This window comes from Aeromonas aquatilis (genome assembly GCF_054052405.1).
The window spans coordinates 54,195-100,658 of sequence record NZ_JBSTYP010000012.1 but is presented as its reverse complement, the minus strand read 5'-3'; the positions used below and the strand labels follow the sequence as shown (position 1 = coordinate 100,658).

The following is a 46,464-nucleotide window of genomic DNA, read 5'->3' as shown; positions in this document are numbered from 1 at the left end:
TAGGCCGACTTGTCAGCCAATGAGCAGCCCCATGACGCCGAGCGAAAAAAGAACCCCCTCTTTGAAAAAGAGGGGGTTCTTCAGCAATCTGCGGCCGTAGGCCATTTGCTTGGGCTAACAAAAGCGCTCGGCTGGCTTTAGATACAACACGCCCCCATCCGGGGGCGTGTTGCATTTACAGGGGGAAGCCGTGCGCGGTCAGCGGATATCGACCCGCATCAGGGGAGAGGGGGCGTTGTCGACAAAGTGGTGCCAGATATGGTCGTAGAGCGCCTTCGGGCCGGGGAAACTCACCAGTGCCTTGGCCTCGGCCAGGGAACACCAGCGATAGTCTGTGTGCTCATCGTTGAGGGTCACCGCCTGATTGGGCGGGCAATAGACCACAAAGACCGGCACCACCTCTATCGTATTCAGGCTCGCCTCGTAAAACTGCTCCAGATACTGGCCGTTGTAGAGTTCGGTGGCCCTGATCCCCGTCTCTTCGCCAAACTCCCGAATAATGGTCTGCCAGCCGGTTTCACCCGCCTCCACCGTGCCCGCCACATGGCACCAGAAGCCTCCCTTGACCCGCTTCATCACCAGCAACTTTGTTTCGCCATCGACAGTGGTAAGGGCAACGCCAGAGACGGCCTTGCAGCGAATGGGGATCATGATCTTCTCTCCGGATTTGGGCTCTGTAATCGCCACGAACAGTATGAAGGCGTGTTAATTGAAATACGCTTCGGCGGGTAGACCCATGACCTCTATTTCATTCAGGCCATTTTTGGCCAGATAGTTGGCCACCAGATTGAACCCCACCCAGTAACCGGCATATTTGGGAAATGGCCGGTTATCACGGCAGTAGAAAAAGTCTAAGTAGTTGAACTGCTTGCTGGATAGATGGGGCGTCATCTCTGCCAGCAGCGATTGCCAGTCATGGTGATGAGACTCCTTGAACAGTGAGGGGAGTGTGCCGCCATTGAACCTCTGCTCAAAGTGGCAGGCCAGCCCTTCAAAAATCAGGGTCTCGGCCAGTGTTTCTGCGTCCACCTTGTTCTTCTTTTGCACGATATGGTGGACTTCGTGGGCCAGCACGGCAGGCAATTCGGTGATGATCACCTCTTTGATGTCGGGCCGTTCCAGATCAAGCTGGAGTTCTATTCGATACATGTTGATGGCCCAGCCACCGATACCCGAGTCGGGAGCATCCCCCTCGGCAAAAGGGCTGAAGGTGACATCCAGTTGGGAGAGATCGAACAAGGCATTCAATTTGTGCGCCGTCTCGGCAAAAACGTGCCTAATGGTGTCATCGAGCCCATCGAATTTGCCCGAGTCGTTTAACAGGGTGAGTTGCATCCAGACATCCTTGTCTATTGAAAGAGAGTGCTGAGCCACTTGCGTGGTCGCGGCGCCATATCACCACGATTACCCTCCTTCAATCAAGGGGTTACCCGCCCATTATGCTTGCCGTCTGGATCGCCTCGATCAGCGCGGCCCGGTTGATGCGAGGGCGCTCGCCATCGAGCAGTTGCTGCCACAGGGCAATGGCCTGACTGTAGCGGCCATGCAGGAAGTGATCGGAGGCGAGCAGCATCAGGGCGCTCACTTCCCCCGCGTCCTGCTTGAGGGCGCTCTCCAGCAGACGGGTTGCCTCGGGAGTCAGCTGCTGGCCAGCCTGATAGTAGAGCACGGTGGCTTGCGCGGCCTGGGTCGCCGCGCTGGCGCCCCCCTCCAGCAGAGCAAGACGCTGGTAGGCGAGCAGGGCGTTGTCATATTCACCGCGATAGAGATAGAGCTGGCCGAGCGCCGCCCAGCTGTCGAGATCGGCAGGGCTGCGTTGAAGCTTCTGATGCAGACTCCCCAGCTCCTTGTCCTGCAGATCCCGCGGGCTCAACCCCGCCAGCGGATCGGGGCGCGACTGATAAGCCTGCCATGCCTGATAACGGCCGGTGCTCAGATACACAGCTGCAACGGCTACGCATGCCATGATGCCAAGCAGCAACAGGGCCCGCCCGTGCCGATGATGGCGGCCGCGATTGTCATGCTGGCTGGCCAGTTGCGCGCGCAAGGCCAGCTCAGCCGCCGGGATGGCGTTGGCCAGGCGGGCGGCGCTCAGCTCCCTGTAGAGTGGTTGGGCGGGGGAGAGGCCTGCCTGCTCCCCGTGCATGATCAGCAAATTCAATTGGTTGCGCGGATCGGCCGCGGGTTGATGGATTAACTCATCGATTACCTTAACGGCAGGGATGGGTTGCGCCTTTGTGCGCGTCAGGCGGAGAAACAGGGTCAACAGCGCCAGCCCCAACAGCAGCAGGGGGCCGCCCCACAGCAGCGCAGTGCTGGCCTTGAAGGGGGGATCGTAGCGGACGAAATCGCCAAAGCGCTCCGTCATGCGGGCGATTACCTGCTCATCAGACTGTCCCTCGTCCACCCAGCGGTAGACTTCGAGTCGCAGATCCCGGGCTATGGGGGAGTTGGACTCCACCAGATTCTGGTTCTGGCACTGGGGGCAGCGCAGGGCGCGGGCCAGCTCTTGAGCCCGATTTTGCAGCTCGGGGTGGCGAAACTGATAGGTATCGACCCCGCTGGAATATGCAGTTGCACTCAGCAGCATGCCGAGGGCCAGCAGGGCGCAGGCAAGAGAGCGGCACATCATGGCTGTGTCTCCCGAGCTGATGTTGCAATAGACGGCGCAATAGATGGCGCAATAGATGGCGCAATTGCGGGTGCCGTTGTGGCGGCCTTGATCTGCGCATCCGCTCTCGCCTGGTCGAGCAGGGGGGCAAACTGGCGTTGCCAGATCTTCTGGGTGAGCAGGCCGGTATGGCGGGCGAGCAGGGCGCCATCGGCATCAAACAGATAGGTTTCCGGCGTGCCGTATACGCCGAGCTCAAGGGCAAGTTTGCCGTCAGGGTCCGCCAGTACGGCGCGATAGGGGTTGCCCGCCTGAATAAGCCAGGCGCGGGCTGCATCCCCCTTGTCCCGGTAGTTGAGACCGTAGAGGGGCACTGTGGACGCGAGCTCGCTGAGCAGCGGATGCTCGGCGCGGCAGTTGACGCACCAGCTGGCCCAGACGTTAAGCACAAAGGGCTCCCCCTTGAGGCTGGCGGTCTGGATCGGACTCCCACCCAGCAGATTGTCGCTCTGCCACGCAGGCAGGGTACGTCCGAGCGTCGCCTCATCCTGGCTGTAGGGATTGTTGCCAAGACCGAGCCAGAGCGGGGTGCCGAGCCCCAGAGTAAGGAGCAGGGGAAGAAAGAGGCGCAGGCGGGATCTCATAACACCTCCTGTTCGAGCCGGGGACGGGAGGTGCCAACCGCAACGGAACGGGAGGCAAGCAAGGGGCGACGGGCGAGCAGACGCACGGTGCCGCCCGCCATCATCAACAGGCCGCCGAGCCAGATCCAGCGCACCAGCGGCTTGTGGTGCAGCCGCATGGCATAGGCATCTGACCCCATCTTCTCACCCAGTACCACGTAGAGATCGCCGAGCATTCCCCACTTGATCCCGGGCTCGTTCATGTTCATGGTTCGCACGCTGTAGTGGCGCCGCTCCGGTGTCAGCCGCGCCACCTCTTTACCATTCTTGTGCACGCTAAGCGTGATGCGCTCGGCGGTGTAGTTGGGGCCAATCACCGGCTCGCGCCCCTCATAGCGAAACTCGAATGCGCCGAGCCGATAGGGCTGGTTGGCACTTAGCACTGTGCCTCCTTCCTGACTGTGGTGACTCACCTGCGCGATGCCAAGGGCACACACCGCCACCCCGAGATGGGCCAGCAAGCTTCCGAACCGATTGAGGGTGAGCTCGCGCAGCGACGTCGGTTGCATGAGCGGGAGCAGCAGGCTGGCCATCAGCCAGAGGCTCACCATATTGGCGAGAAGGCCAATCCAGCTACCGGAAACCGATCCCTGTTCCAGATAGGCAAGGCTAAGCAGCCCGCCGCCAAGCAGGCCAAACAGCGGCGGCAACAGAGCGCTGAGTCGGGAATGTGGCGCAAGCTGCTGCCAGCGCAGGCGCGGAAGTTGGGTCATCAGCCCCATCAGGCAGAGGGCCAGCGGCACGAAGATGGTATTGAAATAGGGGGCGCCCACCGAGAGCGAGCCAAGATGGAGCGACTGGAACACCATGGGATAGAAGGTGCCGAGCAGCACGCTGGCGCAGGCCACGCAGAGCAGCAGGATGGCGGCGCCGAGCAGCCCCTCCTTTGACAGCAAGCCGAAGCGGGCATAGGGGGCGCGGATATCCGCACGCAGGGCAAACAGGGTGAGGGCGCAGGTCAATAGCAGCCCGAGTAGCAACAAGAGGGTGAGGCCGCGGCTGGGGTCCACCGCAAAGGCGTGCACTGAGGTGAGCACCCCGGAGCGCACCACGAAGGTGCCGAGCAGGCTCAAGGCGAAGGTGAAGATGGAGAGCAACAGCACGGCGTGGCCGTAAGCGCCGCGCTTCTCGCAGACAATCAGGGCGTGCAGCAGGGCAGTGCCGAGCAGCCAGGGCAAGAGTGAGGCGTTTTCTACCGGATCCCAGAACCACCAGCCGCCCCAGCCGAGCTCGTAGTAGGCCCACCAGGAGCCCAGCACGATGCCGGCGGTGAGAAACACCCAGGAGCCGAGCGCCCAGGGGCGGCTCCAGTGGGCCACGGCGCCATCGAGCCGACCCGAGTGCAGCGCCGCCATGGCGAAGGCGAAGTTGACCGCAAAGCCGACGTAACCGAGATAGAGCAGGGGCGGGTGGATGATAAGGCCGATATCTTGCAGCATGGGGTTGAGATCACGCCCCTCCAGCGGCCCCGGGAATTGGCGGTCAAACGGGCTGGAGAAGATCAGGGTATAGAGGCCGAACAGCCCGACGATCAGCCCCATGATGGCCAGTACCCGGGTGCGGATCAGCGGATCGACCCGCTTGGAGCAAAGGGCCACCAGTGCGCCCCACAGCCCCAACGCAAAAACGAAAAAGAGCATGGATCCTTCATGGCCCCCCCACACGGCCGCCAGCTTGAAGCCCAGCGGCAGGGCGCTGTTGGCGTGTTGGGCTACATAGACCAGGGTGAAGTCATCGAGGCCAAAACAGCTGGCGAGCAGCAGCAGGGCGGCCAACAGCAGGAGCGCGACCAGGAGGGCCAGCGGTGTTGCGCAGCCCAGCAGCGGGCGTGAGGCGAGCCGCAATCCCAGCCAGGGCAGCAGCCCTTGCAGCAGGGCGAGCCCGGTCGCCAGCAACAGTGAGAGATAGCCGAGCTCCGCCAGCACACAACCTCCAGTCAATTATTCGTCTATGTTATGCCGCAGCGTCTGCACCGTACCGGCGCTGGGGGATAACATCCACATTCTTAGCAACAATTCATCGCAACAAATAAGCGCCAGTCACCCGAAGGTGGCTGGCGCTTATCCCCAGCTCTCAATAACCGGTTCACGATCCGTCGTGAGAGGTCGTCAGCAAGGTAAAGAGCAGCGCAGGAACCTGAGTGTATGTGAATACATGAGGATTCCGAGCAGCACATGAGCCTTGATCACGGCCTCGCAACAGGAGCGTGAACCGGTTTTTAAACTACCGTCATCTGGCCGGCGTAGAGCACGAAGTAGCGCAGCAGCAGGATCCCCATCAGGGTCAGACTGCAGACCAGCACCAGATGGCCGTTTCGCTCCCGCAGGGGCGCCGGGGTCAGCAGGGCCAGCAACTGGGGCAGCAGCATACCGATCCCCACCACGCCGACCCAGAACACCTGAGCCCAGAAGCCGCTGCCGATGGCGGCCCACATCGCCACCTCTTTCTGACCGCCACCGAAGTAGAGGCCGGTAAAGAAGCAGACCAGCAGCAGCACCTCCACCCCCAGCACCGGCCGCTCGAAGCGATGCACGAAGCTCACCCCCTGGCTGTGATGGTTCTCCTTGAAGATCGTCACTGCCAGCAAGATGGTGGAGGCGATGCCGGAGCTGATACCGGATACCAGAAACAGCACCGGCAGCACCGGGTTGTTCAACAGCGGATAGGTCTTGAGCGCCGAGAGCAGAAAGCCGGTGTAGGCCCCCAGCAGCACGGCGAGCAGCAGCAACAGCGGTGCCAGCAGCCGTTCGATGCGGGCGAGCCAGCCAATCAGCCCATCCACAAAAGCGAACTTCTCTTTCAGCAACCGGCTGCGCATTGCCTCGATCTCGGTGCGAAACACTACCGCCAGCCAGGCGAACAACACCGCCATATAGAGCTGAAACAGCATGACCCCCATGGACATCACGGAGTCGAACTGGTAGTGGAACATCAGCTTCCAGAAGGTCCAGGGGCGGGCCAGATGGAAGATGAGGATCAGTAACCCCAGCACCACGCTCGCCGGCGCCAGAATGGCGGTCGCCTTGATGATGCCGCTTTCGCTGCCGGCCCCCTTGCGGCGCAGCAGCACCGAGAGGGTGGTGGCGCCAGCGGAGATGCCGAGCAGAAAGAGATAGATAGCGATGGGCCAGTCCCAGACAAGGGAGGGGAAGTGAAATGCGTCATGCAACATGAGCCATTCCTCCTTCTGTTACTGCGGTAGATGGCGATCGGACAAATCCCCACACGAGGGAAGGGAAGTGAAATGCCGCTTGCATGGTCATGACTTTACCTCCCCTTTGGGCACGCGGTACATCTTGGGTGAGGTGCCGAGTGCCTGCTTGTAGCGATAGGTGGTCTCTTTCACCAGCCGTTGGGCGATGGGGCTATCCGGATCATCCAGATTGCCGAACACCAGCGCCTTGGTGGGGCAGGATTCCACGCAGGCTGGCTCCTTGCCCGCCGCGAGGTTGGTCTTGCGGCAAAAGTCGCACTTATCGGCAACCTTGGTCACAGGGTTGATAAAGCGCACCTGATAGGGGCAGGCGGCGAGGCAATACATGCAGCCGACGCAGAGGTCCGCGTCGACATCGACGATGCCATCCTCCTTGCGGATATGGGAGGCGCCGGTCGGGCAGACATGCACGCAGGGAGAGTTGTCGCAGTGCTGGCAGGACTTGCGAAAGAAGTGGTACTCGGCGTCGGGAAATTCACCGATGGGGCCTGAGCGGATGATCTCGAGGCGCGAGACCCCCTGTGGCACCTTGTTCACTTCCCGACAGGCATCCATGCAGGCGGTGCAGCCGATGCAGGCCGTCTCATCGTGGAGCATGCCAAAGCGTACCCCATCGATAGTCTGGCTGTGGGCGAGGGTAGCCGCCCCGGCGCGCACCGGCCCCGTCATCATGATAAGGGCCCCCGCGCCCATGCCCGCCATAAAGTCACGGCGAGAGCAGCTCATGATGCCTCCTTGCCGGTAGCCGATTTGGACTGCTCCTGCTGGGCCTTGCTGGCCTCATGCTGTTTGCTGTGGCAGTCGACGCAGAGCTTGATGCGGGACTTCTCCGGGATCCCCACCATGGGCTCCTTGGCCGGATGCAGCTGGTGGCAGCTGGTGCAGGTGAGCTTGGTGGCGTGCACGTCGTGGGCCCAGAGCGCCTCACGCAGCCCTTTGGGCTCGTGGCAGCTCATGCAGACCCCGTTCTGCTCGCTGATGGGATAAAGCTTGATGCTCTCTTTATCCTTCAGGCTGTGGCTAAAGCGCATCACATCCTTGACCCCTTCCCGGTGTTGGGGGGAGGGTTGGCCATGACAATTGGTGCAGGTGACCGGCGCCAGGTTGTTGGGATTGGTCGCCTGACCATGCTTGCCGTGCATCCCCTTGCTCTGCTCCTTATGACAGTCGGTGCAGGCCTTGTCGGGATTGCGCAAAAACGCCACGTCGTGGGTAGCAGGGAGGGCCGCTGGCGCGCTTGCCGCATCGGCGGCCTGCCCCTGCAGGCTGGTGAGCAGCATGGCTGCCATCAGCATCAGTCGTAAAAAATCCATCGTTAAATCACCCATAGGAAGCCTCCATCCGCTGCGGGCCCGACTTGGCGCCGGGCCCGCAGGCGCCGTTACTGTGCCAGCCGTCCGGCCGCTTTGGCCTCGGCATCCCAGGCGGGGACCGTGGTCTTGAGGAACTGCGCTTTGTCGCTGTTGAACTGCTTCATATCCATGCCAAGGGCCGCTTGCGCTTTCTCCTTGGTGGAGATGTCGGGGATGGCGATTTCGTGGCTGATCCCCTTGCTGGCCAACAGGCGCGCCAGCTTGGTGCGGGCGTCAGCGGCTTTATCCAGCGCGCTGCCAAGTACCTTGAGGGCCACTTCGGGAGCGTGCATCTGCACCCCGTGGGAGGCGATGGCGTAGTCCCAGCGCCACTGGGCGTGGCGGATGTCCTGCAGAATATCCTTCATCTCGGCCTCGGTGGCGCCGGCATCCCAGGCCGCCTTGGCTTCAAAGTGGGCGTGTACCAGCTGCTTCTCGACCTTCAGCTTGGTTTCGATCACCGCCTCTTTGCGCTGCTTGACGATCCCTTGCAGCATCTCCTTGCTCTGGGTATGGCAGTTGCGGCAGGTCTGCTCGAAACGATCGAAGGGGTTCCCCACCTTGTGATCCGTGTAGACCTTGCCCTGCTCGTTTTGCACCTTGGGCATGTGGCAGTCGACACAGGCGACGTTGTTTTGGCCGTGAATGCCGGCGCGCCAGGTTTCGTACTCGGGGTGCTGGGCTTTCAGCATGGGGGTTTTGGAGAGGGCATGAGTCCAGTCGGCAAAGCCGATTTCATCGTAATAGGCTTCCATCTGCTCCACTGTGGTGCCCTTGTCCCAGGGGAATTTCACCGCCTTGGTGGGGCCGCTGAAGTAGTACTCCACGTGGCACTGGCCGCACACCTGGGACTGCTGATCAAAGCGCCCCTGCTCCTTGAACGGCTTGCCGATGGCGTCCATGGCGCGGCTGGCATAGGGACGGGAGAGGTGCAGGGCAGGTTTGCCCTCCTTGAACTCTTTCGAGGCGGTGTCGTGGCAGTCAGCGCAGCCGATGGTGTTGACGATTTCCGGTCCACCTTTTGCCCACATCCCCTTGAAGTAGCCATCTTCACCTTGCTCCTCGATAACGCGGGCAACGTCCGGGCTCTTGCAGCTCCAGCAGGCCATGGGCAGGGGGCCATCTTCGGCGGTTTTCGGTGCGCCGGTGCGCAGGGTCTCACGCACATCGGTCAGCGCATAGAAGTGACCGCGGGGTTTGTTGTAATCCTTGGCAAAGGGGTATCCCCCCCACAGCACCACCATGTTGGGGTCTTCGGCCAGGGCGTCGCCGAGCTCTTCGCTCTCGCGGGTAGCCTGCCAGCTTTTGAACTGATCGGCATGATCCTTGGCGAACAGCTCATTGCGTGCTTCTACTTTTTCTTTGGTTTGCGCCTCTTCGGCGGCCTGTACCCAGCCGCTGGTGCCAAGCCAGCTGGTCAGCAACAGGGCGGTGAGGCCCAGTTTGATCTGTCTGTTGCGTGAACTCACGATCATCACTCCCTAATCGATCTCATTGCCAGACCTGACAGTTCCATCCTGGATGTGGGCATTGGTTCGCCTCCGCCAAGCAGGAGCAGGCAGGCCGCTTCATTGTTATTAGTGAATAAAACCCATATTTTTATGCGATTGCTCGAGTTGGATATTACCAAATTGGTAAAAAGAATGATGATTTATCAGAGGGGGGCTTGCGCTAGATCAATTACCGAGAGCACCAACAGACAGAAATGAGATCCCGGTTAAATTATTAAGAAAGTCAGAATATTGGAAGTGTAATGAGTCTCTGTGGCGGGACGGAGCGACACCTGAGGTATGCCTGTGTTATTTGGCAAGGCATGCAGGGTTATCTGTCATATCAATTATCTATTTATGGGTATAAAAATAATAAATGAATAAATATTCTTTTTTGAGAGGGCTGTCGGTTACAGTCTGTACGGGCCGGGCGTTCCGCCGATGGGCGAGATGGTCGGCAACATCAATGAGAGAAGCCGGCAATGCCGGCTCCTCTCAGGTCTTATCGGGATCAGATACTGTTTGGGTTGCAGCCCCAAAGGCATGGTGGTGAACCAACGAATACCCCGGCTTCGGGGTTTACACCAGCGGATATGGTCACGCTCATCTTATGCCAACGCCCGGGCCAGCAGGTGGATCGGATGTTCACAGCGGAAGCTGGTGCTCATCTCGATCTGCCATTTGCAGGTCTCGCAGTCGGTGATCACCAGATCGGGGGAGAGGCGGTTGATCTGATCAAACAGCCCCTCGCCGATGGTCTGGCTGGTCTGGTAGTTCTCCGACTTGAAGCCGTAGGTACCGGCGATGCCGCAGCACTGGGACTCCAGTACCGTCACCTTGACCCCGGGAATGGCGCGCAGCAATTCGAGGGTGTAGATGACGCCCCCCATCTTCTCCATGTGGCAGGGGGTGTGGTAGGCGATGTGCAGATTGAGCGGCTTCATCGCCGGTTTGTTGCCCTTGTAGAACTCGTTCCACAGGAAGCGGGTCACCAGCGAGATGCGATCCCGCACCTTGTGGTTGTCCTGCTCCAGCAGGTGGGGGTATTCATCGCGCAGGGTAAAACCGCAGGTGGAGGAGGTGGCCAGCAGCGGCATCTCGTTGCCGAGCAGGGAGTTCTCCATCTGCTTGATGTTGAAGGCCGCCTGCTGCTTGGCCTTGTCCATAAAACCGTTGGCAATCAGCGGCACGCCGCAGCACTTCTCCCGCTCCAGCAACTGCACGCCGATGTTCATGGCGTTGAGCACCTGCACCAGCTCCTTGCCAAGCTGCGGGTGGTTGTAGTTGACATAGCAGCCGTGGAAGTAGGCGATCTGGCGCTTATAACTGGCCTGGGTCGCCTTCTGCTTTTTGTACCAGCCGCGGAAAGTGCCCTGGGAGTATTTGGGCAGGTCGCGATGGGATGAGACCCCCAGCGCCTTGTCCAGCACCAGCTTCATCGGCTTGAGGCCCGTGGTGAAGTTGACCACCGGGGCCATCAGGGTAGACATGCTGCCCATCAGATCGGTGTGGGAGAGCACGAACTCGCGGATCCCCGGTTTGAAGCCGCTGTACTGATGCTTGGCCTTGGCGATGATATCGCCGATGCGCACTCCGCTTGGGCAGGCTACTTCGCAGCGTTTGCAGTTGGTGCAGTGCTTGAGGGCGCTATCGAACAGCTCCGGGCTCTTGATCCGCAGCCGCTCGCCATCCGGGCCCGCCTGTTTCGGGCCGGGGTAGGCGGGGTTGGCCTTGGCCACCGGGCAGTAGGCGGTACAGACGGTGCATTTGATGCACTGATCGAAAGTTTGGTTGGCGTGATCCAGTAGCATGTCAGTTCTCCTCCCGGCGATGATGAAGACACGGGATATGGGACGTAGTAATCATTGGGCCGCGCCCAGAATATGGCCGGCAGCCTGCCAGCCGGTGGCAACGGCAACGCCGGAGCCGGAACCTTCACGAATTGGGTCGTAATGGGCCAAGACACTGCCCGCGCCATAGAGGTTGGTGAGCGGCTTGCCGCCACGCAGCACTCTGAGCTTGTCGTCGGTCTTGACCCCGAAGCCCATGAAAGGGTGGTGATCGAACAGGCGGCGACCGGCCCAGGCGTCACGTTCCTCCAGACTCAGCACATCGGCATCGAAGATGGGCTCGCGAATGCCACGCAGACGGGATTCCAGCCCGCGGCTGAAGAAGCTGCCGGAGGCGAGCACGAAGTTGTCCGCCTCGAACAGCTGATCATCGCCATTCTGGGTATGTACGCCGACCACCCGGTCACCTTCGTAACGGGCGCCCAGCACCCGCTCGCTGGTGAGGAAGGTGCCACCAAGGGCCATAAAGCGGCGCTTGAGCGCCTCCTGCATCCGCATCCCGATCAGTGATGGCGGCATGGTGGCTACCTCCTTGATGGTGCAGCCGGTACGCTGCTCCAGCTCCGCCAGACGCGGGCCTACCAGCCCCAGCGACAGGCAGGCGGGCAGCACGATATGGCGGCAGCCGGGTACACCGCTCTCCTGCACCATGCGGCTGATCTCGCGGGCCAGATCGGCCACCAGATGATGCTTGTCACACAGGCGCGCGATGTCGGCTGAGCGAAACTCGTGGGGATTGCGGCTGAATTCGGCCAGCTGTGGCAGGCGGATTTCGCCGGTCAGAATGCGGCAGTGGGCGAAGCGCGGATGGGTCGCCAGATTGGCCGCCGCCAGTGCCGGGTGAAAGTCGCGAAAGCCCTCGAGGGTGGCCAGCAGCAGCACGTCCGGGATCGGCGCATCGGTGACACAGGCGCAAGTATCGGGGGAGAGCCAGGTGCGCTTGAGGGTGCCGATGGGAGTCAGGCGCTGGTGATTGGTCTCGCAGCGAACCAGCGGCAGCCCCTGCTCGGCGCAGTGGCGCTGCAGATCGGCCAGACTCGCTTCGATATTCTGCATTCCGACTTTGCTGTAGGGGTGATCCGGATGGGCAGCCATAAAGGCGGGCAGGGCGGCGCGGGGATCTCCCTCGCTTTCGAGCAGATCTACCGAGCCGGAGGAGAAGTGCAGGGCACTCTGGCCGGATGCCATCAGCAGGGTCTTCTGGCCCGCCTCCACCAGCCGCAGGGCGGCCGAGAGTCCCGCCATGCCACCGCCGATAACGATATTGTCAAACTTCATGACGGCTCTCCTTGTGAGTGGTCTCGCTGGTTGAGCCGCGTGGGATATCGGCAACCAGTTGTGGCGCCGTCCATTCCCCCAGGCCAAACAGCCCTTCGTAGATCCAGTAGGTGAACTCGGCCTCGCGCAGGGCATCGCCCCACAGCACCGGGCGGGTGCCCTTGTAACGCTCTTCCAGGAACTGGCGCAGCATGACGCAGGCCTGACGACCGTCAGCCTTGCCGTACTCCTGCATCAGACCGGCAGCGCGATAGGCGCATAGCTCGCCCTGACAGGGCCCCATTCCCAGACGGGTGCGGCGGCGCAGATCGATGAGGTTGTCCACATCCAGCTCGCGCAGGGCGTATTCGATTTCGCCTGCGGTGACCATTTCGCACTCGCAGATCAGGGCGTTGGCTTTGGGGTTGTCACGGAAGAAGGCGATGACCCGCTCGCCGTGGCGGTATTGGGCTGAGCCTTCGACCGGCACCGAGAGGCCGGGGGCGGAGACCTTTTCCGGATCCCGCGAGCCGGGCAGGCTCAGTTCGGCGGTCTGGCAGGGGTTGCTGTTGCCGAGTTTCTTGGCCAGCAGATCGGTGGCCCACTCCGCCATCAGGCGGTAGGTCATCAGCTTGCCGCCCGTGATGGTGTTGAAGCCCTTGAGACCGTCGCGCTCGGCGTGATCCAGCAGCACGATGCCGCGGCTGATGTTGCGGCCGGTGTCGTCACCGTCCACCGCCACCAGCGGGCGTACCCCGGCGTAGGCGCGCAGCAGACGGGTGCGGGCCATGATGGGAGCGAGCTTGATCCCCTCGCGCAGCAGCACTTCGACCTCGTCGGGCTCGACGGTGAGCTGGTCAATCTTGTTGTAATCGATGCGGCTGGAGGTGGTGCCGATGAGGGAGATGGTATCCCCCGGCACCAGGATGTCGGCATCTGCCGGTTTGCGGGCGCGGTTGAGCACCAGCTGGTTGATTCGGTAATCCATGATGAGCAGGGAGCCCTTGGCCGGGAACATGCGGATGCCGAGATCGGCGTATTCGCAAATTTGCTGGCCCCAGATGCCGGCGGCGTTGATCACCTCCTGACACTCCACCTCGAACGCTTCGCCGGTGCGGGTATTGATCGCCTTGACCCCGTGCACCCGATCCTGAGTGCGCAGCAGACCCAGCACCTTGCTGTGGGTAAAGATGCGCGCGCCATGCTCTTTGGCGTCCAGCACGTTGGCGGCGGCGAGGCGGAACGGGTCGACCGTGCCATCCGGCACATGGATGGCGCCGATCATCGCCGGGTTGGCGTTGGGCTCCATACGCAACGCTTCACCGGGATCGAGCTGGCGGGTTTCGATACCGGCCAGGGCGCAGGCATCCATAAAGGTGGTTTGGAAATTGATGTCATCTTCCGGCAGGGTGAGGAAGAGGCCGCCCGAGTCTTCGACACAGTGGCTGGCAATCCGCTTGAGGATGCGGTTTTCCTGGATGCATTCGCGGGCGGACTCCTGATCCGTCACCGCGTAGCGGGCACCGGAGTGGAGCAGGCCGTGGTTGCGGCCGGTGGTGCCAGCGGCGATATCATCGCGCTCGAGCAGGATGCAGTCGATGCCGCGCAGTGCGCAATCGCGCATGATGCCGGCCCCTGTGGCACCGCCGCCTATGATGACGACTTGTGTAGTTATTCTTTTCATTGTTGCCCGTCTCATCTCTTCCAGATGAGGCCAGTGTGGCCTACTTCTGAGTGGGAATGTTTGATATGGGCCAAATTTGCGCTCGCAAACGCTCATTTGCTCGCGCGTTAATGAGCAATATGTGACATTTGTCACGCTTGTTATCGCATCGGTTTGTGGGCTGGTGTCGAATAACAGGCACAAAAAAGGGGCATTGGATGCCCCTTGTCACTGTTTGCCGAGTCTGGTGGGTGTGTGATGCGTCAGCCGCAGCACTTCTTGTGCTTTTTGCCGCTGCCACAGGGGCAGGGATCGTTGCGGCCGGTTTTGAGCGGCAGGGGATCGATCTCCCCTTGGGTGTAGACCCAGCGCCCCTGATAACGCACGAAGTGGGAGCGCTCATGGAGGCAGTGGCGCTCATCTCCCTCCAGAAACCAGGCTTTGAACTCCACCATCCCGGTTTCATCCTCCGGGCTGCCCTGGCTGGCGATGATCTCGAGACCATCCCAGCGGGTGTCGATGCGAGAGAGCTCTTCGGCGGTGAGGTCGCCAAGGTAAGCCGGATGCCAGCTATGGACCAGATACTCCCCCAGACCAAGCACAAACGCGCTATAGCGTGAACGCATCAGTTGCTCGGGCGTCAGGGCTGGAGCGCCGCGGTGAAGTGATCCGCAGCACAATTCAAGAGAAAGATGGGAACCGCAAAGGCAAAGAGTCATGTTTTTCGCTAAATGGCCGATTTGATTTAATGGAATTGTAACGAAAGCCAGGGGCTAACGACCAGCTTCTATACTGTTGATTGGATGAGTCAAACCAATAAAAAGCTGATGCAAGGATGTGAATGATGACGCTAAAGCAGAAAATCCTGTTACTGGGTTCAGTCCCCGTACTCTTGATGGCCCTAGTGGTTAATCTCAGCAACTACATGGTATCCAGAAGCGATTTGGAGGAGTATCTGGTGGTGGCGAAAGAGAAGGCTATCAAGGAGCGCAAGGAGTTGCTCAGCAGCTATATCATGATGGCGAAATCGGCCATTGATAAGGTGTACGCGCAACCAGACTCACCGGAAAACCGCGAGAGGGTAAAGGATATCCTCAGACCCCTACGTTATGGCAGCGATGGCTATTTTTTCATGTTTGACCTGAACGGGGTGCAGATCATGCATGGCACCAATCCCTCGCTAGAGGGGAAAAACCGTTGGCAGGATAAAGATACCAAGGGCAAATTGCTGATCCAGGACATAGTACAAACCGCAAAACAGCGGGATGGCTTTACCGAATACTGGACTGCCAAACCCTCCATCGGCCGCGATGCACCCAAACTCTCCTTCAATATCATGCTCGACAAGTATCAGTGGGTGATCGGTACCGGTTTTTACATCGACGACATTGATAACGAGCTGGCGACCTTGCGTGAGGAGCGAGAGAGCAACATGTATGAGTCGCTGCAGCGCAGCGTGCTGGTGATCCTGTTGATGCTCGGTGTCACTCTGGTGGTGACCGTGGTGGTGGGTAACCGGGTGACCAAGCCACTGGCGGACGCCGTGTCAGCGCTCAATGATATCGCAGACGGTGAGGGTGATCTGACCCAGCGCCTCAGAGTGCAGAGCCAGGATGAGATTGGTCAATTGGCCAGCGCTTTCAACCGCTTTGTCGAGCGGATCCAGTCGGTGGTGAGTCAAGTTGGGGATACCAGCAATCATCTGTTCAGCGCGGTCGAGAAACTGCATCATCTGAGTGAGCACTATGATCACCAGATGCAGGGACACAGTCGGGAGACAGATCAGGTGGTCACCGCCGTGACCGAGATGAGCTCCACCGCGCAGGAGGTGGCGGCCAGTGCCTCCAATGCTGCCAGCGCCACCAGCGATGCGGCCAGGGAGTCTGATGCTGCTCGCGGTGTGGTCAGTGGGGCGATTAACAGTATCAACCGGCTGGTGGGGGAGGTGCATACCGCCTCTGGCGTTATAGAACAGCTGGCGCAAGAGACCGCCAAGATTGGCTCGGTGGTGGAGGTCATTCGCGGCATTGCCGAGCAGACCAACCTGCTGGCGTTGAACGCTGCCATCGAGGCGGCCCGTGCCGGTGAGCAGGGACGCGGCTTTGCGGTGGTAGCGGACGAAGTGCGTTCGCTGGCCGGCCGTACCCAGCAGAGCACCAAGGAAATCAACGAGATGTTGCAACGTCTGCAGGGTGGGGTGAAGCAGGCGGTGGATGTGATGCAGGCCAGCGAGGAGCGTAGCCAGGAGACGGTGCAGGAGGCGAGCCACATCGCCAGCTCCCTCGACAGCATGGTGATGGCGGTCAGTACCATCAACGACATGAATATCCAGATAGCGACTGCCGCCGAGGAGCAGCATGCGGTATCGGAGGAGATCAACAAGAACCTGGTGGCCATTCAGCAGATCGTCAGCGAGCTGACCGATGCGTCGGTGGAGTCCAACAGCACCACCCGCGATCTGGCCAGCACCGGAGACAAGCTGCGCAAACTGGTCTCCCAGTTCCGCTATTGATCCCGCCTGGACGCGTGATGACAACCACAAGATGCGGTCTGAACCCCGGTTCAGGCCGCACTTTATTTGGGGATTGACCAATAATGTGTGAAAATTGCCAGCCTCTTTTTTTCAGCTTTTGCCCCATACCCTATGAATGAGATCGTGAAAGGTAGTATCGATTTGATCCGGCAGCTCAACTACGGCCTGGTCTATGCCAGCCTGGAAGAGCACAAGGAGCTGTCGCGCACCGATCTCTCCCGCCTGACCGGCCTCTCGCCTGCCAGCATCACCAAGATCACCCGTGAGCTGCTTGATGGCGGTCTGGTGGTGACCTGTGGCGAAAGTTCGGTGGGGCGTGGCCGTCGTCAGACCCTGCTGCGCATCAACGAGCGCCGCTTCCAGTTTCTCTCCATGCGTCTTGGCCGTGGCTATGTAGATATGGCGCTGTTTGACTTCTCCGGTCGCTCGCTTGCCCGCCAGCGCCACCTCTTTACCGAGGTTGAACGCGCCGATCTGCTGGGCAGTCTGGTGCACGCCATCAAGGTGTTTCTGCCGAAAAAGTCCCTCAGTCTGGCCTGTATCGCCCTCTGCTTGCCAGGTCAGGTAGAGCGCCACTCCGGCATGGTCAAGCACTTCCCCTTCTACGATCTGCGCAACTGGCCGCTGGGGCCCACACTGCTGGAGGCGTTCGATGTGCCGGTGCTGGTGAGTGGCGACGTGCGCACCTGGATCCAGGCTGAGCGTGAGTGGGGGGCGGCCAAAAACTGTGCCGATGCGGTGCTGGTGTTTGTCCACAACGACATCGGGGTCGGCATGGTGGTCAATGGTCAGCTCATCGAGAGCGAGAATGCGCTGCTCGGGGATCTCAGCCACCTGCAGCTCGAACCCTATGGCCAGCGCTGCTACTGCGGCGGCTTTGGCTGTGCCTGCACCCTGGTGACCAATCAGGCGCTGGAGGCGCAATACCGGGATCTGCGCGAGCGGATGCAGGAACACGACTTGCCCGAGAGCGTCAGCATTCGCGAGTTGTGCGAGCTGGCGCTGGCGGGTAACAGCCTCTGTCAGGATATTCTCCATCAGGCGGCGGGCCGCCTCTCCAAGGTGCTCTCCAACCTCATCTGCCTGCTCAATCCGGGCAAGTTGCTGCTGGGGGGCGAGATCACCCGCGCCGATCGGCTGCTGTTCCCCATGCTGCACCAGTCGCTGGCGAGCCAATTGCCCGCCGAATATCTGGTGCGGCTACAGATTGAATCCACCCACTTCTACGAAGATCCTACCAAGCCTACCTCGGTGCAGGTGCATAAGGCACTGCGCGATGGCAGCCTGTTGCTGGAGCTGCTGCGCGGCTGTCAAGGGTCGTAAGGGCACGGGGTTTGGCACTGTGTCTGGCGAAAGGGGCAGGGATTGCTGTTCCGCCAGCGTGTAACTCGGTACAATCTTGCGCTTTTCCGGCAGCCCCCCTGTTATCGGGCGCTCTGGCGCCGTGACATGTTGGTACCGTTGCCGTTCCTGTTTTGACTCCAGTTGTGAACCTAGATGAAGCCTGTTCCTGATCACGCCGTCAACCGCCTGCGGGCCTGGCGCAAGAGTATCTCTACCCGACCGTTTCTTGCCCGTGGCGGCACTCTGGCCCGCTGTCCGGCCTGTCAGCTGCGCGAGGACTGGTGTGCCTGCGAGTGGCGCCCCGAGCTCAAAGCCGAGGCCGGTTTCTGCCTGCTGATGTATGACAGCGAGCCGATGAAGCCCTCCAACACCGGTCGCCTGATCGCCGATGTGTTGCCGGACACCACCTGGGCCTTTCTCTGGTCGCGCACCCAGCCCCATCCCGAGCTGCTGGCCCTGCTGGCCGATCCTGCCTGGCAGCCCTATGTGGTCTTTCCCGCCTGCGAGAAGGAGCCTGCCCGCCTTACCGGCGAGGTGACGCTGGCACCGGGCAAGAAGCCGCTCTTTATCCTGCTCGACGGCACCTGGCCCGAGGCGCGCAAGATGTTCAACAAGAGCCCCTATCTCGACGGTTTTCCGGTGCTCGCCATCAAGCCCGATGCGCTCTCCACCTACGGCATGCGAGTGGCCAACTGCGATGAGCATCTCTGCACCGCCGAAGTGGCGGCCTGCGTGCTGGAGGTGGCGGGGGAGCTCAAGGCGGGGCAGGCACTGCAACACTGGTTCAATCTGTTCAGCAGCCGCTACATGGCCGGTCGGGTCAGCCGTTTCCCCGGTGCCGATGAGGATCATCTCTGCGAGGCGCTGGCGGCCATCAAGGAAGCGGAAGCCCCGTCACCCGCGCTGTAACGGGCCCTCTGAGGGTTGGGCCAGGGGTGTGGCTGCTCAAATTAATGAAAATCAGGAATCAATTGGCTGCCACTGTTTCGTTAGATTCATGGTCAGTGGCTCGCTAGGATAGCGGACAGCCTGTGCAGCCCCCCGCACAACGTCGTTTTGGTTAGCTCCGGTTGCTCGACCCTTCGGGCAACCCACTCTCGTGAGGTCTATGGATGGAATTGGAACTGGTTACCCTGTTTGCCCTGTTTGGTGTGGCGCTTGTCGCCGGCTTTATTGATGCCATCGCCGGTGGCGGCGGTCTGCTGACGGTGCCAGCGTTGCTCGCCACCGGCATGCCGCCCGCGCTGGTGCTCGGCACCAACAAGTTGCAGAGCAGTTTCGGCTCCTTCTCCGCCACCTGGTTTTATGCCCGCAAAGGGCTGCTGGAGTGGGCCATGATCTGGTCTGCGGTGATCTGCACCTTTATCGGTGCGGCCATCGGCACGCTGGCGGTGCAGACCATAGACGCCGCCATTCTCGAGCGCCTGCTCCCTTTCCTGCTGATGGCTTTTGCCTGCTACTTCTACTTCTCGCCGCGGGTAAGCGATGCCGAGAGCTCCCGCCGCCTGACCCCCATGCTGTTTGCGCTGCTGGTGGGGGGCGGGGTCGGCTTTTATGACGGCTTCTTCGGGCCGGGTACCGGTTCATTCTTTGCCATCGGATTTGTGGCGCTGGCGGGCTTTGGCATGGCACGGGCCACCGCCCATACCAAGCTGCTCAACTTCACCTCCAACATCGCCTCCCTGCTGTTTTTCGCCCTCGGTGGCAAGGTGGTGTGGAGCGTCGGTTTTTGCATGGCGCTGGGGCAGTTTGTCGGCGCCCGCTTCGGCTCCAAAATGGTGCTCAAGCAAGGGGTGAAGCTGATCAAGCCGCTGCTGGTAACCGTCTCCCTGCTGATGTCTGCCAAGCTGGTGTGGAGCCAGTATCCGGAGCTGTTTGCCTGGATCTGAGTCGCGGTGAGTGTGCGACACATCTGACTTTTACGGGGCCCTTGGGCCCCGTTGTCATATCTGCGGTTTTACAGAGCTAGCGCGGCGTGTCGCTGCGGTGGCGAAAGTGTTGGTGCAAGGCGCTCACCAGCCTGGCAATCCGCTCTCGTTTTAGGCTGTTTGGCCGGTAGACCAGATGCAGGGGACGGCCCAGCCCGGGCAGTGGGCGCGCCATCTCCCCCTGTTCTCCCACCAGCCCCAGCAGGCCAGCGGGTAGCAGCACAGGGCCAATGCCCGCCTTGGCGAGCTCGATGAGCGCCAGATAGGAGTCGAGCTCCATGGCAGGCTCCAGCCCCATCTCTGCCAGCGGTTCGCGCAGGTAGCGGTTGGAGGGGTTCTCCAGATCCATGGTGAGGATCTTGCACCTGCTTTCTGCGCTGGCTGGCGGCAGGCTCTGCTGCGCCTCGCCCACCAGATAGAAGGGCTCTTCCAGTAGCAGGTCTGCGTCGAGGCCATGGCCGGGCGGGAGCCGACCGGCGCAGATGCCGAGCAGGGCATCACCGCTGCGCACCCGCGCCAGAATGACCGGCGTGTGGTGGGTGGAGAGGGCAAGGTGGGGATCGCGCTCCAGATAGTCGCGCATAAAGTGGGCGAGATAACCCGCCAGCAGGGTTTCGGAGCAGGCGATGGGGAGGGGACTCTGATCCGCCAGATCCTGGCTATCGGCAAGCACCCCCTTCATTTCGGCCAGACTCGGGGCAACTCGCCCCAGCAGCTCGTGTGCCTGCGGGGTGAGCCGGATCTGGCGCCCCTCAGGCTCGATCAGCTTCTTGCCAAGGCGCTGTTCCAGCTGGGCAATCCGCTTGCTTACCGCCGACTGGCTGATATAGAGGCGACTGGCCACCTTGGCCATGGTCCCTTCGCTCGCCAGCAGGCTCAGCGTCTCCAGCCCTTCCAGTAACATTTCGCCTCCTTGTTTATCGCCATCAGGCTCGTCACAGATTGATCAGCGCTACCTTAGGGGCTGACTGGCTCAGGAGCAAGGGTCGTTTGCTGCCTTGGCCGGTCGAATGCGCCACTCGCTTAAGGGCGGAGCGAAGATCACCAGATTGCCGATGAGGCTGATCATCACACCGGCCACCGAGACCGGCTGCCAGACAAAACCTTCGTAAAAGGTGGAGAGGGTAAGCGCCACCAGCGGAAAGAGCACGGTGGCGTAGGAGGCCTTGCTGGCACCGATGCGCCCCACCAGCGTCAGGTAGGCGGTAAAGGCGATCACCGAGCCAAACAGGGCGAGGTAGACCATGGCCGCCAGATAGTGGCCATCGGTCGGCACCGCACCATCTTGCGGTTTTTCATCGCCCTGCGCTGTCATCTGCGGTCGCGGTCGGTAAGATGGATGGCAGCGGCATAATACGTACACCGGAACAGGCGGCAGGGGCGAATGAAAACAGCAGGGGTATTTGATGCTCTGGTCAGCACCGGCGCCCGGCTGGCGCTTTCCCACGGCGCCTGGATGTTGATCCTCCACGCCTATCGCTACCACACCGAGGAGGCTCCTGGTCTGCCGCCTCTGCGCGGCGGGCTGGCGCCCGTGGTGATCAAACGGGTGCAGGAGTATCTGCAGGCCCATCTGGCCGATTCGGTCACGCTGGCAGAGCTGGCCCAGCAGGCGGGGCTGAGCGAGTACCACTTCGCCCGCATGTTCGGCCAGAGTCTCGGTTGCCCGCCCCACCGCTATCTGCTGGGGCTGCGGCTCAAACGGGCCAAGCAGCTGTTGGCTGGCCCCGAGCCGCTGGCCAGCATCGCCAGTCAGTGTGGCTTCTCTTCCCAGGCCCATTTCGGTAATCGTTTTCGTGAGGCGTTTGGTTTGACGCCGGGGCAGTGGCGGGCGCAATTGTCATCTTCTCGTCACAGATAACCCTGAGACTTTGGGTAAAAGAGGTGTACTCTCTACCACTAATCCATTGAAAGGAATGCCCATTGAATTATCGCAAACGTCAAATCCGTACCCGTCATCTCTGGTTCAGCCACTGGAATGCCCCGCAAGATCGCACCGCTGTCGTTACCCCTCCCGAACCTGCAGTGCCTCACAGTTCACGTTGAAAAAGCCCCGCCTGCGATAGGATTTTTCCGGTAACTTTGCCACTATTGCCCCATCACAATGATGTGGACATGGCTGGATGTTTCTGGAACGTATTGAAGTCAAAGGTTTTCGCGGTATAAATCGCCTGTCGCTCGGGCTGGATCAGACCACAGTGCTGATCGGTGAGAATACCTGGGGTAAATCGAGCCTGCTGCGCGCCCTCTGGTGTCTGCTGGGGCAGGATGCCGAGCCCTATCAGTTCACCGCCGAGGATTTTCACCAACCGGAAGATCCCGAATTGGCCCCGGCGCGCCACCTGCAACTGGTGCTCACCTTCAGTGAGCACAGACCCCAGATGTGTCAGCACTCCCGTCGGCTGGCCCGTCTTTGCCCCTCCTGGGTGCTGCACAAGGACAAATTTCACCGCATTCACTATCGCGCCAGCGCTGAGCTGCAGGCGGATGGCTCTGTGCTCACCATTCACGACTTTCTCGACGGGGTAGGCAAGAGCTTGCCCATCGCCAATACCCACGAGCTGGTCTGCCTGCTCATCACCATGAACCCGGTGTTCCGGCTGCGGGACGCCCGTACCGCTCGCAACGGGGTGGAGACATTGCAGTGGGGAGATCTCTCCGAACATCGCCTGAGCGAGCTGGCGGACAAGCTGATCGACGAACCCCAGCGGATCGGTGAGCCGGAGCTCAAAGAGGCGCTGCAGGCGGTGCGCCAGCTGATGGATCACTACTTCAACGCTCTGGCCCCCATCAAGAACAAGCCGCGCAGTCAGCGCGACATCATCAATCGCCCCATGACGTTGCGCAATCCTGGCAACCTGCATACCCTGCTGCGCCGCGCCGATAACCGCGCGCTGCAGCTGGCGATGGCGGGGATGGCGGCTACCCTGCTGCAAGCGCGGGGCAACCGCGAGCTGGAGGAGGGGGCCCGTCCCATCATGATCCTGGAGGACCCGGAGAGCCGGCTGCACCCAACCATGCTGGCGCTGGCGTGGGGGCTGCTGGAACAACTGCCGGGTCAGAAGCTGCTCACCACCAACTCGGGGGACTTGCTCTCCTCCCTGCCGCTCAATCAGGTGCGGCGGCTGGTGCGTCGTCAGCAGGATATCCTCTGTCACCAGCTGGGGGGGGAGCGTTACAGCAGCGACGATCTGCGCAAGATCGCCTTCCACGTGCGGATTAACCGCCCCATGTCGCTGTTTGCCCGTTGCTGGCTGCTGGTGGAGGGGGAGACCGAGATCTGGCTGCTCTCCGAGCTGGCGCAGATCTGCGGTTACAGTCTGCGGGCCGAGGGGGTGCGGATCATCGAGTTTGCCCAGTGCGGCCAGTCGCCGCTGATCAAGGTGGCGCGGGATTTTGGCATCGAGTGGCACCTGCTGACCGATGGCGACGAGGCGGGGCTCAAGTATGCCACCTCGGCCCGGGGCCAGCTCAAGGGAGAGCGGGAGCGGGACCGACTGACCCAGCTCCCTGCCGCCGACATCGAGCACTACCTCTATCACAACGGTTTTGAAGCTGTGTTTCGCCGCGAGGCTGGGGTGGGCGGGCGCGCCATGTGGAGCGCCAGTCACATTATCAATAAGGCTATTCATCACCGCAGCAAGCCGGGAATGGCGCTGGCGGTGGTGGAAGAGGCGGAGCGGCTCGGCGCCGAACATATTCCGCCGGTGATCCGCCAGATGTTTGCCCGGGTGGTGGCGCTGGCCCGCGGTCAGGGCTAAAGCCAGCGCTGCATCCCGTCACTATGGATATGGCTGCCAGCAGGGCGCCCCTCAAGGTGGGCTCTGCTGGCAGCAAATTGCCCCGGATTGTTTGCCCACGATTGTTTGTCGCGATTGGGGATAGCCGCCGGTTTGGGTATACTCGCCCCCTCTCTGGCGCCCCGGTGGCGCACCTCGAATCTTTACTGCTGGAGGCGTCGTGTTCGTCCAACTCCCTTTTTGGCTCTTTCCTCTCACCGGATTGATGGCGCTTGGCGCCCTGATCGCCCTAGGTATCGTGCTGTGGCGCGGTGATATTTGCCCTGGCCAGCGCTCGCGCATCACTCAGCAGCTCTTCTCCATCTGGGTCATTACCGCGCTCTCCCTGATGCTGGCGGTAGAGGCCAAGGCGGCCAGCTGGCTCATCTGGAGTGGTGGGGCCGCACTGGTGCTCGGGGTTGGCTTGTCGCTGGCCCAGTCACGGCTGGAGGGCAAGCGTTCAGTCCCCTCAACGCTGCTCTGGCTACCGGCGTTGCCGCTCGCTCTCTATGGCTTCGGGCTGCTGCAACTGCAGGGCTGGGTGAGCGGTCTGCTGCAGATGGCGATGCTGGGGGCGGCCTTTGCCCACCTGATGCTGCTGCGGGCCCGTCATCGTCTCAAGGCATTCAACACCCTGTTGCCGCTGGCCGGTCTGGTGGGGGCGATGGCCAGCCTTGTCTGGCTGGCCGTGCTGGTGGGCTGGCAAGGGGGTGAGGCCAATCTCGATGCCCTGATCCCGGCGGTGTTGACCCAGGCCACGCTGCTGGTGGCCTCTCTGCTGCTCTGGTTCAGCCCGCTCTATTTGCAGCGTGATACCGCGCCTGTGGTGGTCTCTACCTCCCTGTGTGGCCTGCTGATCGCCCAGATTGCTGCTACCAGTGTGTTGCACCAGCTGATCTGACACTGGCGCTGAAATAGAGAAAGCCCCGAGCCAACACTCGGGGCTTTTCCATATCTGGTTTGCTGGAATCGCAGCAATCCATTAGCAGCAATCAAGCAGCAGCTCTCGATCAATAGAAATCGTCGGCCCCGCAGATAAAGAGGCAACTGCTGCGCGGCTGGGCAAGATATTCGCGGGTCAGCCCCTCCAGCGGCATGCCGAAGGTGCAGATATCTTGCGGCGAGGGGAGGGCGGTATCGAGGATCCGCCGCCAGTAGCCGCCGACCCCCTTTGGCGGGCTCGGCAGGTTGAAGGTGAGGGGCTCCCAGTAGGCGTTGAACAGCACATAGAGCGCCAGCCTGGTTTCGCTCGACAGCGCCGACATGGCGATGGCGTGGGAGTGGGGGCTGAAATCCGGTTGCATGGCGTTGACACCGTGCCAGCAGATCTCGCTGTGGCGCAGGATCTCGGTGAGCGACAGGGGCATGCTCTCTTGCTCGGATCGATGGAACAGATGTTTGCGATACTGGATCAGCTCCTTCATAAACCGGAACATCTCCTGACTGCGACTCGTGGGCCGCCAATCCATCCAGCAGGTGGCATTGTCCTGACAATAACCATTATTGTTGCCATGCTGGGTACGCAGTAGCTCATCCCCCATGAGCAGCATGGGGGAGCCAACCGAGAGCAGGGTTGCCACCATCATGTTCTTGGCTTGTCGCATACGCAGGGCATTGATCTCGGGGTCGTCTGTCTCCCCCTCATGGCCGTGATTCCAACTGAAGTTGTGATCGCACCCATCGCGGTTTTGTTCGCCATTGGCTTCGTTATGTTTGTGGTTGTAGCTGGTCCAATCCCACAGGGTGAAACCATCGTGGCAGGTGACAAAGTTGATACTTTTCTCCGGGTCGGCATGGTGGTAGTGATAGATGTCAGGGCTGCCGCACAGCCGCTCGACAAACGCCGTAACGCTGTTGTCATCTCCGCGCAGGAAGCGGCGCACGTCGTCGCGAAACTGGCCGTTCCACTCACGCCAGCGGGCACCGGCGAGTGAGCCAACCTGATACAGTCCCCCCGCATCCCACGCTTCGGCAATCAGCTTGATGTCGGCGATCTTGGGATCGGTGTCTATGGTGCGCAGGGTAGGCGCATTGGCCTGGGGCTGGCCGGATTCATCTCGTGACAGGATGGCGGCAAGGTCGAAGCGGAACCCATCGACATGCATCTCCTGACGCCAGAAGTGCAAGCTGTCCATGATCATGCGCAGCACCACCGGGTGGGCACCGTTGAAGGTATTGCCACAACCCGAGTAGTTGGTGTCTTTCTGGTTGTTGTCGAGGATGTAGTACGCCTCGTTGTCGATACCCCGAAACGAAAAGGTCGGCCCGTCTTCTCCCCCCTCGGCGGTATGGTTGTAGACCACATCGAGGATCACCTCGATATTGGCCCGGTGCAGAGCTTTGACCATGTCACGAAACTCGGTTAATGGATCATCGCCACAGGCATACTCGGCATGGGGGGCGAAGAAGGAGATGGGACTGTACCCCCAGTAGTTGGAGAGCCCCTTAGCGGCATCCTGGGGATCAAACTGGAACACGGGCAATAATTCGACAGCGGTGACACCAAGAGATTGCAGGTAAGGGATCTTCTCAATCAACCCCAGATAGGTGCCTCGCAGCGCCGGATCGACCCCTGAGTCAGGCGAGTTGGTAAATCCGCCCAAATGGAGCTCGTAGATCACCGAGCGAGAGAGGGAGTGTGCCGGGAGTTTGTCATCTTCCCAGTCATAGTGACGGATATCGACCACCCGGTTTTTGGCACAATTTGCAAGATTGCTGCCGGGTCGAGCCGCCGCCTGACGATCAAAGTTGGGTCCAAGCTCAATCTGGCGGCCGTAGGGGTCGAGCAGCACCTTTTCACCATCGAAACGCGTGCCGCAATAGGGGCGCCAAGGACCATGAACGCGGTAGGCATAACGCTGCCCGACCGGCAGGCCCTCAATATGGATATGCCAGTAGTAGGCGGTGCGGTTAAGGCGCGGGGAGAGGGTGATCACCTCTGGGGTCGCATCTTCTGCGCTTGCAAAGAGCAGCAGTTCAACCCGGCTGGCGAGACGAGCCCAGATCGCGAAGTTGACGCCGTTACTGTCGGGTGTGGCCCCCAACTGACGGCAGTGACCGGCGGAGATGCGCATATTTTACCTACCCAGATAAAGAGTGTTCACGTCATTGAGTGTAGTGGCGGATGCTCAGTACGGACTGATTGCCTGAAAAAACAGCACGATGCTGCTAATAGCCGCACTCTTTGTCTGATTAATCTACGAATAAACTTTTTTTGAGATATTTACTTGCAATCTGTGCGCTGGCGCCTATTATTGGCGACCTCAGACGCGGGGTGGAGCAGCTCGGTAGCTCGTCGGGCTCATAACCCGAAGGTCGTCAGTTCAAATCTGGCCCCCGCAACCATCTGAAATCCTGACCAGTCAAACCGGTGTAACCGGTTGGTGGGAAAGGAGAAATCGAACTGGCTACTGCTCGGCCACTTCGAGAAAAAATTCGGACGCGGGGTGGAGCAGCTCGGTAGCTCGTCGGGCTCATAACCCGAAGGTCGTCGGTTCAAATCCGGCCCCCGCAACCAACTTTTTCGTCAGCATGCGATTGTGTAAACAGTCGAAAGCAGACAAACGCCAGCAAGCTACTGCTCGGCTTGAGGGTGACAATTCGGACGCGGGGTGGAGCAGCTCGGTAGCTCGTCGGGCTCATAACCCGAAGGTCGTCGGTTCAAATCCGGCCCCCGCAACCAACTTTTTCGTCAGCATGCGATTGTGTAAACAGTCGAAAGCAGACAAACGCCAGCAAGCTACTGCTCGGCTTGAGGGTGACAATTCGGACGCGGGGTGGAGCAGCTCGGTAGCTCGTCGGGCTCATAACCCGAAGGTCGTCGGTTCAAATCCGGCCCCCGCAACCAACTTTCGGTACGTTCCCTTCCTGCATCGCCAATCATTGAACAATCCTTCTTGATACTCGTCACCATCTGGTGATTGCTGCTATTTCTGACGCTTTTTCAAGACCAAAACTGGTCGTATCAACCATTTGTTGGGTATCATCAGGTATCTCTTCATGGATGAGGCACGCACCTGTGATCACTCCCTTCACCTATCTTCCTCCTGCTATTGAAAGCCGGGATGCCACGCTGGCCGAAGCCCTTGCCCAAGGGCTGCCGTTGCAACTGCTGCTGATCGCCGAAGAGCAGAAGGAGTCCTTGCTTTCGCTCCCCGCCCTTGCGGGTCTCCAGACCCAGCTTGCGCTGGGGAAAAAAGCACCCTTTACCCTGATGCATGGCAATACCCTGTTGCAGGTGATGTTTGTGGCCGGCAGTGTGACGCGGGATCACCGCCTCTATAAACAGATCAGAGGCTGGATTGCTCCTCTTTCTGGGCTCAATGTGGAGCGGCTCGGGCTGCATCTGGAAGGTTTTTCTCCCTCCGAGCGAGTGATGCTGGCCGAAGTGATGTTGTCAGCCCTGCTTGCCGCCAATATTTCGTTGCCCACCAGCAAGCGCCGCAGTGAAAGCAGCTGGAGCTATCAGCAGATCAAGGTTTCACCCGCAGTGGTGCTGGACTTGGCGCGCCTTTACAGCGAAGCGGGGGGCAACGGGTTGGCTCGTCATCTGGCAGTGTTGCCTGCCTCCGAGCTGACCGCCGCCAGCTATCGCGAGTTTGTCAACCAGCTGGCACAGGATGAGGGGTGGATGTGTCGGCACTATGATCAGGCCCAGCTGGCCGAGCTGGGGGCGGGGGCGTTTCTGGCCGTCGCCCGTGGTTCGGAAGATAACCAGGGCGCCATGGTCAAGCTCAGCTACTACCCGCCCAAGCCGGTGCGCCGCATCGCGCTGGTGGGCAAGGGGATCTGCCACGACTCTGGCGGCTATAACCTCAAGGTTTCTGGCAGCATGTATGGTATGCATCTGGACATGGGGGGCAGCGCGGTGGCGCTGGGCACCCTCTACGCCATCAGCCGAGCTCAGCTACCCTACGAGGTACACTGCTGGCTTGCTATTGCCGAGAACCATATCGGCCCTCACGCCTATCGTCCCGGCGAGGTGGTGACCGCCATCAATGGCACCTCCATCGAGGTGGTCGATACCGATGCCGAAGGGCGGATGGTACTGGCCGATACCCTGGCAATGGCGGTGCAGGATACCCCGGATCTCCTGCTCGATTACGCAACCCTGACCGGGGCCTGCAAACGGGCGTTGGGTAGCCGCTACAGCGGCGTCTTTACCAATCGCAGCGAATGGATGGCATCACTGGTCAATCTGGGTCAGCGCAGCGGTGAGCGGATCTGGCCCTTCCCGCTTGATGACGATTATGACGACAACATAGAGAGCGAGTGGGCCGATCTGCTGCAATGTGCGCCGGGCAGTTCGCCGGATCATATCGATGCGGCCCGTTTCCTCGCCCACTTCGTGCCCGAGCAGACTCCCTGGCTGCACTTCGACCTGAGCGGTTTTCGCAACAAGGGGGGCAATGGGGTGGTCTCCAGCGAAGTGACCGGCTTTGGCGTGCGGCTCACGCTGGATCTGTTGGCCAGCCCGCTCGGCAGAGTCGGTCGCCATGCTTCCGATCAATCTGACTGATAACAAGGATTTCTGTGAAACAACCAAGCTATGACTGGGTGCTGTTCGATTTGGATGAAACCCTGCTCGATTTCCCGGTCGCTGCCGCGCTGACGCACACCCTGCAGGTCTATGGCGTACAGGCCGATGACGCCAGCATGGCGCAGTACCACGCCCTCAATCACGGGCTCTGGCAGCAGTACAACGACGGCGAGATTGACGCGATGGCGTTGCAGCAGACCCGTTTCTCGCTGTTTGCCCAGCAGGTTGCTGCCGACCCCATGGCGCTGAACAACACCTTTCTGGAGCAGATCATTGCCCTTAGCATGCCTCTCGAAGGGGTGGTCGAGACCCTGCAGCAGCTGCGCAGCAAGGTTCGGATGGGGATCATTACCAATGGTTTCAGCGTGCCTCAGCGGGGGCGGCTCGGCAAACTGGGCTGGAGCGAGTGGTTCGAGCCGCTGGTGATCTCCGACGAAATTCGGGTGACCAAGCCGGCGCCAGCTATTTTCCAGCACACCCTCTCCCTGATGGGGCAGCCAGATCCGGCCCGGGTGCTGATGGTGGGGGATAACCCGAAAACCGATATTGCCGGGGCGGCGGCGCAGGGGCTGGCAACCTGCTGGTACAACCCGGCGCGGCAAGCGGGCGAGTGCGATGCCACCCACGAAATCCACCACTTCGCCCACCTTGCCGACATTGTGCTGGGACGCTGACAGGCAGAAGTAATCCATCACGTTATCGGTGACCAAAACGTCCTGGCAAGTTGTAACCAGGGCTGTTTGAGAAAGTAAGGGGAGCAGATGCTCCCCTTACTTATGAGTGTTTTCCTGTGAATGCAGGGATCTGAACTGGTAGCGATCGAGGATCTGCTGATAGTCGGGGCTCTGTTTCAATTGATCGATAGCCTGATTGATCCGCTGCAGTTGCGCCTCTGTGGTGCTCTCTTTGCTCAGCATCAGGTGAACTGGTGTCAGTTCGATATGCAGCAGAATATACAGCTTGTCCTGCACGCCATCCTTACCCTGCCACTCCTGCAGTCCGTGGGGATCCAGAATAAATCCCTGGATCCGCCCCCCTTGCAACATTTTTAGCAACTGCTCCTGCCGCAGGCGCATCTGCAGGCGGGGCTGCAACTCGGGTTGAGTCATCAACTGACGGAAGGCATTGCCGTAATCAAAGCCCTTGAGCACCCCGATATGAAAGTCGGGGGTGTTGATCAGCTGCTCGAGGGTGGTGATCCCGCGCCAGCGCTCGGCATCTTCCCGACGGATGACAATGGCCGTCTCCTCTTCCCTGTAGGGGTGGCTGAAGCGGGCATATTGCTGCCGTTCAGCGGTGATATTGGCGGACATAGCCAGTTGCACCGTGCCAAATTCCAATTCGTGCAGCACTCGAGCCCAGGGCATTTCACTGAATTTGGCCTGATAACCGGCCCGTTGGAAGATGGCGTTGAGCAGCTCTATATCCAGTCCCCGGAGCTGCTGCTGTTCATTGCGAAAGCTGAAGGGCTGCCAGTTGACCCAGCCGACGACCAATGACTCCTGTGCCATCGTCTGGCAACATAGACACCATAACAACAAGAGTCGGTACACAACGCACCCCCTAGAACAGGCTGATACGGTTGAGTATTGGACAGGAACGACGGAGTAACCAGTGCTGAGGGTTGAGCGGATGCACAGATGTGCATCCCTCACAGTTCGTGGGCGTGGAATCCCTTGCGATAGCGGGTTTCACAGCGCGGGCAGCGTTGCAGGCTCGGATCCTGTTCCAGCTGTGCGATGGAAAGCGGCTCTTCACAATCGGAGCAGAGGCCATAGAGGCCAAGATCCATTTGGCAGAGTGCCGCATCGATCCGCTTGAGGCGGGCCACGCTCTGTTCGACTTTTGGCAGGTCCAGTCGGCTGGTCAGTTCAACCAGTTGATCCTGCTCGCAGTGATCAACCTGTTCCGCCCACTCGTCACGACGGCAGGCTTTGAGCTGGCCGATCAGCGTTTCCCTTACATGCGCCCAGTCGGACTGCAGGCGATTACGCCAGACAGCCAACTGTGCTTGCGTCATTTCACACACATTATCCTCCACAGGACAGACGACAGATTCGGGGCAGTATAGGGAAGCGACAGATTTATCAAGATGACATGTGTCAAGTAAAAGACGGTTAGCCCACACTTTTGGCCGCGTACAACAATGCCTCGCGAATAGGTGCAGTCTCTTTCAGCACCCTGATATCACGAAACAGGAGGTCGGCTTCGGGATATTCTCGCTTGAGGTAGCTGAACCACTGCTTGATGCGACTGGGATAGTAGTCGGCTTTCTCGCTGGCCAGATCCTGCTCGGTGTAGCTCACCATCAACTGCAGCACCTCGGCCCAACTCATGTGGGGGCTGCCGGTTTTCATTACGTTGGCCAGATTGGGCAGGGAGATGGCGCCTCGCCCGACCATTAGCGCATCGCAACCCGAGACCCTGGCGCAGGCGAGGGCATCTTTATGATCCCAAATCTCGCCGTTGGCGATGACGGGAATGGGCAGGGCGCGGCGAATGGCGTCCACATACTCCCAGTGGGCGGGGGCCTTGTACCCTTCGCGCTTGGTGCGGGCATGGACGGCCAGCTCGTTGGCCCCTCCCTGCAAGACCGCCTGGGCGTTCTCCAGATAGAGTTCCTTGTCATCGTAACCGAGGCGAATTTTGGCGCTCACCGGCAGGTGGGCGGGCACTGCGTCGCGCACCGCCTTGACGATGCGGTAGATGGTATCGGGCTCTTTGAGCAGCACTGCTCCGCCCTTGCTCTTGTTGACCGTGGGGGCGGGGCAGCCGAAGTTGAGATCGACCCCGGGGGAGCCCAGTTCGATGGCGCGCACGGCGTTCTCGGCCAGCCACTCGGGGTGCTGCCCCAGCAGTTGCACCCGTACCGGGGTGCCGGCGCGGGTTTTGCCATCTTGCAGCAGTTCGGGGCAGAGGCGGTAGAACACCTTGGCGGGCAGCAGCTGATCGACGACCCGGATAAACTCGCTCACGCAGAGATCGTAATCATTGACGGAGGTGAGAACCTCCCGCATCAGGTGATCCAGTACCCCCTGCATGGGGGCCAAAATAACGCGCATAACGGCTTTCCGACGAGAGTGGCAAGAAAAAAGAGCGCAGATTGTAGTGGGGTTGCGGCCCGCTGTCAGCACCCGCTCAAACTCTGTTAGGCTAGAGGGAGATAAATTATGCAAGGAGAAGGAATGAAGCGTTGGTGTCTGATGGCGCTCGGGTGGCTGGCATTTGCCACCGGTATTGTGGGCATTGTGCTGCCGCTCTTGCCGACTACCCCCTTCATGTTGCTGGCTGCCGCCCTGTTTGCCCGCTCATCGCCCCGTTTTCATCGCTGGTTGCTGACCCATCCCTGGTTTGGTCCGCCCATTGTGGATTGGCAGCAGTATCGCGGCATTCGTCGTCAGGCCAGACGGCGCGCCATTATCTTCATTTTGCTCACCTTTTCGGTGTCGCTGGCGGTGGTACCACTGCTGTGGGTCAAGGGGCTGCTGGTTATCATAATGGTGATCCTGCTCACCTGGTTAATGCGTCTGCCAGTGCTGGAGCCAGTTGCAATGGTGAAGTGAAGTCCCTAAGCTATTGCAGCAATAATGCTATGGAGTCGGCCTGTCATTTTTGCGTGACAGGCTTTTTTATTTCCCGCAGAAGGGAATTGAGAAAAAATGGCCACCCCTGGGTCAAAAAAATAAGCGGTCAACACATGAATCCGGAAACCCTGAAATTTATCGAAGCAAGCATCAAGACCATTCCCGACTATCCGAAGCCGGGCATTCTGTTTCGTGACATTACCAGCCTGATCGAGAACGCTGAGGCCTTCAAGGCCACCATCGATCTGCTGGCCAATCATTATCGTGATCAAGGGATCACCAAGATTGTTGGCACCGAAGCCCGCGGCTTCATCTTTGGCGCGCCGGTTGCCTATGCCATGGGGCTGGGCTTCGTGCCGGTTCGCAAGCCGGGCAAGCTGCCGCGCGAAGTGATCGAGGAGTCCTATGCCCTCGAGTACGGCACCGACACCCTGCAACTGCACACCGATGCCATCGTGCCCGGTGACAAAGTGCTGGTCGTGGACGATCTGCTGGCGACCGGTGGTACCGTTGATGCGACCGTCAAGCTGATCCGCCGCGCCGGTGGTGAAGTGGCCGATGCGGCCTTCATCATCTCCCTGCCGTCTCTGGGGGGCGATGCCCGCCTGACTGCTGCTGGCATCAAGGTGGTCTCACTGGTCGAGCTGGCCGGCGAGTAATGCCTCTTCGGCCCGATCCTCTGCATCGGGCCTGCATTGAACCGGTGCCCTTGCGGGCATCGGTTTGAAAATCAAGCGATCCCTCCCGCTCTGACCGATAGCCGATACAGCCAGCCCGCCATTTGTGTTAGCATCCGGCCTCAATGCCCTGTCTTCCCTGCATGATGGATTTATGAGCTATCAGGTTCTGGCGCGTAAATGGCGCCCCCATACGTTTGAACAAGTGGTAGGCCAGCAACATGTGCTGACCGCCTTGACCAACGCCCTGGATCAGGGACGGCTGCATCACGCCTATCTGCTGAGCGGTACCCGCGGGGTCGGCAAGACCACCATCGCCCGTATTCTGGCCAAGAGCCTCAACTGCGAGCAGGGGATCAGCAGCCACCCGTGCGGCGTCTGCGATACCTGCCGCGAGATCGATCAGGGCAACTTTGTTGACCTGCTGGAGATTGACGCGGCGTCCCGCACCAAGGTGGAAGATACCCGCGAGCTGCTCGACAACGTGCAGTACCGCCCGGCCCGCGGCCGCTTCAAGGTCTACCTCATCGATGAAGTGCACATGTTGTCGCGCCACAGCTTCAACGCGCTGCTGAAAACCCTGGAAGAGCCGCCCCCCTATGTGAAGTTTCTGCTGGCCACCACGGATCCACAGAAGCTGCCGATCACTATCCTCTCGCGCTGCCTGCAGTTTCATCTGAAGAGTCTGGATCAGACCCAGATCGCCAAGCAGCTCGAATGGGTGCTGGATCAGGAGGGGCAGCCCTTCGAGCCGCGTGCCCTGCTGGCCCTGGCCAAGGCCGCCGACGGCAGTATGCGCGATGCCTTGAGCCTGACCGATCAGGCGCTTGCCCACGGTAATGGCAGCGTGCGCCTCGACAGCGTGCTGGCGATGCTGGGCACGCTCGATCACCGCCATCTGCACCAGCTGCTGGAAGCCATTTTGCGGCAAGATGCCCCCGCGACCATGGCCAAGATCACCGAGATTGCCACCCTGGGCCCCGATTTTGATCAGCTTCACGCCGAGCTGGAAGGCTTGCTCCATCGCATCGCCATGGCGCAGCTGCTGCCTGCCAGCGTGCAGGAGCAGGGGGCGGATGCCGATTCCCTGCTGCAACTGGCCAAGGCGATGAGTCCGGAAGAGGTGCAGCTCTGCTACCAGATTGTGCTGGGTGGCCGTAAAGATCTGCCCTGGGCCCCCGATGGCCGCACCGCGCTGGAGATGACCTGCCTGCGGATGCTCGCCTTTTCGCCACGGCGCGATGCCCTGCATTCGGCCAGCCTCACTGCGCTGCCCCCGTCAATGACGAGCAATGCCACTCCGGTAGCCTCCTTGCCGGGAAAGCGCCCGGCCGCTGAATCGGCCTCAGTGACACCGATCAGCGGCGCCGTGCCCGCGGTTAATGTCTCCCTGCCTGCGATGGCGGATGACATCGGCAACCCCGCCGATAGCGAGGAGGAGGCGCAAGCCGCCGAGCTGTTCAGCCAGCAGGATGAGTTGCTGCGTGAAGCCGCAGGCATGGGGTATCAACCCGAGCCCGCGTTACCCCATGCGCAGCCCGATGTGCCAGCGCACTCAGCCGCACAGCCCGCAGATGCTGATGATCGAGCGCCTGCCGCAGCCGATACCGACTATTCCCGTGGCGAATCGCTGACCGCCGCCTTCGAATCTGCAGCCGAGCCCGCGCTCGAACCGACAACCGCGCCGGTTGCAGATCCTGAAGCTGTTTCAGCGGTATCGAGCATGCAGAGCCTGCTTGGCAAGCGAAATATGCTGCGCAGCCGCCAGCGTGGTCAGGATGCCCCGGCAGCGCCCGCACCGCGCGCAGTGCCGGTTGCGCCAGCTCGCCCTGTCGCGCCCGCCGCTGCACCGGTCGTCACCCAACAGCCAGCTCCGGTCAGCCAACCGGCCGGGCAGGGGATGGCGGCGATGGGTTACTATGATGATCTGCCGCCGGTGGATCTCTATGGCGACGGTTACGAGCCGCAGGGTGATAACGGCGATTACGAAGAGTACCTCAATCAGGGCTTTGCCGAGCAGACTCCGGTGATGAGCCTCGCTCCCGTCACGGCACCGGCCCAGCCAACCGATCTGCCACCCTGGGATCTCGACGGGCAGCCGAGCTATCGACCCGGTGAGCGCAGCGCTGCGGCGCCTGCGGTGACGCCCGCCCCAGCGACCCAGCCGCCCGTTGTTACCACGGCGGTGGCTGCTGCACCCGTGACGCAGAGCGAGCCCCCTCAGCCGGTGATGGAGACCATCGACTGGGATGAGCTCGAGAGCGACAGCGAGCCGCAAGAGGGGGAGGCGACCCGTCTGATTCCCTCCTCGCTGCTCAATGGTTGCGGCGACCCTTGGGCCGAGTTGATCGCTCACACTCAGGTGGGAGGGCGGCTGCGCCAGCTGGCCATCAACTCGGTGATGACGCGGGAAGGGGACAAGGTACTGCTAACCCTCAAGCCCGAGCAGCGCCATCTGGTGAGCGACAAGGCGCGCGCCGATCTGGCCGAGATCATCGGGCCAGCGCTGGGTCAACCGGTGCAGGTCGAGGTGACGCTCGGTGTGGTGCCTGACAAGGAGACCCCTCTTGAGATCGAACATCGCCTTTATCTCGGGGTGCGCGAGCAGGTGACCCGGGATCTGGAGCAGGATCCCAACGTGCAGTTTTTAGTTCAGCGGTTTGGTGCCGTGCTGCATCACGAGAGCATCGAGCCCCTCAACCGCTAAATTCCGTGGCCGGGAGCTTGCTTCCGGTTGAAAAGCAGTTTGGCTGTCCCCATCTAGGACAGACAAGCCCACAGCCCGGCGCTGGATGCCGGATTTCAAGACGAGAGACGACATATGTTTGGTAAAGGTGGAATGGGGAACCTGATGAAACAGGCCCAACAGATGCAAGAGCGTATGCAGAAGGCGCAGGAGCAGCTGGCTCAGATGGAAGTGACCGGTGAAGCCGGTGCTGGTATGGTCAAGGTCACCATGACCGGTAGCCACAGCGTCCGTCGCATCGAGATCGACCCCTCCCTGATGGAAGATGACAAGGAGCTGCTGGAAGATCTGGTCGCCGCCGCTTGCAACGATGCCGTGCGCCGTGTGGAAGAGCAGAACAAGGCCAAGATGGGCGAACTGACCGGTGGCATGCAACTGCCGCCAGGCTTCAAGATGCCCTTCTAAGGCGACTCTCCCCGCGCATTCTTGCTCCCTTGCCGCTGGCCATTCGGGCCACGGCAAGGGGGGCGGCCGAGAGACCCAAAGACGCAGCGTTATTGCTCAGGCGATACGCTGCGTTTTTTTATGGGCGCCATGCTGGCGTGGACGGGCTCTAACTACCCCTTCTGGGGAGACGCAGGCCGATTGCGCCATGAAACGCTGCCGCCTTGCCAAGGCGGCGCTATTTGTCGATACCCGCTATCGGATATCCCGGTTTGGCGTGGCCGGGCGGGATCGGCATAATGGCGGCTTGCCGTATCGAGGAGATTGTATGAAATATATCGGAGCCCACGTCAGTGCGGCCGGCGGGGTGGAGAATACCATCGCCCGCGCCCAGGCCATCGGGGCCAACGCGTTTGCCCTCTTTACCAAGAATCAGCGTCAGTGGCAGGCGGCCCCCTTGTCGGATGCTACCATCCGCGCCTTCAAGGCTGCCTGCGACAAGGCCGGTTTTCTGCCGGAGCAGATCCTGCCCCACGATAGCTACCTCATCAATCTGGGTCACCCCGATCCCGATGGCCTTGCCAAATCCCGTGATGCGTTTCTCGACGAGATGAAGCGCTGCGAGCAGCTGGGGCTTTGTTACCTCAATTTTCACCCCGGCAGCCATCTCAAGCAGATCCCAGAGGCGGCCAGCCTCAAGCTGGTGAGTGAATCCATTAACTGGGCGCTGGAGCGCAGTGAAGGGGTGACGGCGGTAATAGAAAATACCGCCGGGCAGGGGACCAACCTCGGCTGGTCGTTCGAGCAGCTCGCCACCATTATCGAGGGGGTGGAGGACAAAAGCCGGGTCGGGATCTGCTTCGATACCTGCCACGCCTTTGCTGCGGGTTATGATCTGCGCACCGCCGAGAGCTGTGCCGCCGTCTTTGCCGAGTTCGACCGCACGGTAGGTTTTCAGTATCTCAAGGGGATGCATATCAACGGCGCCAAGTGCACCTTCGGCAGTCGGGTCGATCGCCACCACAGCCTGCGCGAGGGGAATCTGGGGGAGGCGGTATTCCACCACATCATGAACGATGACCGTTTTGATCGCATTCCGCTGATCCTCGAGACCATAGACGAGTCCATCTGGGGCGAGGAGATCAGCTGGTTGCGCAGTCTGGCGAAGTGATACTCAGCGAGCAAATAAAAGGGAGGGAGCCGTGGCTCCCTCTCTGCTTTTTCCGCTATTGGCGGGCAGGTCTGCTAGCGGCTCACCTCGGCATCCTTCACCTGAGCCCGGCAGAAGTGGATAAAGTGGCGCAGGGAGGTGGAGTGGTACTTCTGCTTGTGCCAGATCAGGGAGAGCTGGCGCGGGAAGCGACGGGAGAGGGGCAGGGCGATCAGCCGCCCTTCGGCCAGGCGATCCGAGGCTGCCAGCCGGGAGATAAAAGAGATGCCAAGCCCCTTCTCCACCGCCAGCATCACCGCCTCCAGAGTGTTGAGTTCAAGCCCTGGTTGCCAGCGAGGCAGCTCGGGCTGGATCTGCAGGATAAACTGCTCGCGGCTGCCCGATTGCGCTTCACGCAATACCCAGGTCTCGCCCCCCAGTCGGGAGAGGGAGAGCTCCTTCTTGTTGGCAAGCGGGTGACCGGGTGGGGCTACCACCAGCATCTCGTCCTGCAGCCAGGGTTCGGCGAGCAGGTCGGGGTGGTGGTTCTCCCCCTCAATCAGTGCCATATCCAGCTCGAAGTTGGCCAGCGCATGGCAGAGCAGGTGAGTGTTGTTGATGGTCACCTTGGGGGGGAGCCCCAGCTCATGCTTGCTGCTGGCGAGCAGGGTGGGGAGCAGGTAGTTGCCGATGGTCTGGCTGGCACCAAGGCGAAGCTGGCCGCTCGGTTCGGCATTGGGGCTGAACAGGTTCTCGATATCCTGCATCCGGGTCAGCAGCTCTTCGGCGGCCGGTTGCAGCAGTCGCCCCTCATTGTTGAGCTGCAATCTGGGGTGAATGCGGTCAAACAACGGGGTGGAGAGCTGGCGCTCCAGCTCCTGCAGCGACTGGGAGACAGCCCCCTTGCTCAGGCAGAGCTCGTTGGCGGCAAGGCCAAGATTCCCATAGCGGGCAATGGTGGCGAACACTTTCAGCTGCTGCAGGGTCAGTTTCATTGTGTTTGGTTTTCCCGAATGATTGATTCAATTCATTTAGATATCGTAAACGATAAGGGGCCATTATCCTATCGCCATAGCCATCAATAGAAAGGTGTCATCATGATCGCAAGAACCCGTAAATCACTGGCTGCCGCCCCAACCCCCATGGCGGGTCTGGCGCTGGGCATCGCCAGCCTTGGTTGGTGTTGGGAAAATGCCGGTCACTTCGATGGCCGGATGCAACTGCTCGGCGCTGCCATTGCGGCCGTGCTGCTGGTGATTCTGACCTTCAAGTTTCTGCTTCACCCCCGCCTGCTGTTGCAGGATCTCGCTCACCCCGTGGTGGGCAGTGTGGTACCGACCTATGCCATGGGCACCATGGTGGTCTCCAAAGCGTTGGGTATGATTGCGCCGCAAGCGGGCGAGGCCCTCTGGCTGTTTGCTGTCGCAGTTCACCTGCTGTTTCTGGCCACCTTTATCTGGCATCGCGCCAAAGAGTTTGAAATCCACCACATGGTGCCGAGCTGGTTCGTGCCGCCGGTGGGCATCATCGTGGCTGACGTCGCCTTCCCGGGTGGTCAGTTTGCCCCGCTGGCCAACGGCCTGCTCTGGTTCGGGATCATCTGCTACGGCCTGATGCTGCCGCTGATGCTCTATCGCCTGATCTTCAGCCATGAAGTGCCGGATGCGGCCAAACCGACTATCGCCATTCTGGCGGCCCCTGCCAGCCTCTCTCTGGCCGGTTACCTGACCGTCAGCCAGGATCCTTCCTTGCTGCTGGTGGCCGTGCTGCTGGGGATCGCCATCCTGATGACCGGCATCATCTATCTGGCCTTCATCAAACTGCTGCGTCTGCCCTTCTCGCCGGGTTATGCCGCCTTCACCTTCCCGCTGGTGATCGGTGCAACCGCCCTGTTCAAAGTGGCCCATCTGGTGGAAGGGTTTGCGCAAGGGAGTCACTACGTCGAGCAGATCAGACTGCTGGCCCACTTCGAGCTGGGCGTCGCCACCGTCATCGTCGGCTATGTGGCACTGCGTTACCTGATGTTTTTTCTGCCGCAGCGTGATACAGCAATGAACAACGGCATGGCTCGCCAGGGGGCTCACCGCTAACTCTTGATGATGTTACATCGGGAAGTGGATAAGCAGTGCGCTCAGAGAGCGACGGGATAAGCGACCAGTCATACGATGGATGGACAAAGAGCCTCCTCCCTGGTTGTGTAACGAGCAAAATGCCCCGCAGTGCGGGGCATTTTTTTATGGTTTTTTGATGTGGCGCCTGTGGCAGGCTATTTGCCATGGATTTAACTGGTATTACCTGTCAGGACGACTACAATGCAGCACCACTTTTTCGCTCGACCCCGATACATGTCGTCCCAAGATCCCGTATTTGACTCCTCTTTTGAAGCCCGTTTTCTGCATCCCCGCTACTGGTTCAGCTGGCTGGCGCTCGGTGTGCTGATGCTGCTGGCCTTTGTGCCGGTGCAATTGCGCGACCGTTTGGCCGAAGTCTTGGCACCGCTGGTGTTTCGTATATCGAAAAAACAGATCTATATCGCCAGAACCAATCTGGAGATCTGCTTCCCGGACAAGAGCCCGGAAGAGCGCGATGCCATTGCACTGACCTCGATCCGGGTCGGCCTCAAGAGTCTGTTGGGATTTGGCGAGTTCACCATGCGCAGTCAGCGTTATCTGATGAGCCGGATGCAGGTGATCGGTTGGGAGCATATCGAGGCGGAGCGGGCTGCCGGTCGCCCGGTGATCCTGGTGGTGCCCCATACCTGGCCGGTGGATGCCGCCGGTTACTGCTTCACCCAGCGCGGGGTCCCCATGTGCACCATGATGAAACGGGCACGCAATCCGGTGTTTGACTGGCACCTCAACCGGGCACGAGCAAAGAACGGTTGCCGCGTCTATGAGCGCAGCGCCGGGATCAAGGCGGTGATCAGAACCATTAAGAGCGGTCGCAGCTTCTTCTATCTGCCGGATCAGGATCATGGCCGCGAGAAGAGCATCTTCGCCCCCTTCTTTGGTTATCCCAAAGCGACCCTGCCTGCTTTGCCCCGTCTGGTGCAGGTCAGTGGCGCTAAGGCGGTGCCGCTGCTCGCCTGCTATGACGAAGCGAACCACTGCTACCGACTTGAGATAGATGCCCCGTTTGACAACTATCCCACCGAGGATGTGATGGCCGATACCTGTCGGATGAACGACATGGTGCAACAGCAGCTGACGCGCCATCCGGGCCAGTACATGTGGTTCCTCAAGATCTTCGATACCCGTGAAGGTCAGGAGGGGCTGGATGGCCTCTACGAGGCGGGGATCCAGCGGATCCGCAAGGGGTTGTCGCCTCACGGCTGATCCTGAATCTGAATTGATTGAAATGGCCCCTGGTGGGCCATTTTTTATGATAACTCGTCTGATCTGTGTTTTGTTGGTCGGCAGCGAGCCTGCACAGGGTAGAAAAAAATATCAGGATAACTACAATAACCGTTTGTTTTTGATGACTTGATGGCTGCCATGTCCCCGTTAGATCCGGTATTTGATACCTCATTTCATACTCGCCTGCTGCATCCCAAATGGTGGGGCAGTTGGTGCGCGCTGGGCCTGCTCTCCCTGCTGGCATTTATCCCGGCGAGGCTGCGAGATCGCGTTGCCGATCTGGTCTCACCGCCCCTGCTGCGCTTGTCGAAAAAGCAGGCCTATATCGCCGATACCAACCTCAAGATCTGCTTTCCCAAGCTGGATAGCACCGCCCGGCAGGCGCTGCTGCTCAAATCGATCCGGGTTGGGCTCAAGACCTTTATGGGCTTTGGCGAGCTCAGCTGGCGCAGCAAGGCGCGGCTGACCCGCCGCATCAAGGTCACCGGCTGGGAGCATGTGCAGGCGGAGCAGGCTGCGGGCCGCCCGGTGATCCTGGTGGTGCCTCACACCTGGGCGGTCGACATGATTGGCCGCTACTTCTCCATGATGGGCATCGAGATGTGCACCATGATGAAGAGCCCGAAAGATCAGGTGTTCGACTGGTACATCAACCGCGAGCGGGCCAAAGCAGGCAAGGTCTATGAGCGCAGCGCCGGGATCAAACCGGCGATCAAGTCGATCCGTGCCGGTGCCAGTTTCTTCTATCTACCGGATCAGGATCACGGCCGTGAGGCGAGCGTGTTTGTTCCCTTTTTTGGCCGCCCCAAGGCAACCCTGCCCGCGCTGCCCAAGCTGGTGAAGCTGACTGGCGCCAGAGCCGTGCCCATCTTCGCCAGCTATGACGAGGATGAGGGGCGCTATCTGCTGGAGATCGAGCCGCCGTTTGACCCTTATCCCACCGCCGATCTGCTGGCTGATGTCAACGCCATGAACCGGGTGGTGGAGAGGCAGGTGGCCCGTCATCCCGAGCAATACATGTGGTTTCTCAAGATCTTTGAAACCCAGGAGCATCAAGAGGGGGATGACGGCCTCTATGAAGCGGGGATCCAGCGTATTCGTCAGGGTTTGCCGCCCGAACCTTGAAAATTGGCCCGCTTGCGGGCCATTTTTGTTGGCACAGGCGCCTTTCGTATTTGGTCTGCTGCTGGTGGTTTTTAAGGCGAACGGGTGGACAAAAACAGCGCAAACAGGGGATAACAGGGTGTCTTATGAAAGGGAGAGGCAGGTGAGCGTGCGCGGAGCTATCTTCGAGAGCGGAAATAGGGTAAAAGGGCGGCCATGAAAATTCCAAATCGAATCCAACCTCTGGTTGATGACGGCCTGGTCGATGAGGTCGTCAGCCGGTTGATGAGCGGCAAAGAGGCCGACGTCTATGTGGTGCGCTGCGGCGACGAGATCCGCTGCGCCAAAGTTTATAAAGAGGCGTCCAAGCGCAGCTTCAAGCAGGCCGTGGTCTATCAGGAGGGGCGCAAGGTGCGTAACAGCCGCAGCGCTCGCGCTATGGAGAAGGGCTCCAAGTACGGCCGCAAGCAGCATGAAGAGGTGTGGCAGAACACCGAGGTCGACGCCCTGTTCAAGCTGGCGGTGGCCGGTGTGCGGGTGCCGCAGCCCTATGTATGCCTCGATGGTGTCCTCTTGATGGAACTTATCACCGATGAGGATGGCAATGTTGCGCCGCGCCTCAACGATGTGGCACTCACCCCCGAGCAGGCGGTCATCGATCACCACAAAGTGATCCGCTATGTGGTGCGGATGCTCTGCGCCGGTCTTATCCACGGTGATCTCTCGGAGTTCAACGTGCTGGTGGATAGCCAAGGCCCTGTCATCATCGACCTGCCCCAGGTGGTGGATGCCGCCGCCAACAACCAGGCCAAGGCGATGCTGGAGCGGGACGTCAACAACATGCGCAACTACTACGGCATGTATGCCCCCGAGCTGCTCAAGACCCGTTATGCCCAGGAGATGTGGGCGCTGTTTGAAGATGGCAAACTCACCCCCGATAGCGAGCTGACCGGTCACTTTGAAGAGAGTCGCGCCGCCATCGATCTCGATTCGGTGCTGCAGGAGATCGAGAGCGCCGAAGAGGAGGCCTATGCCCGTCAGGCCCGGATGAAAGCGGAGCAGGAAGACAGCTACTAACGGTCTTGCCACGTTCGCAAAAAGAGCGCCTTCGGGGCGCTCTTTTTATTACTGCTGCGGCTATGGTCGGCTGGGGCAGGGGGCTAGCTGATACATCTCCAGCCAGTTGCGATCCCCCGGATGGAAGCGCCGCCCCAGCAACACGCCCCTGGCGGCCGTAATGACCTTGCGGGAAGCCAGATTGTCTTGGTCACAGCAGATCAGCACCGGCGCCGCCAGCACCTGTTGTTGCACCCAGCGCAGCAGCACGGTCGCGGCCCCTTCGCCACGGCGAGAGGGGCGGGTTTCGTAACCGATATGACCCAGCCACTGGCGGGTTGCCTCATTGTCACCGTGACGCAGGCGCAGGGTGGCGATGATCTCCTCGCCATCGAGGGCAAAATAGGTGGTGGTCGGCAGGTATCCACTGGGCAAGTTGCGCCCTTCGGCGTGATCCAGCAGGCTCTGTAGCCAGCCGTCCGGGTCAAATTGTGCCACCTGATAGAGCGGGTGTCCGTCCTCGGCACATTCGGTGACATAGCGCCAGTAAGCCGGGGCATCTGCCAGCCTGGCCGGTCGGCACTGCAAAGCGAGCACTGCGCTCATGACAGGAGCGCGCAGGGCGGCAGCGGTTGCGGCTCGTTGTGGTGGAGCTCCTGTACGCAGGCCCGTTGCCTTCCAGCCTGTTTGGCGGCGTAAAGGGCCCGATCCGCGCGCAGGTAGGCCGCTTCAAACCCCTCGTCAGGGTGCAGCGAGGTGAGGCCGATGCTGAGGCTGATGGGGCCACCGGCCATGCCCTCGGCGGGCAGGGTATTGGTGATCACCCGACCCACGGCCCGCAGCATGGCATCACCGGCGGGGTGGCCGTGGCGGTCGTTGATCTGCTTGAAGTTGTCCAGATCGATCAGCAGCAGCTGGCTGGGGCTAGCCATCTCGCGGGCACGCAGGGCAACCTGGCGTTCGAAATAGTGGCGGCTGAACAGGCCGGTCAGCTCATCCTGATTGGCGCGCCGCTCCAGCTTGCGCTGGGTGGCCAGCAAGGCTTGCTGTTGGCGGGTGTGAACCAGGCTCAACAGCAGATAACTGCGGGCGATGGTAAAGAGCAGGCTGAGCAGGATCACAGGCCCGAGCAGTGGGTCGGTGAAGGAGTTGGCCGCCAGCTCCGGCTGCCAGAGGTTTTTGGCGATCCGCAGCAGTTGCAACAGCAGTTGCAGGCCGAGCAGCAGAATGGCAAAGCGCAGCACCCGATAGACGGGGGCCAGCCGCTGGTAGCGCCAGAGCTGCCAGATAAGCAGCGCAGTCTGCAGCGAGAGCACGCCGGAGAGTACGATGATCCGGCTATGCACATCAAAGAGGGGTTGCTGCAGGGCGGTCAGGGCAAACAAAACGAAACCACCGAGGGTAACGGCGGGCAGCAGCCAGCCCAGTTGATCGGCTTCACGGCGAAAGAAGTGGCGCATCCCCCGTTCATAGAGCAGGGTGGTCGACATCAACAGCAGGTTGGTGCAGAGAATATTGGCAAGGGATGCATTTCCCTCGAGGGGGCGCAGCAGCAGGCAGCAAAAAGCCCCCGCGATAACCAGTTCCCCCGCTGACCAGTAGATCAATGCCCTGATCTGGCGATGGGTGTGCCACATGGCGGCGAAAATGGTGGCGACCCCCACATGTGACAGCGTGACGAACAGCACCAGACTCAACAACTGGGCCGAGGAAAACAGACTTGGCATCAAGGGGCTCTCTGGGAAGTCACCTGTGAACGAACAGGCGATGGGGTATCGCCCGCTGGCAGTGGCCGATCACAACATGAATTCAACCTATTATCAATTGGTTAAATGGCCTGATGTGCTTGCTCCAGATTTCATGCACGATGGCGACTGCTGACTCGATTTATCGGGTGGTATGGAGCCATTTTATTATTTTGTCAGTCAATTGTGCTGCGAGAAATATGGCCGTGTTGGCGACAGTGTTGCCCCCACCGCCAGCCCTCGTGTTAATCACAGGTTACAGCTGGCAAGCGCATCACGGTTGCCTTCCGGCCCAGATGGGTCAGCAGACGGCGCACGTCGTCGAGGCGGATGATCAGGGTGGCGGTGTTGACCAGCGGATGGCACTGCACCTGTTCGGCCTGCCAGATGGTTTCGTCCACCACCAGTTGCACGGCACGCTCGGTATCGCGCACCATGGCAAGCAGGGTCACCGAGCCCGGGGTAAGACCGAGCACTGCATCGAGCCGTTCCGGAGAGCCAAAGCTCAGCCGTTTGACCCCGAGCATTGCTGCCAGCGCCTTGAGATCGACCCGGCGCTCTTCCGGACTCACCACCAGAAACAGCCGCTCGCTTTTCGGATCGCGCAAAAAGAGGTTTTTGGTCTTGGCTGCGGGCAGGTCGGGCAGCAGCGTGCTCGCCTCCTCGCAGGTGAAGACGGGTGCGTGATCGATGCGCTCATAGGGAATGGCCAGCTGATCCAGCAGAGAGTAAAGTGCCACCATGACCTCCTGATGTCGGGTGAAGAGTGGGGTGTTGGATGAATGGCGTGGCGAATAAAGCCGCTACCGGCATTAGCTGCCATTCTGGCCGAGCTTACCAGTTTGCGACGTGACTCGCAGCCTGGCGTGGCAATTGCAGCAAAGCACTGTATGAACGTACAATGCTCCCATCTCCATGTTGATCCCGATGACTTGCATGACTGACCACCTGCCCATCCCACCCGTTACCCCGCCGCTCGACGGTTTTATCCTGACCCGCCATGGTCGGGACGTGCGTGGCCGCAACGGGCAGGCTGCCACCACCGAAATCGTGATGTGGCTCTGGAGCGCACAGGGACCAGTGCGGGTGGTGGTGCCTGGGCAGGAGCCGGTCTTCTTTCTGCCACAGAGCCATATGGCGGAGGCGGCCGAGCTGTTCAAAGGTGCCGGGGTGAGCGGGCGGTTTCGCCGCCTGCCGATGCACACCTTCGATGGTCGCCCCGTGGTGGGCTGCTATTTCGCCACCCTGAGCGCCTTTCACCGCGCCATCGAGCTGTTGCTTATTCGCGGGCTGGAGCACTTCGAGGCGGATATCCGGCTGCCGGAGCGTTTTCTGATGGAGCGCTTCATCACCGCTGGCGTACGCTTCGATGGCCGGGCGGTGAAGAAGGGGGGCAAGCAGGGCTACTGGGAGGTGAAT

The 46,464-nt window shown here is 60.6% G+C and carries 41 protein-coding genes, 4 tRNA genes and 2 pseudogenes (1 of these 47 cut by a window edge); 24 read left to right on the top strand and 23 right to left on the bottom strand.

The features are described from left to right. Positions 1-198: 198 nt before the first annotated feature. From ACW5W8_RS06715 to ACW5W8_RS06655, 13 genes are all read right to left on the bottom strand, one after another. Complete coding sequence (locus ACW5W8_RS06715; protein ID WP_498627003.1) at positions 199-651, bottom strand: NUDIX hydrolase; 453 nt, start codon at positions 649-651, stop codon at positions 199-201. Positions 652-705: 54 nt separating this feature from the next. Then, entirely contained in the window at positions 706-1,335 is a 630-nt protein-coding gene (locus ACW5W8_RS06710; RefSeq protein ID WP_498627002.1) for a DUF2268 domain-containing putative Zn-dependent protease, read from the bottom strand. 91 nt (positions 1,336-1,426) lie between these two features. After that, positions 1,427-2,632 carry a heme lyase NrfEFG subunit NrfF gene (gene nrfF, locus ACW5W8_RS06705; RefSeq protein WP_498627001.1) on the bottom strand — a complete coding sequence of 402 codons (1,206 nt, stop codon included), beginning with the start codon at positions 2,630-2,632 and terminating at the stop codon, positions 1,427-1,429. Further along, positions 2,629-3,255, bottom strand: a complete 627-nt coding sequence (locus ACW5W8_RS06700; RefSeq protein ID WP_498627000.1) for a DsbE family thiol:disulfide interchange protein — start codon at positions 3,253-3,255, stop codon at positions 2,629-2,631. Before ACW5W8_RS06700 ends, nrfF begins: the two co-directional genes overlap by 4 nt. After that, positions 3,252-5,219 carry a heme lyase NrfEFG subunit NrfE gene (gene nrfE, locus ACW5W8_RS06695; protein ID WP_498626999.1) on the bottom strand — a complete coding sequence of 656 codons (1,968 nt, stop codon included), beginning with the start codon at positions 5,217-5,219 and terminating at the stop codon, positions 3,252-3,254. Before nrfE ends, ACW5W8_RS06700 begins: the two co-directional genes overlap by 4 nt. Positions 5,220-5,512: 293 nt before the next feature. Continuing rightward, positions 5,513-6,466, bottom strand: a complete 954-nt coding sequence (gene nrfD / locus ACW5W8_RS06690) for a cytochrome c nitrite reductase subunit NrfD (RefSeq protein WP_498626998.1) — start codon at positions 6,464-6,466, stop codon at positions 5,513-5,515. Positions 6,467-6,553: 87 nt separating this feature from the next. Next, the gene (gene nrfC, locus ACW5W8_RS06685; protein ID WP_498626997.1) at positions 6,554-7,234 is read right to left on the bottom strand and encodes a cytochrome c nitrite reductase Fe-S protein; all 681 of its coding nucleotides are present in this window, start codon (positions 7,232-7,234) and stop codon (positions 6,554-6,556) included. Continuing rightward, positions 7,231-7,836 (bottom strand): cytochrome c nitrite reductase pentaheme subunit, encoded by a 606-nt coding sequence (nrfB, locus tag ACW5W8_RS06680; RefSeq protein ID WP_498626996.1) that lies wholly within the window; start codon positions 7,834-7,836, stop codon positions 7,231-7,233. Before nrfB ends, nrfC begins: the two co-directional genes overlap by 4 nt. Positions 7,837-7,889: 53 nt before the next feature. Next, the gene (gene nrfA, locus ACW5W8_RS06675) at positions 7,890-9,335 is read right to left on the bottom strand and encodes an ammonia-forming nitrite reductase cytochrome c552 subunit (protein ID WP_498626995.1); all 1,446 of its coding nucleotides are present in this window, start codon (positions 9,333-9,335) and stop codon (positions 7,890-7,892) included. A 623-nt stretch (positions 9,336-9,958) separates the two neighbouring features. Continuing rightward, entirely contained in the window at positions 9,959-11,161 is a 1,203-nt protein-coding gene (gene glpC / locus ACW5W8_RS06670) for an anaerobic glycerol-3-phosphate dehydrogenase subunit GlpC (protein ID WP_498626994.1), read from the bottom strand. Positions 11,162-11,212: 51 nt separating this feature from the next. After that, on the bottom strand, positions 11,213-12,478 hold the full coding sequence (gene glpB, locus ACW5W8_RS06665; protein ID WP_498626992.1) for a glycerol-3-phosphate dehydrogenase subunit GlpB: 1,266 nt from the start codon (positions 12,476-12,478) through the stop codon (positions 11,213-11,215). Further along, positions 12,468-14,141, bottom strand: coding sequence for an anaerobic glycerol-3-phosphate dehydrogenase subunit A (gene glpA / locus ACW5W8_RS06660; protein ID WP_498626991.1), 1,674 nt, complete (start codon positions 14,139-14,141; stop codon positions 12,468-12,470). The genes glpB and glpA overlap by 11 nt, the downstream gene beginning before the upstream one ends. A 242-nt stretch (positions 14,142-14,383) precedes the next feature. After that, positions 14,384-14,839, bottom strand: a complete 456-nt coding sequence (locus ACW5W8_RS06655) for a YchJ family protein (RefSeq protein WP_498626990.1) — start codon at positions 14,837-14,839, stop codon at positions 14,384-14,386. A 125-nt stretch (positions 14,840-14,964) separates the two neighbouring features. Between ACW5W8_RS06655 and ACW5W8_RS06650 the strand changes: the two genes are divergently transcribed. The 4 genes from ACW5W8_RS06650 (at position 14,965) to ACW5W8_RS06635 (ending at position 19,886) form a co-directional block, all read left to right on the top strand. Continuing rightward, a complete protein-coding gene (locus ACW5W8_RS06650; protein WP_498627006.1) occupies positions 14,965-16,632 on the top strand; it encodes a methyl-accepting chemotaxis protein in 1,668 nt (555 codons plus the stop codon). 132 nt (positions 16,633-16,764) lie between these two features. Then, positions 16,765-17,976 (top strand): ROK family protein, encoded by a 1,212-nt coding sequence (locus ACW5W8_RS06645; protein ID WP_498626988.1) that lies wholly within the window; start codon positions 16,765-16,767, stop codon positions 17,974-17,976. A 174-nt stretch (positions 17,977-18,150) separates the two neighbouring features. Then, positions 18,151-18,906, top strand: a complete 756-nt coding sequence (locus ACW5W8_RS06640; RefSeq protein WP_498626987.1) for a tRNA-uridine aminocarboxypropyltransferase — start codon at positions 18,151-18,153, stop codon at positions 18,904-18,906. A gap of 203 nt (positions 18,907-19,109) precedes the next feature. Beyond that, on the top strand, positions 19,110-19,886 hold the full coding sequence (locus tag ACW5W8_RS06635) for a TSUP family transporter (protein WP_498626986.1): 777 nt from the start codon (positions 19,110-19,112) through the stop codon (positions 19,884-19,886). Between the two features lie 76 nt (positions 19,887-19,962). Here the strand turns inward: ACW5W8_RS06635 and ACW5W8_RS06630 are convergent, their stop codons facing one another. Together ACW5W8_RS06630 and ACW5W8_RS06625 are read right to left on the bottom strand one after the other, a co-directional pair. After that, complete coding sequence (locus ACW5W8_RS06630; RefSeq protein WP_498626985.1) at positions 19,963-20,829, bottom strand: LysR family transcriptional regulator; 867 nt, start codon at positions 20,827-20,829, stop codon at positions 19,963-19,965. 69 nt (positions 20,830-20,898) lie between these two features. Continuing rightward, positions 20,899-21,213 (bottom strand): annotated as a pseudogene (locus ACW5W8_RS06625) (EamA family transporter); the annotation flags it as partial. 141 nt (positions 21,214-21,354) lie between these two features. On the opposite strand from ACW5W8_RS06625, the pseudogene ACW5W8_RS06620 reads away from it, so the two are divergent. The 3 genes and pseudogenes from ACW5W8_RS06620 to ACW5W8_RS06610 all read left to right on the top strand — a co-directional run. Next, positions 21,355-21,786, top strand: a pseudogene (locus tag ACW5W8_RS06620) (helix-turn-helix domain-containing protein); the annotation flags it as partial. 262 nt (positions 21,787-22,048) lie between these two features. Further along, on the top strand, positions 22,049-23,686 hold the full coding sequence (locus ACW5W8_RS06615) for an ATP-dependent endonuclease (RefSeq protein ID WP_069555949.1): 1,638 nt from the start codon (positions 22,049-22,051) through the stop codon (positions 23,684-23,686). Between the two features lie 199 nt (positions 23,687-23,885). Beyond that, positions 23,886-24,605, top strand: coding sequence for an HI_1241 family integral membrane domain (locus ACW5W8_RS06610; protein WP_498626983.1), 720 nt, complete (start codon positions 23,886-23,888; stop codon positions 24,603-24,605). Between the two features lie 109 nt (positions 24,606-24,714). Here ACW5W8_RS06610 and glgX read toward each other — a convergent pair whose 3' ends face one another. Next, positions 24,715-26,778, bottom strand: coding sequence for a glycogen debranching protein GlgX (gene glgX / locus ACW5W8_RS06605; protein WP_498626981.1), 2,064 nt, complete (start codon positions 26,776-26,778; stop codon positions 24,715-24,717). 194 nt (positions 26,779-26,972) lie between these two features. On the opposite strand from glgX, the gene ACW5W8_RS06600 reads away from it, so the two are divergent. From ACW5W8_RS06600 to yjjG, 6 genes are all read left to right on the top strand, one after another. Next, a tRNA-Met gene (locus tag ACW5W8_RS06600) sits at positions 26,973-27,049 on the top strand. A 95-nt stretch (positions 27,050-27,144) separates the two neighbouring features. Continuing rightward, positions 27,145-27,221: transfer RNA gene (locus tag ACW5W8_RS06595), tRNA-Met, on the top strand. A gap of 88 nt (positions 27,222-27,309) precedes the next feature. Beyond that, positions 27,310-27,386: transfer RNA gene (locus ACW5W8_RS06590), tRNA-Met, on the top strand. 88 nt (positions 27,387-27,474) lie between these two features. Then, positions 27,475-27,551 (top strand) — tRNA-Met (locus ACW5W8_RS06585). A gap of 171 nt (positions 27,552-27,722) precedes the next feature. Further along, a complete protein-coding gene (locus tag ACW5W8_RS06580) occupies positions 27,723-29,222 on the top strand; it encodes a M17 family metallopeptidase (RefSeq protein ID WP_498627004.1) in 1,500 nt (499 codons plus the stop codon). A gap of 14 nt (positions 29,223-29,236) precedes the next feature. Continuing rightward, complete coding sequence (gene yjjG / locus ACW5W8_RS06575; RefSeq protein WP_498626980.1) at positions 29,237-29,917, top strand: pyrimidine 5'-nucleotidase; 681 nt, start codon at positions 29,237-29,239, stop codon at positions 29,915-29,917. A gap of 96 nt (positions 29,918-30,013) precedes the next feature. On the opposite strand, the gene ACW5W8_RS06570 is transcribed toward yjjG, so the two are convergent. The 3 genes from ACW5W8_RS06570 to dusC form a co-directional block, all read right to left on the bottom strand. Next, on the bottom strand, positions 30,014-30,754 hold the full coding sequence (locus ACW5W8_RS06570) for a substrate-binding periplasmic protein (RefSeq protein ID WP_498626979.1): 741 nt from the start codon (positions 30,752-30,754) through the stop codon (positions 30,014-30,016). 140 nt (positions 30,755-30,894) lie between these two features. Continuing rightward, positions 30,895-31,263, bottom strand: a complete 369-nt coding sequence (locus ACW5W8_RS06565; protein ID WP_498626978.1) for a TraR/DksA family transcriptional regulator — start codon at positions 31,261-31,263, stop codon at positions 30,895-30,897. 97 nt (positions 31,264-31,360) lie between these two features. Further along, a complete protein-coding gene (gene dusC / locus ACW5W8_RS06560) occupies positions 31,361-32,305 on the bottom strand; it encodes a tRNA dihydrouridine(16) synthase DusC (RefSeq protein WP_498626977.1) in 945 nt (314 codons plus the stop codon). A 123-nt stretch (positions 32,306-32,428) separates the two neighbouring features. Here dusC and ACW5W8_RS06555 point away from each other — a divergent pair, with 123 nt between their 5' ends. The 5 genes from ACW5W8_RS06555 (at position 32,429) to nfo (ending at position 37,805) form a co-directional block, all read left to right on the top strand. Next, positions 32,429-32,806: a YbaN family protein gene (locus ACW5W8_RS06555; RefSeq protein ID WP_064335934.1), complete on the top strand. Its 378-nt coding sequence runs from the start codon at positions 32,429-32,431 to the stop codon at positions 32,804-32,806. A gap of 134 nt (positions 32,807-32,940) precedes the next feature. After that, complete coding sequence (gene apt, locus ACW5W8_RS06550) at positions 32,941-33,486, top strand: adenine phosphoribosyltransferase (RefSeq protein ID WP_005352403.1); 546 nt, start codon at positions 32,941-32,943, stop codon at positions 33,484-33,486. A gap of 172 nt (positions 33,487-33,658) precedes the next feature. Further along, positions 33,659-36,211, top strand: a complete 2,553-nt coding sequence (gene dnaX, locus ACW5W8_RS06545) for a DNA polymerase III subunit gamma/tau (protein WP_498626976.1) — start codon at positions 33,659-33,661, stop codon at positions 36,209-36,211. A 114-nt stretch (positions 36,212-36,325) separates the two neighbouring features. Next, positions 36,326-36,655, top strand: coding sequence for a YbaB/EbfC family nucleoid-associated protein (locus ACW5W8_RS06540; RefSeq protein WP_005333445.1), 330 nt, complete (start codon positions 36,326-36,328; stop codon positions 36,653-36,655). A 307-nt stretch (positions 36,656-36,962) separates the two neighbouring features. Then, complete coding sequence (gene nfo, locus ACW5W8_RS06535) at positions 36,963-37,805, top strand: deoxyribonuclease IV (RefSeq protein ID WP_498626975.1); 843 nt, start codon at positions 36,963-36,965, stop codon at positions 37,803-37,805. 74 nt (positions 37,806-37,879) lie between these two features. Here the strand turns inward: nfo and ACW5W8_RS06530 are convergent, their stop codons facing one another. After that, on the bottom strand, positions 37,880-38,779 hold the full coding sequence (locus ACW5W8_RS06530; RefSeq protein WP_498626974.1) for a LysR substrate-binding domain-containing protein: 900 nt from the start codon (positions 38,777-38,779) through the stop codon (positions 37,880-37,882). Between the two features lie 102 nt (positions 38,780-38,881). On the opposite strand from ACW5W8_RS06530, the gene ACW5W8_RS06525 reads away from it, so the two are divergent. The 4 genes from ACW5W8_RS06525 (at position 38,882) to ACW5W8_RS06510 (ending at position 43,321) form a co-directional block, all read left to right on the top strand. Next, positions 38,882-39,874, top strand: a complete 993-nt coding sequence (locus ACW5W8_RS06525; RefSeq protein WP_498626973.1) for a TDT family transporter — start codon at positions 38,882-38,884, stop codon at positions 39,872-39,874. A 255-nt stretch (positions 39,875-40,129) separates the two neighbouring features. Next, positions 40,130-41,119: a lauroyl-Kdo(2)-lipid IV(A) myristoyltransferase gene (lpxM, locus tag ACW5W8_RS06520; protein WP_498626972.1), complete on the top strand. Its 990-nt coding sequence runs from the start codon at positions 40,130-40,132 to the stop codon at positions 41,117-41,119. A gap of 150 nt (positions 41,120-41,269) precedes the next feature. Then, positions 41,270-42,265, top strand: a complete 996-nt coding sequence (locus ACW5W8_RS06515; protein ID WP_498626971.1) for an LpxL/LpxP family acyltransferase — start codon at positions 41,270-41,272, stop codon at positions 42,263-42,265. Positions 42,266-42,460: 195 nt separating this feature from the next. Further along, a complete protein-coding gene (locus ACW5W8_RS06510; RefSeq protein ID WP_498626970.1) occupies positions 42,461-43,321 on the top strand; it encodes a PA4780 family RIO1-like protein kinase in 861 nt (286 codons plus the stop codon). 60 nt (positions 43,322-43,381) lie between these two features. On the opposite strand, the gene ACW5W8_RS06505 is transcribed toward ACW5W8_RS06510, so the two are convergent. Together ACW5W8_RS06505 and ACW5W8_RS06500 are read right to left on the bottom strand one after the other, a co-directional pair. Next, a complete protein-coding gene (locus ACW5W8_RS06505; protein ID WP_498626969.1) occupies positions 43,382-43,906 on the bottom strand; it encodes a GNAT family N-acetyltransferase in 525 nt (174 codons plus the stop codon). Then, positions 43,903-45,027, bottom strand: a complete 1,125-nt coding sequence (locus ACW5W8_RS06500) for a GGDEF domain-containing protein (protein ID WP_498626968.1) — start codon at positions 45,025-45,027, stop codon at positions 43,903-43,905. Before ACW5W8_RS06500 ends, ACW5W8_RS06505 begins: the two co-directional genes overlap by 4 nt. Before the next feature lie 25 nt (positions 45,028-45,052). Between ACW5W8_RS06500 and ACW5W8_RS06495 the strand changes: the two genes are divergently transcribed. After that, positions 45,053-45,181, top strand: a complete 129-nt coding sequence (locus ACW5W8_RS06495; RefSeq protein WP_498626967.1) for a hypothetical protein — start codon at positions 45,053-45,055, stop codon at positions 45,179-45,181. A gap of 109 nt (positions 45,182-45,290) precedes the next feature. Here the strand turns inward: ACW5W8_RS06495 and ACW5W8_RS06490 are convergent, their stop codons facing one another. After that, on the bottom strand, positions 45,291-45,788 hold the full coding sequence (locus ACW5W8_RS06490; RefSeq protein ID WP_498626966.1) for a prolyl-tRNA synthetase associated domain-containing protein: 498 nt from the start codon (positions 45,786-45,788) through the stop codon (positions 45,291-45,293). A 184-nt stretch (positions 45,789-45,972) separates the two neighbouring features. Between ACW5W8_RS06490 and ACW5W8_RS06485 the strand changes: the two genes are divergently transcribed. Next, on the top strand, positions 45,973-46,464 hold the 5' portion of the coding sequence (locus tag ACW5W8_RS06485) for a DNA polymerase II (protein ID WP_498626965.1). It continues 1,944 nt past the right edge of the window; only the first 492 of its 2,436 coding nucleotides appear in the window; its start codon is at positions 45,973-45,975; its stop codon lies off the right edge, out of view.

Coding starts and splice junctions, on each gene's coding strand:
- ACW5W8_RS06715 (WP_498627003.1), bottom strand. CDS start 651: ATGATCCCCATTCGCTGCAAGGCCGTCTCTGGCGTTGCCCTTACCACT.
- ACW5W8_RS06710 (WP_498627002.1), bottom strand. CDS start 1,335: ATGCAACTCACCCTGTTAAACGACTCGGGCAAATTCGATGGGCTCGAT.
- nrfF (WP_498627001.1), bottom strand. CDS start 2,632: ATGATGTGCCGCTCTCTTGCCTGCGCCCTGCTGGCCCTCGGCATGCTG.
- ACW5W8_RS06700 (WP_498627000.1), bottom strand. CDS start 3,255: ATGAGATCCCGCCTGCGCCTCTTTCTTCCCCTGCTCCTTACTCTGGGG.
- nrfD (WP_498626998.1), bottom strand. CDS start 6,466: ATGTTGCATGACGCATTTCACTTCCCCTCCCTTGTCTGGGACTGGCCC.
- nrfC (WP_498626997.1), bottom strand. CDS start 7,234: ATGAGCTGCTCTCGCCGTGACTTTATGGCGGGCATGGGCGCGGGGGCC.
- nrfB (WP_498626996.1), bottom strand. CDS start 7,836: ATGGGTGATTTAACGATGGATTTTTTACGACTGATGCTGATGGCAGCC.
- nrfA (WP_498626995.1), bottom strand. CDS start 9,335: ATGATCGTGAGTTCACGCAACAGACAGATCAAACTGGGCCTCACCGCC.
- glpC (WP_498626994.1), bottom strand. CDS start 11,161: ATGCTACTGGATCACGCCAACCAAACTTTCGATCAGTGCATCAAATGC.
- glpB (WP_498626992.1), bottom strand. CDS start 12,478: ATGAAGTTTGACAATATCGTTATCGGCGGTGGCATGGCGGGACTCTCG.
- glpA (WP_498626991.1), bottom strand. CDS start 14,141: ATGAAAAGAATAACTACACAAGTCGTCATCATAGGCGGCGGTGCCACA.
- ACW5W8_RS06655 (WP_498626990.1), bottom strand. CDS start 14,839: ATGACTCTTTGCCTTTGCGGTTCCCATCTTTCTCTTGAATTGTGCTGC.
- ACW5W8_RS06650 (WP_498627006.1), top strand. CDS start 14,965: ATGACGCTAAAGCAGAAAATCCTGTTACTGGGTTCAGTCCCCGTACTC.
- ACW5W8_RS06645 (WP_498626988.1), top strand. CDS start 16,765: ATGAATGAGATCGTGAAAGGTAGTATCGATTTGATCCGGCAGCTCAAC.
- ACW5W8_RS06640 (WP_498626987.1), top strand. CDS start 18,151: ATGAAGCCTGTTCCTGATCACGCCGTCAACCGCCTGCGGGCCTGGCGC.
- ACW5W8_RS06635 (WP_498626986.1), top strand. CDS start 19,110: ATGGAATTGGAACTGGTTACCCTGTTTGCCCTGTTTGGTGTGGCGCTT.
- ACW5W8_RS06630 (WP_498626985.1), bottom strand. CDS start 20,829: ATGTTACTGGAAGGGCTGGAGACGCTGAGCCTGCTGGCGAGCGAAGGG.
- ACW5W8_RS06615 (WP_069555949.1), top strand. CDS start 22,049: ATGTTTCTGGAACGTATTGAAGTCAAAGGTTTTCGCGGTATAAATCGC.
- glgX (WP_498626981.1), bottom strand. CDS start 26,778: ATGCGCATCTCCGCCGGTCACTGCCGTCAGTTGGGGGCCACACCCGAC.
- ACW5W8_RS06570 (WP_498626979.1), bottom strand. CDS start 30,754: ATGGCACAGGAGTCATTGGTCGTCGGCTGGGTCAACTGGCAGCCCTTC.
- ACW5W8_RS06565 (WP_498626978.1), bottom strand. CDS start 31,263: ATGACGCAAGCACAGTTGGCTGTCTGGCGTAATCGCCTGCAGTCCGAC.
- dusC (WP_498626977.1), bottom strand. CDS start 32,305: ATGCGCGTTATTTTGGCCCCCATGCAGGGGGTACTGGATCACCTGATG.
- ACW5W8_RS06555 (WP_064335934.1), top strand. CDS start 32,429: ATGAAGCGTTGGTGTCTGATGGCGCTCGGGTGGCTGGCATTTGCCACC.
- apt (WP_005352403.1), top strand. CDS start 32,941: ATGAATCCGGAAACCCTGAAATTTATCGAAGCAAGCATCAAGACCATT.
- dnaX (WP_498626976.1), top strand. CDS start 33,659: ATGAGCTATCAGGTTCTGGCGCGTAAATGGCGCCCCCATACGTTTGAA.
- ACW5W8_RS06540 (WP_005333445.1), top strand. CDS start 36,326: ATGTTTGGTAAAGGTGGAATGGGGAACCTGATGAAACAGGCCCAACAG.
- nfo (WP_498626975.1), top strand. CDS start 36,963: ATGAAATATATCGGAGCCCACGTCAGTGCGGCCGGCGGGGTGGAGAAT.
- ACW5W8_RS06530 (WP_498626974.1), bottom strand. CDS start 38,779: ATGAAACTGACCCTGCAGCAGCTGAAAGTGTTCGCCACCATTGCCCGC.
- ACW5W8_RS06525 (WP_498626973.1), top strand. CDS start 38,882: ATGATCGCAAGAACCCGTAAATCACTGGCTGCCGCCCCAACCCCCATG.
- lpxM (WP_498626972.1), top strand. CDS start 40,130: ATGTCGTCCCAAGATCCCGTATTTGACTCCTCTTTTGAAGCCCGTTTT.
- ACW5W8_RS06515 (WP_498626971.1), top strand. CDS start 41,270: ATGGCTGCCATGTCCCCGTTAGATCCGGTATTTGATACCTCATTTCAT.
- ACW5W8_RS06510 (WP_498626970.1), top strand. CDS start 42,461: ATGAAAATTCCAAATCGAATCCAACCTCTGGTTGATGACGGCCTGGTC.
- ACW5W8_RS06505 (WP_498626969.1), bottom strand. CDS start 43,906: ATGAGCGCAGTGCTCGCTTTGCAGTGCCGACCGGCCAGGCTGGCAGAT.
- ACW5W8_RS06500 (WP_498626968.1), bottom strand. CDS start 45,027: ATGCCAAGTCTGTTTTCCTCGGCCCAGTTGTTGAGTCTGGTGCTGTTC.
- ACW5W8_RS06490 (WP_498626966.1), bottom strand. CDS start 45,788: ATGGTGGCACTTTACTCTCTGCTGGATCAGCTGGCCATTCCCTATGAG.